47 protein-coding genes, 1 tRNA gene and 1 pseudogene (2 of these 49 cut by a window edge) are annotated in these 57,671 nt (G+C 74.7%); 18 read left to right on the forward strand and 31 right to left on the reverse strand.

The genetic code is table 11. The features are described from left to right. Positions 1-396 carry the 3' portion of a D-aminoacyl-tRNA deacylase gene (gene dtd, locus K8Z61_RS14645; RefSeq protein WP_224130623.1) on the forward strand. 45 nt of this gene lie to the left of the window's left edge, so 396 of the gene's 441 nt are visible here — the last part of the coding sequence; its start codon lies beyond the left edge, outside the window; the stop codon is at positions 394-396. A gap of 2 nt (positions 397-398) precedes the next feature. Here the strand turns inward: dtd and K8Z61_RS14650 are convergent, their stop codons facing one another. The 3 genes from K8Z61_RS14650 to K8Z61_RS14660 form a co-directional block, all read right to left on the reverse strand. After that, positions 399-1,013, reverse strand: a complete 615-nt coding sequence (locus K8Z61_RS14650; RefSeq protein WP_224130624.1) for a hypothetical protein — start codon at positions 1,011-1,013, stop codon at positions 399-401. A 215-nt stretch (positions 1,014-1,228) separates the two neighbouring features. Beyond that, positions 1,229-1,639 (reverse strand): hypothetical protein, encoded by a 411-nt coding sequence (locus K8Z61_RS14655; protein WP_224130625.1) that lies wholly within the window; start codon positions 1,637-1,639, stop codon positions 1,229-1,231. A 348-nt stretch (positions 1,640-1,987) separates the two neighbouring features. Further along, positions 1,988-2,293, reverse strand: a complete 306-nt coding sequence (locus K8Z61_RS14660; protein ID WP_224130626.1) for an outer membrane protein assembly factor BamE — start codon at positions 2,291-2,293, stop codon at positions 1,988-1,990. Between the two features lie 167 nt (positions 2,294-2,460). Here K8Z61_RS14660 and K8Z61_RS14665 point away from each other — a divergent pair, with 167 nt between their 5' ends. The 4 genes from K8Z61_RS14665 (at position 2,461) to K8Z61_RS14680 (ending at position 10,068) form a co-directional block, all read left to right on the forward strand. After that, entirely contained in the window at positions 2,461-3,684 is a 1,224-nt protein-coding gene (locus K8Z61_RS14665; protein WP_224130627.1) for an MFS transporter, read from the forward strand. A 71-nt stretch (positions 3,685-3,755) separates the two neighbouring features. Next, the gene (locus K8Z61_RS14670; RefSeq protein WP_224130628.1) at positions 3,756-4,610 is read left to right on the forward strand and encodes an NAD-dependent epimerase/dehydratase family protein; all 855 of its coding nucleotides are present in this window, start codon (positions 3,756-3,758) and stop codon (positions 4,608-4,610) included. Between the two features lie 216 nt (positions 4,611-4,826). Continuing rightward, positions 4,827-7,997 carry a (Fe-S)-binding protein gene (locus K8Z61_RS14675; protein WP_224130629.1) on the forward strand — a complete coding sequence of 1,057 codons (3,171 nt, stop codon included), beginning with the start codon at positions 4,827-4,829 and terminating at the stop codon, positions 7,995-7,997. Between the two features lie 136 nt (positions 7,998-8,133). Next, positions 8,134-10,068 (forward strand): CocE/NonD family hydrolase, encoded by a 1,935-nt coding sequence (locus tag K8Z61_RS14680; RefSeq protein WP_224130630.1) that lies wholly within the window; start codon positions 8,134-8,136, stop codon positions 10,066-10,068. A 72-nt stretch (positions 10,069-10,140) separates the two neighbouring features. Here the strand turns inward: K8Z61_RS14680 and K8Z61_RS14685 are convergent, their stop codons facing one another. The 5 genes from K8Z61_RS14685 to dcd all read right to left on the reverse strand — a co-directional run bounded on the left by K8Z61_RS14685 (position 10,141) and on the right by dcd (position 14,894). Next, positions 10,141-10,893: an aquaporin gene (locus K8Z61_RS14685; RefSeq protein WP_224130631.1), complete on the reverse strand. Its 753-nt coding sequence runs from the start codon at positions 10,891-10,893 to the stop codon at positions 10,141-10,143. Positions 10,894-11,099: 206 nt separating this feature from the next. Beyond that, positions 11,100-11,354, reverse strand: a complete 255-nt coding sequence (locus tag K8Z61_RS14690; RefSeq protein WP_224130632.1) for a hypothetical protein — start codon at positions 11,352-11,354, stop codon at positions 11,100-11,102. Between the two features lie 31 nt (positions 11,355-11,385). Then, positions 11,386-13,128, reverse strand: coding sequence for a sodium:solute symporter family protein (locus K8Z61_RS14695; RefSeq protein WP_224130633.1), 1,743 nt, complete (start codon positions 13,126-13,128; stop codon positions 11,386-11,388). A gap of 103 nt (positions 13,129-13,231) precedes the next feature. After that, positions 13,232-14,245 carry a siderophore-interacting protein gene (locus K8Z61_RS14700; RefSeq protein WP_224130634.1) on the reverse strand — a complete coding sequence of 338 codons (1,014 nt, stop codon included), beginning with the start codon at positions 14,243-14,245 and terminating at the stop codon, positions 13,232-13,234. Positions 14,246-14,318: 73 nt separating this feature from the next. Next, the gene (gene dcd, locus K8Z61_RS14705; RefSeq protein ID WP_224130635.1) at positions 14,319-14,894 is read right to left on the reverse strand and encodes a dCTP deaminase; all 576 of its coding nucleotides are present in this window, start codon (positions 14,892-14,894) and stop codon (positions 14,319-14,321) included. Positions 14,895-14,964: 70 nt separating this feature from the next. Between dcd and K8Z61_RS14710 the strand changes: the two genes are divergently transcribed. Beyond that, a complete protein-coding gene (locus tag K8Z61_RS14710; protein WP_224130636.1) occupies positions 14,965-15,744 on the forward strand; it encodes an SGNH/GDSL hydrolase family protein in 780 nt (259 codons plus the stop codon). A gap of 325 nt (positions 15,745-16,069) precedes the next feature. Continuing rightward, positions 16,070-16,145 (forward strand) — tRNA-Gly (locus K8Z61_RS14715). 31 nt (positions 16,146-16,176) lie between these two features. On the opposite strand, the gene K8Z61_RS14720 is transcribed toward K8Z61_RS14715, so the two are convergent. Then, positions 16,177-16,788: a hypothetical protein gene (locus tag K8Z61_RS14720; protein ID WP_224130637.1), complete on the reverse strand. Its 612-nt coding sequence runs from the start codon at positions 16,786-16,788 to the stop codon at positions 16,177-16,179. A gap of 314 nt (positions 16,789-17,102) precedes the next feature. Here K8Z61_RS14720 and K8Z61_RS14725 point away from each other — a divergent pair, with 314 nt between their 5' ends. Genes K8Z61_RS14725 through K8Z61_RS14735 form a run of 3 tightly spaced genes read left to right on the forward strand, consistent with a single transcriptional unit; the run spans position 17,103 to position 19,475 of the window. After that, a complete protein-coding gene (locus tag K8Z61_RS14725; protein ID WP_224130638.1) occupies positions 17,103-17,753 on the forward strand; it encodes a hypothetical protein in 651 nt (216 codons plus the stop codon). Positions 17,754-17,807: 54 nt separating this feature from the next. Continuing rightward, entirely contained in the window at positions 17,808-18,440 is a 633-nt protein-coding gene (locus tag K8Z61_RS14730) for a DUF2461 domain-containing protein (RefSeq protein WP_224130639.1), read from the forward strand. Positions 18,441-18,464: 24 nt separating this feature from the next. After that, complete coding sequence (locus K8Z61_RS14735) at positions 18,465-19,475, forward strand: LLM class flavin-dependent oxidoreductase (RefSeq protein ID WP_224130640.1); 1,011 nt, start codon at positions 18,465-18,467, stop codon at positions 19,473-19,475. Here K8Z61_RS14735 and K8Z61_RS14740 read toward each other — a convergent pair whose 3' ends face one another. From K8Z61_RS14740 to K8Z61_RS14750, 3 genes are read right to left on the reverse strand one after another with little or no spacing between them, the layout of a single operon-like run. Further along, positions 19,476-19,967 (reverse strand): FBP domain-containing protein, encoded by a 492-nt coding sequence (locus tag K8Z61_RS14740; RefSeq protein ID WP_224130641.1) that lies wholly within the window; start codon positions 19,965-19,967, stop codon positions 19,476-19,478. 60 nt (positions 19,968-20,027) lie between these two features. Beyond that, positions 20,028-20,525: a nuclear transport factor 2 family protein gene (locus K8Z61_RS14745; protein ID WP_224130642.1), complete on the reverse strand. Its 498-nt coding sequence runs from the start codon at positions 20,523-20,525 to the stop codon at positions 20,028-20,030. 42 nt (positions 20,526-20,567) lie between these two features. Continuing rightward, positions 20,568-21,026, reverse strand: coding sequence for an Rrf2 family transcriptional regulator (locus tag K8Z61_RS14750; RefSeq protein ID WP_224130643.1), 459 nt, complete (start codon positions 21,024-21,026; stop codon positions 20,568-20,570). 324 nt (positions 21,027-21,350) lie between these two features. On the opposite strand from K8Z61_RS14750, the gene K8Z61_RS14755 reads away from it, so the two are divergent. Further along, positions 21,351-23,210 carry an acyl-CoA dehydrogenase gene (locus tag K8Z61_RS14755; RefSeq protein ID WP_224130644.1) on the forward strand — a complete coding sequence of 620 codons (1,860 nt, stop codon included), beginning with the start codon at positions 21,351-21,353 and terminating at the stop codon, positions 23,208-23,210. 73 nt (positions 23,211-23,283) lie between these two features. On the opposite strand, the gene K8Z61_RS14760 is transcribed toward K8Z61_RS14755, so the two are convergent. Together K8Z61_RS14760 and K8Z61_RS14765 are read right to left on the reverse strand one after the other, a co-directional pair. Further along, positions 23,284-23,937 (reverse strand): hypothetical protein, encoded by a 654-nt coding sequence (locus K8Z61_RS14760; protein ID WP_224130645.1) that lies wholly within the window; start codon positions 23,935-23,937, stop codon positions 23,284-23,286. Between the two features lie 22 nt (positions 23,938-23,959). Further along, the gene (locus K8Z61_RS14765; RefSeq protein WP_224130646.1) at positions 23,960-24,829 is read right to left on the reverse strand and encodes an alpha/beta fold hydrolase; all 870 of its coding nucleotides are present in this window, start codon (positions 24,827-24,829) and stop codon (positions 23,960-23,962) included. 423 nt (positions 24,830-25,252) lie between these two features. On the opposite strand from K8Z61_RS14765, the gene K8Z61_RS14770 reads away from it, so the two are divergent. Beyond that, positions 25,253-26,560, forward strand: coding sequence for an HNH endonuclease signature motif containing protein (locus K8Z61_RS14770; RefSeq protein WP_224130647.1), 1,308 nt, complete (start codon positions 25,253-25,255; stop codon positions 26,558-26,560). Positions 26,561-26,631: 71 nt separating this feature from the next. On the opposite strand, the gene K8Z61_RS14775 is transcribed toward K8Z61_RS14770, so the two are convergent. From K8Z61_RS14775 to K8Z61_RS14810, 8 genes and pseudogenes are all read right to left on the reverse strand, one after another. Continuing rightward, positions 26,632-27,960, reverse strand: a complete 1,329-nt coding sequence (locus tag K8Z61_RS14775) for a hypothetical protein (RefSeq protein ID WP_224130648.1) — start codon at positions 27,958-27,960, stop codon at positions 26,632-26,634. A 126-nt stretch (positions 27,961-28,086) separates the two neighbouring features. Then, positions 28,087-29,037 carry an ABC transporter substrate-binding protein gene (locus K8Z61_RS14780; protein WP_224130649.1) on the reverse strand — a complete coding sequence of 317 codons (951 nt, stop codon included), beginning with the start codon at positions 29,035-29,037 and terminating at the stop codon, positions 28,087-28,089. Positions 29,038-29,042: 5 nt separating this feature from the next. After that, positions 29,043-29,735, reverse strand: coding sequence for an ABC transporter permease (locus K8Z61_RS14785; protein WP_224130650.1), 693 nt, complete (start codon positions 29,733-29,735; stop codon positions 29,043-29,045). Further along, positions 29,732-30,397 (reverse strand): ABC transporter permease, encoded by a 666-nt coding sequence (locus K8Z61_RS14790; RefSeq protein WP_224130651.1) that lies wholly within the window; start codon positions 30,395-30,397, stop codon positions 29,732-29,734. Before K8Z61_RS14790 ends, K8Z61_RS14785 begins: the two co-directional genes overlap by 4 nt. A gap of 269 nt (positions 30,398-30,666) precedes the next feature. Beyond that, positions 30,667-31,464 (reverse strand): annotated as a pseudogene (locus K8Z61_RS14795) (ABC transporter ATP-binding protein); the annotation flags it as partial. Between the two features lie 94 nt (positions 31,465-31,558). Further along, positions 31,559-32,137, reverse strand: a complete 579-nt coding sequence (locus tag K8Z61_RS14800; RefSeq protein ID WP_224130652.1) for a cysteine dioxygenase family protein — start codon at positions 32,135-32,137, stop codon at positions 31,559-31,561. Continuing rightward, positions 32,134-33,051 carry an amidohydrolase family protein gene (locus K8Z61_RS14805; RefSeq protein ID WP_224130653.1) on the reverse strand — a complete coding sequence of 306 codons (918 nt, stop codon included), beginning with the start codon at positions 33,049-33,051 and terminating at the stop codon, positions 32,134-32,136. The genes K8Z61_RS14800 and K8Z61_RS14805 overlap by 4 nt, the downstream gene beginning before the upstream one ends. 84 nt (positions 33,052-33,135) lie before the next feature. Continuing rightward, complete coding sequence (locus K8Z61_RS14810) at positions 33,136-34,899, reverse strand: NHL domain-containing thioredoxin family protein (RefSeq protein ID WP_224130654.1); 1,764 nt, start codon at positions 34,897-34,899, stop codon at positions 33,136-33,138. A gap of 68 nt (positions 34,900-34,967) precedes the next feature. Here K8Z61_RS14810 and K8Z61_RS14815 point away from each other — a divergent pair, with 68 nt between their 5' ends. The 3 genes from K8Z61_RS14815 to K8Z61_RS14825 are packed head-to-tail and all read left to right on the forward strand — an operon-like array spanning position 34,968 to position 38,456. Continuing rightward, on the forward strand, positions 34,968-36,677 hold the full coding sequence (locus tag K8Z61_RS14815) for a PP2C family protein-serine/threonine phosphatase (protein WP_224130655.1): 1,710 nt from the start codon (positions 34,968-34,970) through the stop codon (positions 36,675-36,677). Positions 36,678-36,687: 10 nt separating this feature from the next. Continuing rightward, positions 36,688-37,524: a maleylpyruvate isomerase family mycothiol-dependent enzyme gene (locus K8Z61_RS14820; protein ID WP_224130656.1), complete on the forward strand. Its 837-nt coding sequence runs from the start codon at positions 36,688-36,690 to the stop codon at positions 37,522-37,524. Continuing rightward, the gene (locus K8Z61_RS14825; RefSeq protein WP_224130657.1) at positions 37,521-38,456 is read left to right on the forward strand and encodes an oxidoreductase; all 936 of its coding nucleotides are present in this window, start codon (positions 37,521-37,523) and stop codon (positions 38,454-38,456) included. The genes K8Z61_RS14820 and K8Z61_RS14825 overlap by 4 nt, the downstream gene beginning before the upstream one ends. Here K8Z61_RS14825 and K8Z61_RS14830 read toward each other — a convergent pair. The 6 genes from K8Z61_RS14830 to K8Z61_RS14855 all read right to left on the reverse strand — a co-directional run bounded on the left by K8Z61_RS14830 (position 38,447) and on the right by K8Z61_RS14855 (position 50,427). Then, a complete protein-coding gene (locus tag K8Z61_RS14830) occupies positions 38,447-40,051 on the reverse strand; it encodes a hypothetical protein (RefSeq protein ID WP_224130658.1) in 1,605 nt (534 codons plus the stop codon). The two genes, K8Z61_RS14825 and K8Z61_RS14830, sit on opposite strands and share 10 nt — an antisense overlap. 215 nt (positions 40,052-40,266) lie before the next feature. Continuing rightward, positions 40,267-41,061 carry a crotonase/enoyl-CoA hydratase family protein gene (locus tag K8Z61_RS14835; protein WP_224130659.1) on the reverse strand — a complete coding sequence of 265 codons (795 nt, stop codon included), beginning with the start codon at positions 41,059-41,061 and terminating at the stop codon, positions 40,267-40,269. A 43-nt stretch (positions 41,062-41,104) separates the two neighbouring features. After that, positions 41,105-42,979, reverse strand: coding sequence for an exodeoxyribonuclease V subunit alpha (gene recD, locus K8Z61_RS14840; RefSeq protein WP_224130660.1), 1,875 nt, complete (start codon positions 42,977-42,979; stop codon positions 41,105-41,107). After that, positions 42,976-46,455 (reverse strand): UvrD-helicase domain-containing protein, encoded by a 3,480-nt coding sequence (locus tag K8Z61_RS14845; protein WP_224130661.1) that lies wholly within the window; start codon positions 46,453-46,455, stop codon positions 42,976-42,978. Before K8Z61_RS14845 ends, recD begins: the two co-directional genes overlap by 4 nt. Continuing rightward, positions 46,452-49,835: an exodeoxyribonuclease V subunit gamma gene (gene recC, locus K8Z61_RS14850; protein ID WP_224130662.1), complete on the reverse strand. Its 3,384-nt coding sequence runs from the start codon at positions 49,833-49,835 to the stop codon at positions 46,452-46,454. Before recC ends, K8Z61_RS14845 begins: the two co-directional genes overlap by 4 nt. Positions 49,836-49,944: 109 nt before the next feature. Continuing rightward, positions 49,945-50,427: a PGPGW domain-containing protein gene (locus K8Z61_RS14855; protein WP_224130663.1), complete on the reverse strand. Its 483-nt coding sequence runs from the start codon at positions 50,425-50,427 to the stop codon at positions 49,945-49,947. Between the two features lie 189 nt (positions 50,428-50,616). Between K8Z61_RS14855 and K8Z61_RS14860 the strand changes: the two genes are divergently transcribed. Beyond that, the gene (locus tag K8Z61_RS14860) at positions 50,617-51,471 is read left to right on the forward strand and encodes a hypothetical protein (protein ID WP_224130664.1); all 855 of its coding nucleotides are present in this window, start codon (positions 50,617-50,619) and stop codon (positions 51,469-51,471) included. Between the two features lie 86 nt (positions 51,472-51,557). On the opposite strand, the gene K8Z61_RS14865 is transcribed toward K8Z61_RS14860, so the two are convergent. After that, positions 51,558-52,559, reverse strand: a complete 1,002-nt coding sequence (locus tag K8Z61_RS14865; protein WP_224130665.1) for a TerC family protein — start codon at positions 52,557-52,559, stop codon at positions 51,558-51,560. Positions 52,560-52,814: 255 nt separating this feature from the next. On the opposite strand from K8Z61_RS14865, the gene ilvA reads away from it, so the two are divergent. Further along, on the forward strand, positions 52,815-54,107 hold the full coding sequence (ilvA, locus tag K8Z61_RS14870; RefSeq protein ID WP_224130666.1) for a threonine ammonia-lyase IlvA: 1,293 nt from the start codon (positions 52,815-52,817) through the stop codon (positions 54,105-54,107). A 9-nt stretch (positions 54,108-54,116) separates the two neighbouring features. On the opposite strand, the gene K8Z61_RS14875 is transcribed toward ilvA, so the two are convergent. Further along, positions 54,117-54,263 (reverse strand): DUF1059 domain-containing protein, encoded by a 147-nt coding sequence (locus tag K8Z61_RS14875; RefSeq protein ID WP_224130667.1) that lies wholly within the window; start codon positions 54,261-54,263, stop codon positions 54,117-54,119. A 198-nt stretch (positions 54,264-54,461) separates the two neighbouring features. Between K8Z61_RS14875 and K8Z61_RS14880 the strand changes: the two genes are divergently transcribed. Continuing rightward, positions 54,462-55,820 (forward strand): hypothetical protein, encoded by a 1,359-nt coding sequence (locus K8Z61_RS14880; protein WP_224130668.1) that lies wholly within the window; start codon positions 54,462-54,464, stop codon positions 55,818-55,820. Between the two features lie 241 nt (positions 55,821-56,061). On the opposite strand, the gene ppsA is transcribed toward K8Z61_RS14880, so the two are convergent. Further along, positions 56,062-57,671, reverse strand: the 3' portion of a protein-coding gene (gene ppsA / locus K8Z61_RS14885) for a phosphoenolpyruvate synthase (protein ID WP_224130669.1). The gene runs 826 nt beyond the window's last position; 1,610 of the gene's 2,436 nt are visible here — the last part of the coding sequence; its start codon lies off the right edge, out of view — the gene reads right to left on this strand; it ends in the stop codon at positions 56,062-56,064.

Consider the following 57,671-nt stretch of genomic DNA (forward strand, 5'->3'; position numbering starts at 1 on the left):
GACGACGTCGTCGTCGGCGCCACCGAGGGCCCCGGCCTGCTCGTCTACCTCGGCATCACCCATGACGACGGTCCGGCCGACGTCGCATGGCTGGCTCGCAAGGTGCGCGACCTGCGCATCCTGCGCGACGAGCGCAGCGTCGCCGAGCTCGACGCGCCCGTGCTGGTGGTCAGCCAGTTCACGCTCTACGGCGACGCCCGCAAGGGGCGTCGGCCCAGCTGGGGAGCCGCCGCGCCGGGGCCGGTGAGCGAGCCGCTCTACGAGGCGTTCTGCGCGGAGCTGCGCGCTCTCGGCACCACCGTCACCACGGGGGTCTTCGGCGCCGACATGGCGGTCGAGTCGGTCAACGACGGACCGATCACCCTGATCCTCGACTCGCCACGACCGGACGCCTGACCTCAGCGCCGGTCGCCGCCCGTGAGGTGCGGCGTTGCGGTGCGCACCTGCAGCACCGTCGGCGGCCCGGCGATCGTGCGCGGCTGGTCGATCGGCACCCAGGCGCCGTTCCCGACCCGGTACCGCCCGACGTAGACCGTGTCGACGCTCAGCCGCACTCCCCGTGCGGCGCGGGCGTAGGTGTGGGTGACGTCGCGGTAGCCGGCCCGAGGGTAGGGGTGCCCAGGACTCGTCGTGGTCTGCGAGGTGCCGTCGCCGTGCTGCCAGACGTAGCGGTCGGGCCGAGCCTCGATCGTCACCTGCTGGCCGAGCAGCGTGACCACCCTCCGCGACGCCCCGGTGTTGGTCGTGCGCAGGATCGTCGGCAGGTTCACCAGCGTCGTGCCGTCAGGCGGCTGGGTGAGGAGCCGCGACGCCGGCCAGGCCAGTCGCTGGAACTCCCGCACGATCCGACCCCGCGTCAGCACGGGCTGCGCCGCCGGGACGGCGTCGTCGGCGAGGCACTGCTCCCCGACCGCCGTCGCGTCCTCGGGGTAGCGCCCGCCGCGCGGGATGGCGAACACCACCGCCCGCAGGGAGCCCGGCGGGGAGATGCACTCCAGCGGCACCGCGCACACGCCGCCCGCCTCCACGCGGCACTGGACGACGACCTTGTAGGTGACGCTCGACGGCCCGCTCGTCGATCGGACTGGACTGTCGGCGCCGTCGGCTGCAGGTGGGAGTTCTGTCTGTCCGTACACGCCACCGAGATCACTACCGATATCAGCGACCGCGGGAGAGGCAAGCAGGAGTACGAGAGCCAGACTGCAACTGGCTAGCCCGATGCACCGGCTCACGGCAGCCGCGTGCGGTAGTTGGTGAACTCGAACATGTTCCACTCACCGTCTTCACGGTCGAGGGTCAGCTTCCGAGTCGTCGGCCCACCCCTCAGCCGACTCTCGGAACTGCCACTGGATTTTCGATAGACGGTCGGCTCGTACGAAAGGTCCGCCAAGAGGACCACGTATCCCTCTTTGCTCGGCAGTCGCTTGAGCCGCTCGATTTCGCCTCGTCCACCCCGCACGTAGCCACCACGTCGATAGAACCCGCGAATAGCGGCAGCAGTGCGCTCGCATGACACGCAGCCACGGCTTACACGAAGAAACGCTTCCGTCCCGCCAGTCACGCCCATCTGGAACTCGAGCGCCAACCACCGCCGGATGAACGCCTCGGCACTCTCCCCCGCCGGCGCCTCGGTGGGCACCGGACTCGCGGAGGCGGCGGAGGTCGTCGCCGGCGCCGACGCAGAGGCGTCAGGCGTCGGAGCGGGCGAACCGGACGCGGAGGGGGCGGCCGAGCCGGTCGGGGGCGAGCCGGGGGGCCCGGCGGCGGGCTCGGCGTCGGCCGAGCATCCGGCGAGCAGCGCGAGGGTCAGCAGGGACGCGGGCAGGGCGAGTGAGGGGCAGCGCACGGGTGGACCTCCCGAGATCGGCGCACGCAGGGTGTGTCGCGACGCTACCGAGCCCAGTGGGGTCAGCGCATCGGTCGCCGCACCGCCTGTGGACGACCGCGCCCGCGGGAGGCCGGTGGGGCGGAGCCGGTCAGGCCCGGATCACCAGGCGGCCTTCTTCAGGTTGAGCCGGCCGTCGCGGAACGTCATCACGGCGCCGCCGAGCCCGCGGCACGCGGAGTAGAAGCGCTCCTCGTAGGTGTGCCCGCCGGTGCGCCGGCTCCAGTCCTGCACGCCGTTGCTGCCGACGACGCGCTGCACCTGGGCCTTGGTCATGCCCCTCTTCACCTTCGCGTACTCGGCGGGCGTGATGCAGCCCTGTCCCGCGGAGGCCGTGCCGGCGGGTCCGAGCACGGCGACGGCCGAGGCCACCGCGATCGTGGCCAGCGTCGTCGAGATCCTGCGCATGCGTCCCCCCATGGTGTGTCCGCCGCAGCCTAGGGATCCGCGGGCGCGCCGGCAGGAGAACGGGCATACCGGTCCAGCCGACCCGGGACGCCGGATGTGCGCCGTTCCACAGGTCGCGGACCGAGATCGAGGGTCGGCCCGGGGCGTCCGGGGCGTGTACTGGCGGGATGGGGACGGGAGGCACCGAGGTCAGAGCGCGCGCGACGCCGCCGGTGGAGGCGTCGGCGGCGCGACGCTGGTCGATCCTCGCCGCCTCGACCCTCGCGCAGGCGGCGGCCGCGATCACGATCCACGGCCCCGCGTTCCTCATCCCCACGCTCCACGACCGCCTCGGTCTGAGCCTCGCGCAGGCCGGCGCGGTGGCCGCAGCCCCGACGGTCGGCGTCATGCTGGCGCTGGTCGCGTGGGGCGCCCTCGCCGACCGCGCCGGCGAGCGGCTCGTGCTGCTCGCCGGCCTCGGCGCCACCGCGGTGGCCGGCGGACTCGCTCTTCTTGCGGCCGACGGCAGCCCGGTGCTCCTCGGGGCGGCCCTGGCGGTCGCGGGCGCGGCGGCCGCGAGCACCTCCTCGGCCAGCGGCCGCGTCGTCGTCGGCTGGTTCCCGCCGCACCGCCGCGGTCTCGCGATGGGCATCCGGCAGATGGCCCAGCCGGTCGGCGTCGGCGTCGCCGCGGTGTCCATCGCCGCCACCGCGCAGGACGCCGGGCTCCGCGCCGCCCTGCTGATCCCCGCCGTCGCCGCCGCGGCCGCCACGGTGCTGGTGGCCGCGACCGTCCTCGATCCGCCGCGCACCCCCGGCGCCCACGCGGAGGGCGTGAACCCCTATCGCGCCGACGGCTTCCTGGCCCGCGTGCACGGCGTCTCGGTGCTGCTCGTCGTGCCTCAGTTCCTGGTCTGGACGTTCGCGCTGGTCTGGCTGGTCCAGGAGCGCGACTGGTCGCCCGGAGCCGCCGGCGCCCTGGTGGGCGCAGCGCAGGTGGCCGGCGCCCTCGGACGCATCGCCGCGGGCCAGCTCAGCGACGTGGTCGCGAGCCGGCTGCGTCCGCTGCGCTGGGTCTCGATCGCGGCCGCGCTGACGATGGCGCTGCTCGGCCTGGCCGCCGGCCTCGACGCCGCTGTCGCGGTGCCGCTCGTGGTGGTCGCGACCGTGGTCACCGTGGCCGACAACGGCCTGGCCTTCACCGCGGTGGCCGAGCGCGCCGGCGCCGGCTGGTCGGGCCGGGCGCTGGGCGTCCAGAACACCGCGCAGTTCCTGGCCGCCTCGTGCGTGCCGCCGCTGGCCGGCCTCGCCGTCGAGGGCGTCGGCTACGCGGCCACCTTCGCCGTGGCCGCCCTGTTCCCACTGGTGGCGGTGCCGCTCGTCCCGGTGCGCGAGGAGCGGACGCTCTCCTGAGCCGCGCGCGGGCCCACCCGGCCGGGTGGCACGACGGGGAAGCCGCCGCCGCCCGCCCCCGTTCCCCTGGCATGAAGATCCTGCTGACTGGAGGCACCGGCCTCATCGGGAACGCCGTCCTGCGCCGCCTGCGCGCCGCCGACCACGAGGTCGTCGCCGTCGTGCGCAGCGCCGACTCCGCCGCACGGGTCGCCGAGGCGGGCGCCACCGCGCTCGAGGGCGATCTCCTCGACACCGCCTGGCTCACCGAGCGGCTGCGCGAGGTCGACGGCGCGATCCACACCGCCGCCGGCGGGGACGCCGGGGACGCCGCCCTCAACGACTCCGTCATCGACGCCGCGCTCACCGCGTTCGCCGGAACCGAGAAGCCGTTCGTCCACACCGGCGGCATCTGGACGCACGGCTCCGGCGAGGCCCTCACCGAGGACTCCCCGCAGAGCCCGCCGACCATCACGTCCTGGCGGCTGGCCGGGGAGCAGCGGGTGCTGGACGCCGACCTGCGCACCAGCGTCGTCCGGCCCGGCATCGTCTACGGCCACGGCGCCGGCATCCCGGTCCTGACCCTCGTGGACGCGCCGCAGGACGACTCGGGTGCCCGCGTCCTGGTCGGGGACGGCTCGCAGCACTGGACCACCGTGCACACCGACGACCTCGCCGACCTCTACCTGCTCGTCCTCGAGCAGGGTCGCGGCGCCTACCTCGGCGCGACGACGGAGAACCCGACGGTCCGCTCCCTCGGCGAGGCCCTGGGCCCCGTCGTCCCCGGCTCCCGCGAGGAGGCGGAGAGCCGCTTCGGCGCCGCCTTCGCCGAGGCCCTGCTGCTCGACCAGCAGGTCGCCGGCAGCCGCGGCTCCGAGCTCGGCTGGACGCCCTCGCGCCCGTCGCTCGGCTCGCTGCTGGCCGACGGCTACCGCGCCGACCTCTGACGGCGCGTCACCGCACGTCCCGACCCCACTCCGGCGGCACCCGCCCGCCGGGGTGGGGAACGGCACATCCGCCTGACCGGCAAGTTACCTGCTAGTAGGATCACCCTCGTCCCGCGGACGGGCCTGCCACCCCCGGCCCCGGATCACTAGGCTCACACCCTGCTCCCCGGCCGTTCGGCCCGGGGAGCCGCCGACCGACGAGGAGCGCACCCCGGCATGCAGATCTTTGCCATCATCGTGTCACTGGCCGTGACCGCCGTCGCGGTGGTGCTGACGACGCAGGCCGTGCGGAAGATGCTCGGCGTCATCCGCATCGGACAGCCCGCGACGAACCGCACCGCCAACCCGGTCGGCCGCAGCGTCACCATGGTCAAGGAGACGTTCCTCCACACCCGCATGTTCCAGTGGCGGTGGGTCGGCGTCATGCACTGGTTCGTCTACCTGGCGTTCCTGATCCTCTCCTCGGCGGTCTTCACCGGCTACTTCCAGCTCTTCGACCCCGAGTTCGCGCTGCCGATCATCGGCCACTGGTTCGTGTTCGAGTGGGTCTGCGAGTTCATCGGCCTGCTCAGCACCATCGGCATCGTCTTCCTGATCGTCTACCGGCAGCTGAACCACCCGCGCTCGCAGGGCCGCCAGAGCCGCTTCTACGGCTCGCGGCAGTGGATGGCCTACTTCGTCGAGGCGATGGCCCTGCTCGAGGGCGCGGCGATCCTGTTCATCCGCGGCGCGGAGTACAACCTCGGCCTGGCCCACGGCGAGCACGCGGAGAAGTACACGCGCTTCCACTTCCCGCTGAGCTCCTACACCGCGCAGATCTTCGGGTACCCCACCGGCGCCGACTCGATCGGCTCGCTGGAGAACCTGATCTTCGCGATCGCGACCTTCAAGATCCTGCTGGCGATGATCTGGCTGATCGTCATCTCCTCGAACCTGACGATGGGCATCGCCTGGCACCGCTTCACCGCGTGGCCGAACATCTGGTTCAAGCGCGAGGCCGACGGCAGCACCGCGCTGGGCGCCGCGAAGCCGCTGACCTCCGGCGGCAAGGCGATCACCCTCGACGACGTCGACGACCTCGACGAGGACTCCAAGCTCGGCGTCGGCGCGATCGAGGACTTCTCGTGGAAGGGCATCCTCGACTTCACCACCTGCACCGAGTGCGGCCGCTGCCAGTCGCAGTGCCCCGCCTGGAACACCGAGAAGCCGCTCTCGCCCAAGCTGCTCGTCATGGGCCTGCGCGAGGCCGCCTACGCCAAGGCGCCCTACCTGCAGACCCCCGAGGACCAGCGCGACGCGCTCCCCGAGGAGCTCCAGCGCGAGGGCGAGCGCCCGCTGGTCGGCGACACCGGTGACAGCTGGTTCTACATGCCCGACGACGCCTCGGCGGTCATCGACTCCGACGTCCTGTGGTCGTGCACCTCGTGCGGCGCCTGCGTGCAGCAGTGCCCCGTCGACATCGAGCACGTCGACCACATCGTCGACATGCGCCGCTACCAGGTGCTCGTCGAGTCGAACTTCCCGGCCGAGCTCAACGGCCTGTTCAAGCGGATGGAGTCGAAGGGCAACCCGTGGGGCATGTCGCCCAACGACCGCCTCGACTGGGCCAAGGACCTGCCCTTCGACGTCAAGGTCGTCGGCGAGGACATCGAGTCCCTCGACGAGGTCGAGTGGCTGTTCTGGGTCGGCTGCGCCGGAGCCTACGAGGACCGTGCGAAGAAGACGACGCGGGCCGTCGCCGAGCTGCTCGACATGGCCGGCGTCACCTTCGGCGTGCTCGGCAACGGCGAGACCTGCACCGGCGACTCCGCCCGCCGCGCCGGCAACGAGTTCCTCTTCCAGGGCCTCGCGCAGCAGAACGTCGAGACGCTGAAGGAGTACAAGGTCAAGAAGGTCGTCTCGACCTGCGCCCACTGCTTCAACACCCTGCGCAACGAGTACAAGGACCTCGGCATCGAGCTCGAGGTCGTGCACCACACGCAGCTGCTCAACCGCCTCGTCCGCGAGGGCAAGTTGACGCCGGTGCAGACCGGCGCGGGCGCCCACAAGCGCTCCATCACCTACCACGACCCCTGCTACGTCGGCCGCCACAACGGCGTCTACACGCCGCCGCGCGAGCTGCTGCAGGTGCTGCCGGGTGCGGAGTTCGTCGAGGTCGAGCGCAGCAAGGAGCGCTCCTTCTGCTGCGGCGCCGGTGGCGCGCGCATGTGGATGGAGGAGAACCTCGGCTCGCGGATCAACATGAACCGCACCGACGAGCTCGTGGAGTCGAACGCCGACCAGATCGCCGTCGGATGCCCCTTCTGCCGCGTCATGATCTCCGACGGCCTGACGATGAAGCAGAGCCGCGGCGAGGCGCGCGAGGAGGTCGAGGTGCTCGACGTCGCGCAGATGCTGCTGGCCTCGGTCAAGGGCGAGCAGGCCACGAAGCTGAAGCCGGGCGAGGGCGCTCCCGTCACCGCCGGCGGCGGCGCGGCCGCGCCGGTCGCGAAGGCGGCCGGCGGCTCCGAGCCCGCCCCCGCGACGGGCGGCGGCACCGCCACCCTGGTCGCCGAGCCGGAGGCGCCGGCCGCACCCGAGACGCCTGCCCCGGCCTCCACCGGCGGCGGCTCGAACGGGTCGGGGGGCTCGTCGCTGTTCGGCGACTCCGGCTCGAATGGCTCGGGCTCGAACGGGTCTGACTCGAACGGCTCGTCGCTGTTCGGCTCGCCCGACGCCCTGCTGGACGAGCCCGCGCCGAAGAAGCCGGCGTCCTCAGGCGGCTCGCTGTTCGACGCCGCTCCCGAGCCCGAGGCGACGACCCCCGAGAAGCCGGCAGGCGGCTCGCTCTTCGACACCCCCGCGCCCGCGGCGGAGAAGAAGGCCGACCTCGGCTCCAGCGGGTCGCTCTTCGACACCCCGGCTGAGGCGAAGGCCCCGGCGGCAGAGCCGGCTCCGAAGGCCGAGGGCCAGCCTGCCGAGGCGCCGGCGAAGCCCGCGGCCGACCTCGGCTCGGGCGGGTCGCTCTTCGACGTCGTCGCCTCGGCCGAGCCTGCCAAGGCCGAGTCGGTGGTCGAGCCTGCCGAGACCCCGGCAGCCGAGGCCGAGCCGGTGGCCGAGACCCCGAAGGCCGAGGCGCCGAAGCCGGCCGTCGACCTCAGCGGCGGCTCGCTGTTCGACATCGCGGCTCCGGCCGTGGTCGAGGCCGCGTCGGTGGTCGAGCCTGTCGAGACCTCGGCGCCCGAGCCCGAGGCTGCGGCCGAGGTCGAGCCGGAGACCGAGCAGGTCGAGACCCCGGCGGCCGAGGCGGAGGAGTCGAAGCCGGCGCCGAAGCCGAGCAGCGGCGAGGCCCACCAGCCGCGCACCGACGTCGACGTCAACAAGGGCGGCTCGCTCTTCGACCTCTGAGCCGATCGCTGCCGCGCAGCACCCCGACGAGGGCCGCCGTCCACCCGGACGGCGGCCCTCGTCGCATGCCGGACGCCTTCCACGGCGTGACCGTCGACACGTAGCCTCGGCAGGTCCGCGCCACCAGGAGGTCCCCATGTCGCGCTCCCGCTCCCCGCGGCCGTCCCTCGCGGGTCTCGCCGTCCTCGCCGCGATCACGGCCGGCCTGGCCGCCACCCCCGCCGCCACCGCGGCACCGGTCGCCGTCGTCGCCAGCACCGCCACCGCGTCCCGCGCGCCCGTCGCGAGCGTCGCGAGCGTCGCGCGCCGGGACGGCTGGACGCCGCGGGCCGAGCAGTACCCGGGCACCGTCACCCGCCGCGACCTCGCGATCCCGATGTCCGACGGGACGATCCTGCGCGGCGACCTCACCCTGCCGGCCGGCGCCGACGGCACCGCGATCCCCAGCCGGGTGCCCGTGGTCGTCACGATCACCGCCTACAACAAGACCGTGCTGGCGTCCTCGCCGCTCGGCGGCGGCGACGGCAGCTACCTGGTCAAGCGGGGCTACGCGCAGCTGACCGTCGACGCGCGCGGCACCGGCAGCAGCGAGGGCTCCTGGGGCGCGTTCAGCGCCCGCGAGAACCGCGACGCCACCGAGATCATGGCGTGGGCGCACCGCCAGCCGTGGAGCGACGGCCGCACGGCGATGACCGGCCCGTCCTACATGGGCATCAGCCAGGTCTTCGCGGCCGCCGGCCGGCCGCCCGGGCTCAAGGCGATCTTCCCGCAGGTGCCGGGCGGCGACGTCTACCGCGACGTCGTGGCCAGCGGCGGGCAGATCGACGCGGCCTTCATCCCGCTCTGGCTCGGCCTGGTCACCGGCGCCGGCATCACGCCGCCGGCTGTCACCGCCACCGACCCCGCGTCCGGGTTCAAGGCCTTCTTCGACCATCTGGTGGGCCTGGCGACGTTCACGGGACCGCTCATCCCGAAGGCGCTCCTCGACGGCGAGCCAGCCTACGACGGCCCGTTCTACGCCGAGCGCAGCCCGCTGAACGTCGTCGACCGGGTGCAGGTGCCGACCTTCCTGGTCAGCGGCGAGTACGACCTCTTCCAGCGCGGCACGCCGCTGCTCTTCGAGCGCCTCCAGCAGCAGGGCGTCCCGGTGAAGATGGTCATCGGGCCGTGGGACCACCTGCAGGGCTCCTCGGGCGCCGGACTCGAGCAGGCCGGCCACGGCAGCCTCCAGGAGCTCCAGCTGCGCTGGTTCGACCACTACGTCAAGGGACTGCCGGACCCCTCCCTGGACGCCGACATCCCGCCGCTCACCTACTACGAGCAGGGCAGCGGCGTCTGGCGCACCGGCCAGCGGTGGGTCGACGGCCGGCAGCGCGCCACCCGGCTGCTGCTCTCCGGCGCCTCCACACCGGTGGTCCGGGCCGGCGGCCTGACGGGCAACGCGGCCTCGGCGCAGCCTGGCGCGTCGGCGTTGCCGCCGGTGCCGCTGGCCGGACTGTGCAGCCGCTCGACGAACCAGTGGACGGCCGGCGTCCCGAACGCCTTCCCGGTGCCGAACCCGTGCCTGACCGACAACCGGCTCAACGACCTGGCCGGCCTGACGTTCGAGACCGCCCCGCTGCGGCGCGGGCTGTCGGTGCAGGGGCCGATCGGGGCCCGGCTCTACGTCTCGAGCACCACCGGCGACGGTCTGCTCTCGGTGGCCGTCGAGGACGTCGCCCCCGACGGCACCGTCTCGCGGCTCACCGGCGGCTGGCAGGTCATCTCCCTGCGCCAGCTCGACCGGGCCCGCTCGCGCTACCTCGACGGCCGGCTGATCCAGCCGTTCCACCCCTTCACCCGGGAGTCGCGCCAGCCGCTCGCCGCAGGGCGGATCGCGCCGGTCGACGTCGAGGTCTTCCCGACCGCGGCGCGCATCGCCCCCGGCCACCGGCTGCGCCTTGCGGTGCAGGCGTTCGACACCCCGCACCTGCTCTCGCCGCTGCCGGGCCTGCTGGGGCAGCTCGGCGTGATCACGGTGCACAGCGGCGGCCGCACGCCGTCCAGCCTGACGCTGCCGACGCTGCGCTGAGCCGCCGCACGGACGGCGACGCGGCCGGCCCCCACGAAGGGGGCCGGCCGCGTGTCTCGAGAGGTGCCGCGCTCAGGCGGTCGCGGTGCGCCAGCTGCGGGCGATCAGGCCCGCCACGGCGCCGCCGAGCAGCGGCGCGAGGACGAACACCCACTGCTCGTGCAGGGACGACGGCACGAACCAGGCCGGCGCGAGCGAGCGCACCGGGTTGAGCGAGGCGTTCGTGACCGGCGCGGCCACCAGGATCAGCGAGGTGAGGGTGAGGCCGATGACGAGCGGGGTCAGCGCCGTCGGGTGGTCGGAGGCGGTGACCAGCGCGATCACGAGCACGAACACGCCGGTGAGCACGGCCTCGGCGAGGAACGCGCTAGTCAGGCTGAAGCCGCCCGGCGACTGCGCGCCGTAGCCGTTCGTCGCGAAGCCCGCGCCCGTGGCGCCGGCCGGTCGACCCGAGGCGATCTCGTAGAGGACGGCCGCGCCGAGGGTGCCGCCCGCGAGCTGGGCGATCAGGTAGGGGACGACCTGGGCGGCGGGCAGGCGTCCGGCGAAGGCCATGCCGACGGTGACGGCCGGGTTGAAGTGGCCGCCGGAGAGGTGGCCGACGGCCGAGCCCATGGCGGTGACGACGAGACCGAAGACGAGGGCGACGCCGACGACGCCGATCGTGTCGCCGGCGAGGACGGCGGCGCCGACGCCGCCGAGGACGAGGACGAACGTGCCGACCGCCTCGGCCCCCCAGGCGCTCAGGTCGAGGCGGTGCTCGGCCGAGGCGTCGTGGCGGGCGGCCGTCGAGGCGGCCGGGTCGGAGATCTGGGTGGTGGCCATGATCAGCTCCTGACGGGTAGGGGGCGGATGCCCGAATCGATCCGCCGCTCCATCACCCATGCTTCCCCGCGTCCGACCCCCAGCCCAGGCCTCGGGGGAGGGTCTGTGATGTGGAACACATCACGCAGCGAAGGCTGCCCTGACCTGCGGAAACGCAGCAAGGGAAGGCTTGCCTGGGGCCTTCGGACGGCCCCGGAGTCCGTGGCTCAGGCGTCGTCGGCGCCGGCGTCGGCCGGCACCTGCACGGGGCGCAGCCGGGCCCAGGCGACGAACGCGACGCCCACCACGAGCAGCACCAGGCCCGCCCAGAGGTTGGCGTTGATGCCGCCGGTCTTCTCCTCCTCGGCGTCGCCGAAGAGGCCCATCAGCGTCAGCAGGACGCCGTACACGCCGAGCAGGCCGCCGATGATGGTGCGGATGTCGAAGAGGCCCGCGGTGCGGGTGCGTCCGGGGGAGGCCATGGCTTCCGCCTTTCGGGAGTCGGGGTGCGGGTCAGAACGCGAAGTTCAGGGCGACGACGACGACCAGCGCGATGCCGGCCAGCGGCATCGTCCGGCGGTACCACGGGTAGCCGGCCTCGGCGGGGTCGACGAGGTCCTCCCGTGCGGTCTCGGAGTAGACGAGGCCGCGCAGCTCCTCGGCCGGCTTGGGCTTGGTCACCAGCGAGACGACGACGCTGAGCACGATGTCGACGACGAAGGCCGCGCCGGCCGCGACGAACGACGCGCCCTGCCCGCTCACCGGGATCAGGCCCGTGCTCAGCGAGCCGAAGGCGTCCTCGCTCAGGAACGCGACCAGCACCGCCGAGAGCGTGCCGGCGCTGAGGCCGACCCAGCCGGCCGTCGCGGTCATCCGCTTCCAGAACATGCCGAGGATGAACGTCGCGAAGAGCGGGGCGTTGAAGAACCCGAAGAGCGTCTGCAGGTAGTTCATGATGTTGCTGAAGTTGGCCGCCAGCGTCGCGGTGAAGATCGCGATGACCGTGGCCGCCACCGTCGCCAGGCGTCCGACCTTGAGGTAGTAGTCGTCGGCGCGGTCCTTGACGACGTACTGCTGCCACAGGTCGTAGCTGAGCACGGTGTTGAAGGCCGAGATGTTCGCCGCCATGCCGGCCATGAACGCCGCCAGCAGACCGGTGATGGCCAGGCCGAGCAGGCCGTTGGGCAGCAGGTCGCGCATCAGGTAGATGAGCGCGTCGTTGTACGTGACGCCGTCGCCGGACGCCCCGCCCGGCACGCTCTGCCCGGCCTTCAGGTCGGCGATCTCGGTGACGTAGACCGCCGCGATCATGCCCGGGAGGATCGTGATGAACGGGACGAGGATCTTCGGGAAGGCGCCGATGATCGGGGTCTTGCGGGCCGAGGAGATCGAGTCGGTCGCCATCGCGCGCTGCACCTCGACGAAGTTCGTCGTCCAGTAGCCGAAGGAGAGCACGAAGCCGAGGCCGAAGACGATGCCGACGACGGAGAGGAAGTCGGAGGAGAAGCCGGTGAGCGCGGTGCCGGGCCAGGAGTTGAGCTGGTCGGCGGCGGGGGCGATCGTGCCCGGGTTCGCGTTCGCGGCGGCCGTGATCTTGTCCTGCAGGCCGTTCCAGCCGCCCACGCGATGCAGGCCGAGCAGCGTCAGCGGCAGCAGGGCGGCGACGATCACGAAGAACTGCAGCACCTCGTTGTAGATCGCCGCCGAGAGCCCGCCGAGGGTGATGTAGGAGAGCACGATGACGGCTGCGACGATGAGCGCGACCCACAGCGGCCAGCCGAGCAGGGCGTGCACGATGCTGCCGAGCAGGTAGAGGTTGACGCCGGCGATCAGCAGCTGGGCGAGCGCGAAGCTGAGCGCGTTGACCAGGTGGGCGCCGGTGCCGAAGCGGCGGCGCATGAACTCGGGCACCGAGCGCACCTTCGAGCCGTAGTAGAACGGCATCATCACCACGCCCAGGAAGAGCATGGCCGGGATCGCGCCGATCCAGAAGTAGTGGACGGCCGGCAGGCCGAACTGGGCGCCGTTGGCCGACATGCCCATGATCTCGACCGCGCCGAGGTTCGCCGAGACGAACGCCAGGCCGGTGACCCAGGCGGGCAGGGAGCGCCCGGAGAGGAAGAAGTCGACCGAGTCGGAGACCTGGCGGCGGGCCACGACGCCGATGCCGAGGACGACCGCGAAGTAGAGCGCGACGATCAGGTAGTCGATCGGCGCGGCGTCGATCAGGGTGGTCGCCAGGGGCGGGGGGACCATGGTGCTCCTTCGGGGTCGGTCCGAGTGCGTCCGGTCCGGGACGACCCCGAGCGGTCGTACGCCAAACCTTCGCGACGCTAGCCGCGCCCGACTGAGGGCAGCCTCACCCGAGGGGGCACGACCGCCCCTGCCGCCAGTAGCCCATGAAGGCGACGTCGCGGCGCGGCATGCCGTGCTCGCGCACCAGGGTGCGACGCAGCCCCGTGACGACGCCCGCCTCGCCCGCGATCCAGGCGTAGCGGTCGACGAGGGCCGGGTGGGTCGGCGTCGCCCCCGCCGCGGGCGCCGCGACGAGCGGCTCGCCGGAGGCGGAGTGGGCGGCGGTCTCCCACAGGTCGGGGTCGATCTCGAGCCCGTCCGTGGTGCGCGGCGCGTCGAGCCCGAGCAGCGCGAGGACGGCGGCCGCGAGCGCCGTGCCCCGCTCGCCGCGCTCGCGGGCCAGCCACACGACCTCGACGCCGTCCGGGGCCGGGGTCAGCGGGGCGAGGGCCTCGACGTCGGCGCGCGTGGGCAGCTCGACGACGGCGTGGCCGCGGGCGTCGGCGGGCAGGTCGCGCAGGATGCCGGCGATCGCCGGCTGCGCGGTCTCGTCGCCGACGAGCAGGACCGGCGCGTCCGGGCCGGGCGGGCGCGGCGGGAGGAACTCGATCCCGCCGAAGGCATGGCCGCGCCGCGGCGCGATCAGGCCGACGCGGTCGCCCGGACGGGCCGCCAGCGCCCAGCGGCAGCCGGGGCCCTGGGGCGTCCCGGGGGCGTCCTCGTGCACCACGACGTCGACGACCAGCCGCCGCACGTCGTCCCGCTCGAGCACGTCGCGCACGGTGTAGGTGCGCATCGCCCCGCGCTCGGCGGCCGGCAGGGCGCGCCAGGCGGCGTGCCAGTCGTCGGGCAGCAGGGCGACCGGCCGCGGCGCGGTGTCGCCGACGGGCAGGACGAGCTTGATCCGCTGGTCGAGCCAGGGCCCGTCGACGCCGAGGCCGTGCGGCCCGTCGAGGTCGGGCCCGACGAGCTCGAGGCGCACGAACGACGGGGCGAGGCGCCGGACGGCGGCGACCTCGACGTCGGCGAGCAGGAGCGGGCGTCCGGCGTCGACGGGGCGGGTGGGGGCGATGGTCACGACGACCTCCTCGATCGAGTGAGGCAAGCCTAACTTAGGCTTACCTCACTCGCGAGGCTGCGTCGGACGGTCGTCAGATCGACGTGCGGTGGAACCGCTGGAAGCTGCGCGACGGCGTCGGACCGCGCTGGCCCTGGTAGCGCGAGCCGTACTTCTCCGAGCCGTACGGGTGCTCGCTCGGCGAGGACAGCCGGAAGAAGCAGAACTGGCCGATCTTCATGCCGGGGTAGAGCTTGATCGGCAGGGTCGCGACATTGGCGAGCTCGAGCGTCACGTGGCCGGAGAAGCCGGGGTCGACGAAGCCGGCCGTCGCGTGGGTGAGCAGGCCCAGGCGGCCCAGCGACGACTTGCCCTCGACGCGCGCGGCGATGTCGTCGGGCAGGGTCACGGTCTCGTAGGTGGAGCCGAGCACGAACTCGCCGGGGTGCAGGATGAACGGCTCGTCGCCCTCGGGCTCGACCTCGCGGGTCAGGTCGGACTGGTCGGCCGCCGGGTCGATCGAGGGGTACTTGTGGTTGTCGAAGACGCGGAAGTAGCGGTCGAGCCGCACGTCGATCGACGAGGGCTGGAGCATCGCGGGGTCCCACGGGTCGAGCCCGATGCGGCCGGCGTCGAGCTCGGCCACGATGTCCCGGTCGGAGAGCAGCACGCGCGCGAGCCTAGTGCGTGACGCATCCCCCCGGTCGTCGACGTCCCGCGGCGGGTGGCAGGCTCGGCCCGTGCCGCAGCCCTTCCGTCGCTACGTCGCCCTCGGCGACTCCTTCACCGAGGGCGTGGGCGACCTCGACCCGACGCGTCCGCACGGCGTGCGCGGCTGGGCCGACCGGGTCGCCGACGTGCTCGCCGCCGCGACGCCGCCCGCCGAGCCGTTCGGCTACGCCAACCTGGCGATCCGCGGGCGCAAGCTCCCCGCCATCCTCGCCGAGCAACTCGACCCCGCCCTCGCGCTCGCGCCGGACCTCGTCACGCTCTACGCCGGCGGCAACGACATCCTCCGGCCGCGGGTCGACGTCGACGCGCTCGCCGCCGCGCTCGAGGACGCCGTCGCCCGGCTGCGCGCCGGCGGCGCCCGCGTGCTCGTGTGGACGCCCGCCGACACCGGCGACTCCGCGATCTACCGCCCCCTGCGCTCCCGCTTCGAGCGCTACGCCGACCTCGTGCGCGCCCTCGCAGCACGGCAGGGAGCGGACGTCGTCGACTTCTGGACGCTGCGCGAGTACCGCGATCCGCGCTACTGGTCGGCCGACCGGCTGCACATGGGCCCGGTCGGGCACCAGCGGATGGCGATCGCGGTGCTCGACGTGCTCGGCGTCGAGCACGACCTCGCCCCGCTCCCGCTGCCGCCGCTCCCCCGCCGCGGCCGGGTCGGCCGCGTGCTCGACGACGCCCGCTGGACCCGCGACGAGCTCGGCCCCTGGGTGACGCGTCGGCTCACCGGACGCTCGTCCGGCGACGGGCTCAGCCCGCGGTACGCGGGGCTGGTCGATCCGCGGGGCTGACAGCGCAGGAATCCCCGGATATCCGGGGATTCCTGCGCTCCGTGACGCCTACGGCACCTCGACGGGCCGAACGACGTGCCGTACGCGTCACGCAAGCCGACCCCAGCCGGACCGGCCCCCAGCCGGGACGGGCATGAGGCTCCGTCGTGCCACGCCGACCGCAACCCCGACCGCGCCCGCTGCGCCGACCCGCGACTGGACGACGTCCGCCTCGGCCATCCTGCACTCCCACCGACCCACGGGCTCGGCTCGCCGCCGCTGTGACACCACCGGCCGTCCGCGCCGGCCCCTGGGGTAACATCCCACCCGCCGGTCAGCCGGCATTGCGGATGTAGCTCAGTTGGTAGAGCGCGACCTTCCCAAGGTCGATGTCGCGAGTTCGAGTCTCGTCATCCGCTCCATCTCCCTCTGGGCGAACGGCCTGCGCAGGGCTCAGGTGATGGTCGTCGAGATGAAGGGGTCGGTCGACGAGCGGGCGTACGACACCGTCACCGCAGGTAGTCCGACGTCCTGCCCCGCCACCGCACGATACGGCGTGATGACGACCTGAAGCGGGACGGCTGCATCAGATCTGAAGCAGGCGAACTTGAGGCTGGCCGCGGTGATCCCCGACGACGAGGTCCGCACGAACACGAACGAGTCGTGCTGCCCAGCGGGAGAGAAAGCAGTCGCCCACTCGGCGTAGTCCGAGGGGCCGGTCCACGAGGTGCCGCCCGGCCGAACCGCCCCTGAGTACGTCTCCCCCGTCACGAGATAGGGGCCTGGTGTGGCCGGGCGGACCAGGGCCTCGACCTTTGAGAGGCCGGGGGGACTGGCGGAGATCGTCACCTCGAAGAAGACGATCAGGGACGCCGCACTCGGCCCGCTCGTGCCGAGAGAGCCCGTGCCGTAGCCGTCCGGGTTGGACGTGACCACGACGGTCGGCGCAGCCGACTCTGCGAAGGCCGGCGCGGCCGAGATGACCGTGATCGCGGGGGCCGCCCAGGCTGCGGACCGCAGCACGGCACGTCGCGACGAAGTGGGCGGAGTCGCGGGACGGGACATGCCAGCCTGCTTTCGCTCGGAGACGTCTGCACACTAGCGATCAGGGACGTCCGCTGCGACCGCCTCTGCATCGATGCTGCGACCCGCGGAACCAGCGTGACGTCGGTCATTCGCCCCCACCTCCGGGGGAGGCTCCGAATCCGGCCCGACGCGGCGTCGCACGTACCGTCGACGACGCCCGCCAGCAACCCCCGGCGGGCGCCGGACGCGGCCTCCCTGTCGCGTCCCCCGGGGTGGCCGCCGCCTCCGATCGGGGCGGGGCCACCTCGGCGCATCTCAAGACTCCTTCAAGGGGTCGTCGCCAGGATGGCGCCATGATCGCGCTCCCCCGTCGCCTCTCCCGCAGCCAGTCCCGCAGCCAGTCCCGCAGCCAGTCCCTCGCCGCCCTCGCCGCCCTCGCCGCCCTCGTGACCGCGACGGTGCTCGGCGCCGGCCTCCCCACGACTCCCGCGGACGCCGCGGGCGGCCTCTCCGTCAGCGACCCGAAGGGCGACGCCATGGCGAGCAGCCGCACGCCCAAGGCGTCCGAGCGGCAGAGCGCCGACATCCTCTCCTCCAGCGCGGTGCGGTCGGGCTCGAAGGTCGTGCTGAAGGTGCGCACCGTGAGGCCGATCCGGGACGTCCGGCTCACCGACGCCAGGGACAGCGCCGGCGTGGTCTTCGAGCTGTGCGGCGCGAAGGCGGACGGCTGCGGTGGCACCTACGTCACGTGGACGTCGAGCAACCGGGGGCGGACGACGACGGTCGAGGTCGACCAGACCGACCGTCCGTCCGCGCCGAAGTGCCGCGGCATGAAGGCGTCCGCGACCACCAGCACCCTCAGCGTCACCGTGCCGGCGTCGTGCCTGGCGACCACGCGCGGCATCACGCTGCAGACCTCCGTCGCGATCCGCACCGGCGGCGGCCTGCCGAAGGGCCGCCTCTACGTCGACCAGACGAAGGAGAGCCGCGCGGGCTCGCTCTGACCCGGGGACCGTCCGCCCGAGGACGACCTCGCTCGCCCGCCTAGGCTGGAGCGCGTGACGTTCGAAGGCTTCCCCGTGGCGGCGCTCGACTTCTACGACGACCTCGAGGTCGACAACACCAAGTCGTTCTGGGAGGCCCACAAGCACGTCTACGCCGAGAGCGTGAAGGCGCCGTTCGAGGCCCTCGCCGCCGCGCTCGAGCCCGAGTTCGGCCGGATGAAGGTGTTCCGGCCCTACCGCGACGTCCGGTTCAGCAAGGACAAGACGCCCTACAAGACCCACCAGGGCGGCTTCGTCGGCGTCGCGCCCTCGACCGGCTGGTACGTGCAGCTGGCGCCCCAGGGCCTGATGACCGGCGGCGGGTTCTACGAGGCGTCCGGCCCGCGGCTCGCGCACTTCCGCGAGGCCGTCGACCACGACACGTACGGCTCGGAGCTCGAGGCGATCCTCGAGGGGCTCGTCGGCCTCGGCCTGGAGGTCGGCGGCGACCGGCTCAAGACGACCCCGCGCGGCTACGACGCCGACCACCCCCGCATCGAGCTGCTGCGCCACCGCTCGCTCACGGTCCGCCACCACCACGGCTTCGGCCCCGCCATCCACACCCCTGACGCGCTGGAGCTGATCCGCGACGACTGGCGCGCCCTGCGGCCGCTCGTCGAGTGGGCCCAGCGCCACGTCCAGGACTGAGCCCCCGCCAACGAAGGCACCACGATGCGACCCCTGCGCCGGCTCGGCTTCCTCACCATCGGCCTCTTCGACCCCGCCGATCCCGGCCCCGGCCACGCATCGGTGCTGGAGATCGTCGAGCTCGGCGAGCGGCTCGGCTTCGACAGCGCCTGGCTGCGCAGCCGCCACCTTCAGGCCGGCATCTCCTCGCCGCTCGCGGTCATCGCCGCCGCGTCCCAGCGCACCTCGCGCATCCACCTGGGCACGGCGGTGATGCCCCTGGGCCTGGAGAACCCGTTCCGTCTCGCGGAGGACCTCGCCACCGTCGACCTGCTGGCCGGCGGACGCCTCGAGCCCGGCTTCAGCACCGGCACGCCGCTGCACTTCGAGCACCTCCGGGAGGCGCTCTACCCCGGCACCCACGAGCTGGAGGACCTCGGCCCGGGTCGCCTCGAGCGCCTGCTGAGCGCGTTGCGCGGCGAGCCGGTCACCGACTTCGAGGGGACGGTGGGCATCGAGCAGTACCTGCGCTCGGCGCAGCCGCACGTGCCGGGCCTCGCGGCGCGGGTGTGGCAGGGCGTCGGCAGCGTCGCCTCGGCCGAGACGGCCGGCAGACTGGGCCTCAACCTGCTGACCAGCAGCGTGGTGCGGGCCGAGGACGACGTCGTCGACCTGGACGCGATCCAGCGCCGGCACATCGACGCGTTCCGCGCCCAGCACCCCGACGGCGAGGCGGCGCGGGCGTCTCTCGGCCCGGTGGTCATCCCGACCGACTCCGCCACGCCCGACCAGGTCGCCCGGTACGCCGCCTACGTCGAGAGCCGCGCGGGACGGGTCGGGGTGCCGCAGGGGCCCGGACGCCTGCTCTTCGCCCCCGACCTGCTCGGCACGTCCGAGCAGCTGGCCGAGCGGCTGTCCGCGCTAGCGGCCTTCCAGGCCGTCGACGAGCTGGTCGTCGCGCTGCCCTTCACCCTCGAGCACGCCGACTACGTGCAGATCCTCACCGACCTCGCCGAGCGGCTCGGCCCCCTGCTCGGGTGGACGCCGGCCGGCTGATCAGGCGGCGAGCACGCGTCCGACGAAGGCCTCGACGTTGGCCTCGAGGCGGGCGATGCGGTCCTCCAGCGGAAGCGTCTCGTGCATGCCGACCGAGCCGGTCGAGAGCCGCCCGCGCAGGTAGAGCGAGCACTGCAGGTCGTCGCACACGTAGGTGCCGACCGAGTCGCCGCGCTGCCCCGCCTTGCCGGCCCGGGGCGCGACCAGCAGCGAGACGCCGCCGGTGCGCGCGGTGAGGCACAGGCTGCACATGCTGCGCCGGCCGACGCCGGCCGTCCGGTCGGAGGCGCGCAGCACCAGGCCCTGCGCGACGCCGTCGCGTCGCACGACGAGGTAGCCCCGCGCCGGCGACTGCGGGTCGCGCCACCCGAGGTAGTCGAGATCGGCCCACGGGACGGCGCCGAGGTCGCGCGGCACGGGCAGTCGCCGGGCCTCGCCCTTGCTGCAGTTGACGAAGCTGGCCCGGATCTCCGGCTCGGTGAGGGCGTCCATGCCCCGACCGTAGGCAGGGAACGGCGCCGGACGCGACCGGGTTTCCGGACGGGTGGGCCGTCAGCCGGCGGCGGTGAAGCTGGCCATCGTCCGCTCGGGCTCCCAGAAGGCGCGCATGGAGGCGACGCGGCCCTCGTCGTCGACGACGTAGACCATCACCAGCTCGGTGGTGGTGTGCGAGCCGTCGGCGAACCCGGTGCGGATGCGTCCGACGTTCGCGCAGGTGTTGCTGCCGGGGTTGGCGAACGAGGCGTCGATCTCGAACCGGAAGGTCGCGATCGGAGCGATCGCCTGCGACCAGAAGGCCCGGATGCCGTCATGCCCGTGGTGCCCGCGGCCCTCGGGGTCGAACATCGACGGCCCCACGGGGTCCTCCAGCACCGCGTCGGGGGCGTAGACCGTCAGCCAGGTGGCCAGGTCGCCGCGTGCGACGGCGGAGTAGGAGCGCATCGACGCCACGCGGGCGGGGTGGTCGTCGACGGGCGCGTGCCAGTGGACGGCGTCGGACGTCAGCGCCGGGTGGACGGTGCGCGGCGGCGAGGAGGGCTGCGAGGACATGGCGGGATGCTAGGCCCGACGCCGCCCGGATTGGAACAGGTTCTAGTGAGGTTGCCAGGCGTCCTCGCGCGCGGTGCGCGCCGTGACGACCTCGGGCAGCTCGCCGTCGGCCAGCTGCTGGATGCTCACCTGCTCGAAGACGTCGCGCAGCGCGTCGCGCGCGGCGATCCAGACGTGCTGGAGCACGTCGGCGGAGTCGTTGTAGGTGACCGCCTCGGGTCGCAGGCCGTAGACGGAGACCAGCGGGCCGTCGACGGCCCGGATGATGTCGGCCACCGAGATCGCGCTGGCCTCGCGCGCCAGGCGCCAGCCGCCGGACTGCCCGCGCTGCGACATGACGACGCCCGCCCGGCGCAGGTCGGCGAGGATCGCCTGGAGGAAGCCGTGCGGGATCTCCTGGAGCCGGCCGAGCTCCTCGGCGCTCACCGGCTTGTGGTCGTTGCGGGCCGCCATCTCGATCAGCGCACGCAGTGCGTAGTCGGACTTGGCGGAGACGCGCATGGGACCAGTGTGTCAGACGACTCGATCGAGTCGGTCCACCTAGACGGGTTCGGACGTCCGCCCGCGCGCCGCGAGTCGCCGAGGCTCCTCCGATCGGCCACGTGACCCACGCCACGCACGTCGGGCGAGGCCCACCCCTGGGCGCCTTGCGCCGCCCCAGAGGCGCGCCTACCATCATGTTACCGGCCAGTAGGCCGGGCTTCGCTGTCACCGAGGACCTCGGGAGCGGTCGTCGACCGCGACGCCTCGCGAGCGACGCCCCGCCGCGCGGCCGCCCACGCTGAGTGCAGCGATCCGGAAACCCTGAGAACGAGAAGGTGGGCCGTGAGCCACTACAAGTCCAACCTGCGCGACATCGAGTTCAACCTCTTCGAGGTGCTCGGACGCGACGAGATCCTCGGCACCGGCCCGTTCGGCGAGGTCGACGGCGACACCGCCCGCGAGGTCCTGGCCGAGGTCGACCGCATGGCCCGCGAGGAGCTCGCCGACTCCTTCGTCGACTCCGACCGCAACCCGCCGGTCTTCGACGCCAGCACCAACACCGCCCCGGTCACCGAGTCGTTCAAGCGCTCCTACGAGGCCTGGATGGCCTCGGAGTTCTGGCGCCTGCAGATCCCGGAGAGCATCGGCGGCCAGGCGGCCCCCTCGACCCTCAACTGGGCGATCGGCGAGCTCGTGCTGGGCTCCAACGCCCCCATCTGGATGTACGCCGCCGGCCCGTCCTTCGCGGGCGTCGTCGACCGCAACGGCACCGACCGCGACAAGCGCATCGCCCAGATCATGGTCGAGCGTCAGTGGGGCGCCACGATGGTGCTCACCGAGCCCGACGCGGGCTCCGACGTGGGCGCCGGCCGCACCAAGGCCTACCCGCAGGAGGACGGCTCCTGGCACATCGAGGGCGTGAAGCGCTTCATCACCTCGGCCGAGTCCGACCTGCAGGAGAACATCATGCACCTCGTCCTCGCGCGCCCCGTGGGCGTGGAGGGCGTCGGCGGCCCGGGCACCAAGGGCCTCTCGCTGTTCCTCGTCCCGAAGATCCACTTCGACCACGAGACCGGCGAGCTCACCGGCGAGCGCAACGGCGTCTACGTCACCAACGTCGAGCACAAGATGGGCCTGAAGGTCTCCAACACCTGCGAGGTCACCTTCGGCGACCCGTCCGTCGGCGGCGGCGAGCCCGCCAAGGGCTGGCTGCTCGGCGAGGTGCACAACGGCATCGCGCAGATGTTCCAGGTCATCGAGAACGCCCGCATGATGGTCGGCACCAAGGCCATCGCGACGCTCTCCACCGGCTACCTCAACGCGCTCGACTTCGCGAAGTCGCGCGTCCAGGGCGCCGACCTCACCCAGTCCGGCGACAAGACCGCGCCGCGCGTCACGATCACCCACCACCCGGACGTCCGCCGCTCGCTGATGGTGCAGAAGTCGTTCGCCGAGGCCATGCGCGCGCTCGTGCTCTACACCGCCACCTGGCAGGACCAGGTGATGATCGCGAACCACGAGGGCACCGAGGACAAGCTGGCCGAGGCGGTCAACGACCTGCTCCTGCCGATCGTCAAGGGCTACGGCTCCGAGCGCTCGTGGGTGCTGCTGGGCACCGAGTCGCTGCAGACCTACGGCGGCTCGGGCTTCCTCCAGGAGTACCCGATCGAGCAGTACGTCCGCGACGCCAAGATCGACACCCTCTACGAGGGCACCACCGCGATCCAGGGCCAGGACTTCTTCTTCCGCAAGATCGTCAAGGACCAGGGCAAGGCGCTGGGCCACCTGGCGGGCGAGATCCAGAAGTTCATCGACTCCGAGGCCGGCAACGGTCGCCTGAAGGTCGAGCGCGAGCTGCTCGCCAAGGCCCTCGAGGACGCGCAGGCGATGGTCGGCCACATGATCAACGACCTGATGTCCGCGCAGGACGAGATCAAGAACATCTACAAGGTCGGCCTCAACACCACCCGCCTGCTGATGGCGCTCGGCGACGTCATCTGCGGCTGGCTGCTGCTGCGCCAGGCCGAGGTCGCCCTGCAGAAGCTGGGCGGCGACCCGGGCAAGGACCGCGCCTTCTACGAGGGCAAGGTCGCCGCGGCGCAGTTCTTCGCGCAGTACAACCTGCCGAAGATCACCTCCGAGCTGGCCATCGCCCAGGGCATCGGCCTGGACCTGATGGACCTCGACGAGGCCGCGTTCTGATCCGCCTCTGACGCATCGCCCGACGGCGCCGGCTCCCCTCGCGGGGTTCGGCGCCGTCGTGCGTTCCGGGGCGTCACGTCTCGGGAAGGACGGGGCGACGCAGCGGCGCGGCGCAGTCGAGGAACGACCAGGGCAGGCACGGCAGCCGGATCTCGGCCAGCGGCCGGATCGTGGCCACCACCACCCAGGCGGGGCTGCCCGTCAGGGACGACGGGCGACGGCCGGCCAGCAGCACGGCCGCGGCGTCCGGATCGGGCACGGTGATCGAGCCGGGGCAGAGGGTGCCGCCGGCCTCCAGGACGTCGGCGGCGCCCGCGAGAGCCGGGGTGCCCGCCAGCGGCACCACTCGGCAGCCGAGCGGATCGGCGCTCGGCCACGCGTCGGCCGGGATGCGAGGGACCGCGAACAGCGCGAGTCGACGCACCTGGCAGCCCTGAACGCCGTCATGCCGGCCGTACGCGCCGTCGACGGCGTCGAGCCGGCAGACGAGGTCCTCGAAGACCCATCGCGGACGGCCCCAGCGACGCTCGGCCGCGGCCTCCGGCCCGGGTGCGTCGGAGGCGACCGCGAGACGCGCCGCGGGCACGGCGGCGGCGACCTGCCGTCGGACGTCCGCGGCGACGGACTCCCGCGCGTGCGCACGCTGGGCCAGCGCCACCACCGGCGTCAGGGCCACGAGGGCGGCGAGCACGACCAGGGCGATGCCGAGGGCTCGGAGGATCCGCACGGGGGGATCCTGCCCCGGTGGGTCAGCCTCGCACCAACGCGCGGACGTGACCCGCGACCTCGACGGGCGCCTCCGTGGCCGTCCAGTGGCCGACGTCGTCGAGCAGGTGGAGCGTGGCCTGCGGGAGCCGCTCGGCGAAGGCGCGCGCCGACGCCGGCAGGCAGTAGGGGTCGCGGGCCCCGAACACGACGCGCGCCGGGACGTCCATCGCACGCAGGCCCCGACGCGCGGCCCGGAGACCGCCGGTGCTCCGCGGGTAGGCCGCCCAGACGCCGGCGGCCGCCCACCGGGCGTCCGCCCGCTCGTAGGGGGCGCGGAGGGCGGCGAGCGTCGCTGCGTCGAGCGGACGACCGGCGGCCCGCTGGACGGTCGACTCGAAGCGTGACGCGCTGCCGAGGATCGTGGCGACCGTCCGTCGTCCGACCACCGGGATCGCGGCGAGCACGGCCGGCAGCGGCGGCTTGAAGTGCTCGACGAAGAGGGTCGTGTTGAGCACCGTCAGGGACGCGAGCCGCTCGGCATGCGCCTGCGCCCAGATGAGGCCGATCGGCCCGCCGATGTCGTGGACGACCAGGTGCACCTGCGCCTCGACGCCGAGGTGCACGTCGACGGCGTCGCCGAGCCACCCCGCGAGGCTCGGGAGGCTGAGGTCGAGGTCACGCGGCTTGTCGGACGCGCCGAAGCCCGGCAGGTCGAGCACCACGACCCGCGCCTCTCCCTCGAGCTCAGCCATGAGGTCCTGCCAGACCGCCGAGCTCTCGGGGATGCCGTGCACGCCGAGCACGATCGGCAGGTCGGTGCGCTCGGGGGCGGAGTCGCGGACGGCGAGCGTGCGCTCGCGGACCCGGATCCGCTGCAGGGGGAACCGGTCGGAGGGGGAGGACGTGGCCACGGGGGCAGTCTGGCGAGACTGGGGCGATCACGGCCGCGGGTCCGAGGGGCGGTCGATCCGTGGTGATCGAGCGGGGACCGGTGGTCGAGCGATCGCCGGTGGTCGAGCTTGTCGAGACCCCAGCGCCGTCGGTGGTCGAGCGGGGACCGGTGGTCGAGCTTGTCGAGACCCCCGCACCCAAATGCTGACGGCGACGGACGGGTGGCGGACCAGCCGCGGTCGGCTCCCCGTTCGTCGGTGGTCGCCGTAGCGGTCATGGCACTCGGTGGTCGCTCGCCGACTCGGTACAGCGGGTGTTCCCCGTTCGCCGCTGCCGGCCTCGTCGTTGCCTCTCTCAGTTGTCTTTGGCTGAGGTTCTCAAAACCTTGCCTGATCTGGGGATATCCACTTACCTTCGAACGCGTGTTCGCATAGAATCAGGCCATGCCCTCTCGGACCCCTCGGCTGCTGCGCGACAGCGATGCCCTGCGCGCGGCCATGGCTGCGCGGGCTGCCGCTGAGCAGTCCGAGCGGGACGTGTTCATCGCTGCCGCGGATTGGGCGATCGCGCATGTCGCGGGGGCCGGTGACGTGGCCGGGTACGTGATCGACACCGGGATGATGCTGCCCCTGGCCGGGCCTGGGGCGCCGGAAGTGCAGGAGCATGCGGTCACCGAGTTCATCACCGCGCTCGGGATGACGCAGCAGGCCGGCTCGTTCTACGTCGGTCACGCGCTGGAGGCGTGCGTGCGGCTCCCGCGCGTGTGGTCGCGGCTGCTGCGCGGCGAGCTGGCGGTGTGGCAGGTCCGCCGGATCGCCGAGGACACCATCCCGCTGTCGGCCGAGGCCGCCGCTCTGGTGGACGCACGGATCGCCGCCTATGCCCACCAGGTGTCGCGGACCCAGATCTCGAACATCTGCCGGGTCGCGCAGGAGCACACCGACCCCGGGGAGGCGATCCTGCGGAAGGCTCGGGAGGCGGAGCACCGTCGGTTCGACGTGTGGCTAGGTCAGACCGGCTTCGACGGCACCGTCGACGTCTCCGCGATCCTCGACCAACCGGACGCCGCCGACCTCGAACGCGCGATCGCAGCCCTCGCCGAGCAGCTGAAGAAGGCCGGCTCGGAGGAGACGCTGAACGTCCGGCGGGCGAAGGCCGCCGAGATGCTCGCCCGCGGCGAGCAGGCGCTTCCGCTCGAGGTCAGCGAGAGCAGCGCCGGCGCGCCGGCTCCCTCCCGGTCGCGGCATCTCACGCTGTACGTCCACCTGTCCGTCGACGCCGTCACCGGAGCCCTCGGCGACGTCGCCCGTAGCGAGGCGTCCCGGTCACCACTCGCCATCGACGTGATCAAGGCCTGGTGCCAGACCGCCGGCACCACCGTGACCGTCCGCCCGATCCTCGACCTCGCAAGCGAGCGCTACAGCGACGCCTACGAGGTCCCGGACCTGATCCGCGAGCAGATCATCCTGCGCGACCACACCTGCGTGTTCCCGTACTGCCGCCGACCCGCCAGATCCTGCGACGCCGACCACATCGACCCCTACGAGACCGGCGGACCGACAGCGTCATCCAACCTCGCGCCGCTCTGCAGGAAGCACCACCGCCACAAGACCCACGACGGCTGGCGCTATCAGCCCGCCGGACCCGACCAACCCGGCGTCTACCTCTGGCGGTCACCGAACGGCGTCAGATTCCGACGCGACCGCCACGGCACCACCCTCCTCGACCCACCCGGGCCCGACGGCAGCTGAGCCCCACCTCCACTGCACCACCCCGCAGCCCGACACCACCCCGGTGATCGGGCCATGGGCGCGGCGTGGGATCAGCGGCAGGGCAGGGCGCGGTTCGCGGCGTCGACGGAGGCGTAGTAGCGCGACGTCGGGAGGTAGCGGCCCATGCCCGCCCTCTCGGCGCCGGGTCGGACCCGCTGGATCGCCTGACGGAACCCCGGGTCGGGGAGCATGTTGCGGATGAGCAGGGCGGCCTGGGGGGTCGGGCCGAGCGGGATCCAGGCGACCCCGCAGCGGTTCGTCGCGCGGGCGGGACGGTCCGCCGCGGTCGAGACGACGATCGTGTACCGGCGTCGGGCGTCGACCGGCACCTGGTCGTCGGTCAGGCAGCCGTAGTACGCGGTCAGCGCGTTGTTGGTGCAGATCGACCAGTAGCGCAGCTGGCCGGTGCCCATGCGCCGCTGGCCGTCGATCGTCCGGGGCACCGTCGGGAGCGTGCCCCGCAGCACGAGGACCGGCCCGTGGTCGCCGGAGACCAGCGAGTAGACGTACTTGTTGTCGACGTTCTCGCCGAACCCGCCGGACGGGAACCGCTCCTCGGCCTGGCCGCGCAGCGGGCCGTTGAGGGCGTCGAGCGCCTCGTTCTCGGTCAGCTGGTCGGCCAGGGTGGTCTGCAGGTTCACGTACTTGTGCCAGCGGGGCCGGGCGGGGGCGCTGATGCTCGGCAGTCCGAGCACGGCCGAGAGGGCGGCCGGGGCGCCGGCGTTCGCGATCGTCGGCGTGAGGCCGAGATCGGGCAGCGAGGTGTCGGGGCACGAGGGGTACGCGACGAGCGGCGTGCCGTCGGCGGCGAAGGTGGCGACGGCGGGGAGCCCGGCGTCGCCGGTGCGGCTGCGACCGCGGTCGGGCTGGTAGATGCGCAGTGCGACGGAGGCCAGGACGGAGCGCTTCGAGCCGTCGACGTTCGCGGTGTAGAGCGTGTTGGCCGGCACGGCGCGGGCCGGACGCTGGCCGTTGACCACCCGCACCGTGTACGCGCGCTGCGCGACGTCGCGCCGGGCGCCGGCGACGAAGGGGTTGGCGGAGCCGCGGGCGGGACGGATCTGCGCGTCGTGGATCGCGTCGATCGCCTGCGTCTGCGGGGTGTAGGTGTTGAACGACAGGTACCGCGCGTGCGGGAACGTGCCGTCGAGCGTCGCGTAGCCCCCGGGCGGCAGCGGGATCGAGGCGACCCAGTAGCGGGCCGCCTGGTCGGGGAACAGGGCGTTGACCTGGTCGCCCGCGATCTGGAGCGTCCAGGCGCAGGAGCGCTGCTCCGCCGCGGCCGCGGGCGCGGGGGCCGCTCCGGGCAGGACGAGGGCCGCGAGCGCGGCGACGACGAGGGTCAGGACGGCGCCGAGGACGGCGGAGATGCGACGCATGGGACTGCTTTCCGGGGAGGGTGGGCGCAGGGCCCGGACGCGACCGTCCGGGCCCTGCGGGTGGTGCGGGGATCTCGACAGGCTCGATCACCGCCGACAGGCTCGATCACCGAGCCTGCGGGCGGATCAGCCGAGGCCGTTCTCGGACAGGAAGTCCTTGGCGACGGTCTTGGGGTCCTGCTTGTCGGTGACGATCTTGGCCATGAGCGCGGTGAGCTTCTCGGTGGTGAGCGCCGTCGACACCGCGTTCAACGCCTCGGTGACCTGCGGGGTCACGGCGTCCTTCTTGATCAGCGGGACGATGTTCTGCGCGGAGAAGAGGTTCTTCGGATCGGTGAGGCTGACCCAGCCCTCCGTGGCGATCGTGGGGTCGGTGGAGAAGACGTTGGCGACGTCGACGTCGCCCTTCTTGAGCGCCGAGATCACCAGCGGGCCGCCGGCGTCGAGCGGCTTGAACGACTTGAACGTCAGGCCGTACTCGCTCTTCAGGCCGACGAGGCCCTGCTGACGCTCGCGGAACTCCGGCGGGCCGCCGAGGGTCAACTGGCCGGCGACCGGGGCGAGGTCCTCGATCGAGCTGAGGCTGTACTTCTTCGCGGTGTCGGCGGTGACCGTCAGGGTGTCCTTGTCCTCGGCCGCGGCCTGGGTCAGGGTCTGCGCGCCGTCGGGGAGCACCTTCTGGAGGGCGTCGTAGACCTGCTCCGGCGAGGTGGCGTCCTTCGGCGGGCCGGCCTTGCCCGAGAGGTAGGCGAGCAGGGCGCCGCTGTACTCGGGGAGCAGGTCGATGTCGCCGTCCTCGAACGCCTTGAGGTAGATCTCGCGCGAGCCGATGTTCGGCTTCGTCTCCACCTTGACGCCCTTGGCCTCGAGCGCGCCGGCGTAGATGTTCATGAGGAGCTCGTTCTCGGGGAAGTTCGCCGAGCCGATGGTGATCGAGCCGGCGTCGTTGCTCCCGGAGGAGAACGGGCTGTCGGAGCCGGAGTCGGAGCCGCCGCAGGCGGTGAGCGCCAGGGCTCCGGCGAGGGTCGCGCCGAGCAGGGCGCGACGCACGAGGCGGGGGCGGGGGGTTCGGGACACGGGGGTCACCTCTCGGGTTGGGGCAGGGCGGTGCGCCGGCGCGAGCCGGCACGGGGGCGGACGCCTGGGGAGACGACCACGCGTTGGAGGAGCGCGAGCAGGGCGTCGACGACGACGGCCAGCACGGCGAGGACGACGGCGCCGGCGACGATGCGCGGGTAGTCGCGCACCGCCAGCCCGTCGAAGAGGTAGCGGCCCAGGCCGTCCTGGGCCACGTAGGCGGCGATGGTGGCGGTCGAGATCACCTGCAGGGTGGCCGAGCGGACGCCGCCGAGGATCACCGGCAGCGCGAGCGGCACCTCGACGCCGAGCGCGATCTGCGGCTCGCGCAGCCCGACCCCGCGGGCGGCGTCGACGACCCCGCGATCGACGCTGCTGACGCCGGCGTAGGTGGCGGTGAGCAGGGGCGGGATCGCCAGCACGACGAGCGCGCCGATGACCGGCTTCAGGCCCACGCCGGTGACGGCCAGGATGAGCATCAGGACGCCGAGCGTCGGCAGCGCGCGACCGGCGTTGCCGAGGTTGATCGCCAGCCCGGCGCCGCGTCCGGTGTGGCCGATGAGCACCCCGAGCGGCAGGGCGATGACCATCGCGATCAGCAGCGCGAGACCGGTGTAGCGCAGGTGCTCGAGGATCTGGTGCGGGAAGCCGTCGGGCCCCGACCAGTGGGCCGCGTCGAGCAGGTAGTCGAGGCTCATCGGGCGGCCACCCGGGCCCAGGGGGTGACGAACCGCTGGGCGATCACGACCAGCGCGTCGAGCACCAGCGCGATCGCCACCGACAGCACGAGGCCGATGAGGATCGGCGGCATGTAGAAGCCGAGCTGGAAGCCGCGGGTGAACAGCTGCCCGAGCCCCCCGATGCCGACCAGGGCCGCGATGCTCACCATGGAGACGTTCGAGACGACCGCGACCCGCAGGCCGGCCAGCACGACCGGCAGCGACAGCGGGAGATCGACGGCGAACCAGCGACGCAGCGGCCGGTAGCCCATCGCCGTGGCCGCCTGGACGACCGAGGCGTCGATCGCCGCCAGCCCGTCGGCCGTGCTGCGCACGAGCAGCGCCAGGCTGTAGACGGTGAGGGCGACCAGCACGTTGAACGGGTCGAGGATCGAGGTGCCGAGCAGGCCGGGCAGCAGGAGCAGCAGCGCCAGGGACGGGATGGTGTAGACGACGCTGGTCAGCGTCAGCAGCGGATGCCGCACCCAGCCGTAGGACACGACCGCCCAGCCCAGCGGCAGCGAGAGCACGAACGCGACGACGACCGGCACGAGGGCCAGGTAGAGGTGCTGGAGCACGGCCGACCGGACGTCCTCGCCGTTGACCGACAGGTAGTCGAGCACCTGGTGCCAGAGGGTCATCCGGCGCTCCCGCCGACGGCGCCGACCGCGAGCCGGCTGCGCTGCCGCTGCCGGACGACGTCGGCGACCGTCGTCTGGCGCACCAGGCCGACGGCGCGGCCCGCGGCGTCGACCCGGATCGCCGCACCGGCGGGCGAGAGCAGGGCGAGGTCGGCGACGACCCGCAAGGAGTCGTCCGCGGTGTGGGTGCCCTCGGTGGGCAGCAGGCGTCCGTCGGGATCGCGCCAGCCGGTGGGTCGGCCGTCGTCGAGCACGAGCGCGAGGCCCTCGACCACCGTGCCCTCGGCGGTCACCGGCTCGACCGGGAGGTCGGCGGCGGTGGCGAACGACAGTCCGCGGTAGCCGCGGTCGCGGCCGACGAACCCCGCCACGAACGCGTCGGCCGGGGAGGCGAGCAGCTCCTCCGGGGGCGCGAACTGGGCGAGGCGTCCGCCCTCGGCGAAGACCGCCACGTGGTCGCCGAGGACGATCGCCTCGTCGATGTCGTGGGTGACCAGCACGATCGTCTTGCCGAGCTCGCCCTGCAGACGCAGCAGCTCGGCCTGCAGGTCGTGCCGGACGACGGGGTCGACGGCCGAGAACGGCTCGTCCATCAGCAGCACCGGCGGGTCGGCGGCCAGCGCCCGGGCGACGCCGACGCGCTGCTGCTGGCCCCCGGAGAGCTGCGCGGGGTAGCGGTCGCCCATCGCCGCGGTGAGCCCGACGCGCTCGAGCAGCTCGTACGCGCGGGTGCGCGCCTCCTTGCGCGGCGTGCCCGAGAGCACCGGGACCGTGGCGACGTTGTCGACGACGGTGCGGTGAGGGAAGAGCCCCGCGTGCTGGATGACGTAGCCGATGCGCCGCCGCAGCCGGGCCGGCCGCTCGCTGGCGACGTCGACGTCGTCGATGAGCACCCGGCCCGACGTGGGGTCGATCATCCGGTTGATCATCCGCAGGGACGTCGTCTTGCCGCAGCCCGAGGGACCGACGAAGACCGTGATCGCCCCGCTCGGGACGGTGAGGTCGAGCGCGTCGACGGCGACCGTCCCGTCGGGGTACTGCTTGGTGGTCGACTCGAACCGGATCACCATGGCTGCTCCTCACGCCGGCGGGCGCGGCGCCCGGGGTCCGGGCCATCCAAGCAGGTCGCGCGCACGGGCGTCCGGATCGCGGACGCGGCCCTCACCCCTCGGGGTCGTCCAGCGGCCGCAGCTCGTCGGCGTAGGACACCGCGTGCCGGCGCATCGTGCCCGAGGCGCTGATCGAGTACTGGCCCATGCGCCACAGCGGCGGGCTGTAGGCGTGGATCGAGACCGAGCCGTCGATCGCCCCGGCCATTCGGTGGATGTGCTCGGGCCCGAAGGACAGCGTCGCGCCCTCCTCGAACCGGTCGGTCTCCGCCTCGCCGCCCAGCCGCGGCCGGTGCTCGAGCACGGCTCCGCGGGTGACCGCGACCGCGCCCGAGGAGGAGTCGTGGTCGTGCCAGCCGGTGTCGTCGTCGGTGTTCCAGCACAGCAGCCACACGTCGACGTCGGCGTCGCGGTGCAGCGAGACGTAGTAGCGCCCGCCCTCCGGGGCGTCGTGCCGCACCAGGTGCGCCCACGCCTCCGGCGTCGCGGCGAGCTCGGCGACCCACGCCTCGAGCTCGGCGGGGGTCATCGTGCGTCCGGGCAGCGGCGGCAGGTGCTCGGGGCCGGAGGAGGCACAGCGCGCGCCGTCCTGGGGTGCGATGTCGACGTGACGGTCGAGCTGGATGGTCATCGTGTGCCTCCTTCGAGCAGTCGGGCGGGATTGGACACGAACAGGGAGCCGGCGAACGCGGCCCCGAGCCCGGGATCGGTGGGCTCGGCGTACGGCCGGTCGGAGCCGTGGACAAGCGGGTCGACCCCGACGACGCGGACGACGGCGTCGATCGCGCGGGGGCCGAAGGAGGACGTCTCGTAGAAGACGCCGGGGTCGATGGCGCCGAGGCGGCCGCCGCGCTGGGCGAGCCGCTCGTGCAGCAGCGGCGCCAGGCCCGCCAGCGCGACGAAGGCGATCCGCAGGTCCGGCAGCAGTGCGCGTCCGCCGACGTGCCAGGCGAACCACGCCGCCTGCAGCTGCGCGACGTAGTCGGTGACCGCGGGCCACCACGACGGCAGGGCGGCCGCGTGCGGGATGGGCGCCGCCGGGCCGGGGTGGACCAGCACGGGGCGGCCGGCCCGCTCGGCGACGGCCAGCAGCGGGGCCAGCGCCTCGAGCGCCTGCGGGGTGGCGAGCGCGGTGGCCGGCACCTGCAGGCCGACGACGCCCGGCCGCGCGAGATCGGCGCGCAGGCTCTCGGGGTCGGGCTCGACCAGACCGGCCGCTGCCCAGAGCCCGGTGCCCTCGGGCAGGGCGGCGGCGCCGGCGTGCCAGGCGTCGAGGACGCGCCGGGCCTCGTCCGGACGGCGGCTCTCGAGCCCGAGCGGGCTGGAGAGCGAGTAGAGGGTCAGGGCGATGCCGTCGGCAACGTCCTGCGCGCGGCGGGCGGCGAGATCCTGCGCGGCGAGGTCGAGCTCGAAGGGCGGCTCGCCGTCGAGGTGGAGGGTCGTGCCGGCGGATCCGCGCAGGAGTCCCAGGGACGCGAGGGCGTCACGCAGCTCGGGCGACCACCAGTGTTGGTGTAAGTCGATCGAGTTGGTCGGAAATGGCACTCGGGAACGGTAGGCGACGCACCGCCCGGCGGGCAAACGGCGTCCGGCAGGCGGGATCGGCCGGGTCGGCCGGGTCGGCCGGGATCACTCGGCGGCGCCGCCGAGCGGAAGCGTGAGCGCGGCGGGGGCGCCGTCGACGATCCGCACGGGGATGCCCCAGTCCTGCTGGTGCATGCGGCACGCCGCGCCCTCGGCCTGCTCGGGAGGCAGGTCGTCGCAGGTGGCGGCCCGGGCGGCGACGTGCAGCACGCCCTCGCCGACCGTGGGGTCGAGCCGCAGCGTCCGGACGAGGTCGGTGCCGCGACCGTCGCCCGCGCGGATCAGCGCCGGGGGCGTGGCCTCGACGACCAGCTGGCTGGCCGGACCGAACCGGTCGTCGACCTTCTGGCCGGGCGGCGGGGCGAAGGCCACCACCAGGTCGAGGTCGGCCGCCACCTCGGTGACGGGACGCTGGGTCGAGTGCGCGAAGCCGTCGACCTGCGCGACCGCGCCGAGCGGCACCCGCTCGAGCCGGTGGGCGGCCGACTCGACGACCACGAGCACGCCGGCGTCGTCGGGGTCGACGAACGCCGCGCTCGGCTCGGCGAGGTCGACGGCCAGGGTGGAGACGGCGTCCGTGGCGGGGTCGTAGCGGCGCACCGCGCCGTTGTAGGTGTCGCACACGGCCACCGAGCCGTCCGGCAGCACGGTGACGCCCAGCGGGTGCTGGAGCAGGGCCTCGGACGCGGGGCCGTCGCGCAGGCCGAAGTCGAAGAGACCGGTGCCGACCAGGGTGCGCACCGCCTCGGCCCCCGGCTCGCCCTCGATCACCCGCAGCGCGGAGGTCTCGGAGTCGGCGATCCAGAGGCGCTCGCCGTCCGGCGCCAGGCGGGAGGTCTGGGCGAACCACGCCTCGCTCAGCGGACCGTCGAGCAGCCCCTCGTTCGCGGTGCCCGCCGCCACCGCGACCTCGCCGGTGCGCGGATCGAGGGTCCAGAGCTGGTGGATGCCGGCCATCGCGATCCAGAGGCGGTCGCGCCACCAGGCGACGTCCCACGGCGAGGAGAGCCGCGCCGTGCCGTCGCCGGCCATCCACTGGGTGCCGTCGCCGGCGAGCACGCGGGCGGCGCCGGTGGCGGTCTCGACGCCCCACACCCGGTGCCCGACGGTGTCGGCGACGACGGCGTCGTAGCCGACCTCGCGGGCCACCTCGTCCGGCAGCACGCAGACGCCGTTGGGCTCGCGGAAGCCGCCGATCCGACGCTCCACGGCACCGGCCGCGTCGAGCACGACCACCTCGTCGTGGCCCGCGTCGGCGACCAAAGTGCCGCCGCCCGGCAGCGGCACCGCGGACGCCGGGAAGCGCAGGTCGGTGGGCTCGACGACCGGCGCGACGTAGGGCGAGTCGCCCGGCTGGAGCGTGCCGCGCTCGCGGTGCACCGGCACGAGCTCCTCGAGCAGCGCCTCGATCGCGTGGGCGTGCCCCTCCCCCGCGTACTGCGCGACGACGTAGCCCTCGGGGTCGACCAGCACCAGCGTCGGCCAGGCCCGCGCGGTGTAAGCCTGCCAGGTGACCAGCTCGGGGTCGTCGAGCACGGGGTGGTGCACGCCGTAGCGCTCGACGGCGGCGGCCAGCGCGACCGGGTCGGCCTCGTGCACGAACTTCGGCGAGTGGACGCCGACGACCAGCAGCTCGCCGGCCATCCGCTGCTCGAGCGGACGCAGCTCGTCGAGCACGTGGAGGCAGTTGACGCAGCAGAACGTCCAGAAGTCGAGGAGCACGAACCGGCCGCGCAGCTCGCGCAGCGTGACGGGGCCGTCGGTGTTCAGCCAGCCGCGACCGACCAGCTCGGGGGCACGTACGCGCATGCGGCCATCCTGCGTCATCGACCCGGTTTCGGCCGCGGCAGGCCCCGGCGGTCGTCTACCCTGACCGCGTGCGGACGCGAGGCTCGGGCGAGCACCGCGACGTCGACGTGGAGGCCCAGGTGCGGGCCCGCTACGTGCGCCTGGCCCGGCGCCTGCTGCGCTGTGCGGCCGCCGCGGTGGTGCTCCCCGACGACGCCGACGCCGCGCCGCTGCTGGCCGCCGTCGAGACCGGTCCGGTGCGGCTGGACGACGTCGCCGGCGCGAGCCCGACGCTCCTGCGCGCGGTCGGTCAGGCCGCCGCGACCGCGGCGCGCGGCGGACGCCCGGCGCCGGTGCGGGCCGTGATCGCGGTGCCGGTGGGCCGGTCCGGGACGCCGCGCGGCGTGCTGCTGGCGCTGGAGCCCGAGCCGCGGGCCTGGGGCGACGTCGCGGTGGCCATGCTGGCCGACCTCGCCGCCGGCTGCGCCGGCGAGCTCGCGGCGGCGCGTCCGACCGGCGCGGCCGGGCGACCCTCGGCCAGCCTCGCGGAGCTCGACGACCTCACCCGCAACGCCCGCGCGCTCCTGGGTCTCAGCGAGGGCCTCGCGGGCGCCCAGGGCGTCGACGACGTCGCGCACGTGGCCGAGATGATCGGCCTGATCCAGTTCGGCTGCGGTCACGTCTCGCTCTGGCTGCGCGACGGCGAGGAGCTCGAGCAGGTGCGCCCGCGCGGCCCCCGCGCGCCGGCACCGGCCCGACTGCCGCTGAGCGACGACCACCCCCTCGGCGAGACGACGCTGCTCGGCCAGCCGCGGGTGGCCGCCCGCCGCGGCGACCTCGAGGCGCGCTACGGCCGCAGCGACGACCTGCGGGTCGGGCCGGGGCGCGGCGCCCGGCTGTTCCTGCCCGTCGTCCAGGGCGACGCCGTGGCCGGCGCGCTGCTGCTCGCGTGGGACCAGCCCCGCGACCTCGCCGACGCCGAGCGTCCGGTCTACGACGCGCTGGCCTCCTACGTCGGGCAGGCGGTGCAGCGGCTGCAGCTGGTCGAGGAGCGACGAGCCGCCCTGCTGACCCTGCAGGAGTCGCTGCTGCCGCGCATCCCGGTGCTCCCCGGGCTCGCCGTCTGCGCCCGCTACCGGCCGTCGGCCGCACTCGACCACGTCGGCGGCGACTGGTACGACGCCGTCCCCCTGGGCGGCGGACGGGCGCTCGCGGTCGTCGGGGACGTCGTCGGGCACGACCTGCGCGCCGCCTCGACGATGGGCCAGCTGCGCACGGTGCTGCGCACCCTCGCCTGGGACCGCGACGCGGAGCCGGCCGCCGTCCTCGCGCGCCTCGACGAGGCGATGGTCGCGCTCGACGTGCCGGGGCTGGCCACCCTCGTGCTGGCGCGCCTCGAGGTCTCCGCAAACGGGACGACCGCCGTCACCTGGAGCAGCGCGGGCCATCCGCCGCCGCTCGTGCTGGCCGCCGACGGCGGGGCGCGCGTGCTGGAGGCGGCGCCGGAGCTGATGGTGGGCGTCGAGTGCGGCAGCGAGCGGCACGACCACGACGTCGTCCTGGCCCCCGGCGACACGCTGCTGCTCTACACCGACGGGCTGGTGGAGCGCTCCGGCGAGCACCTCGACCGCGGGCTCGAGCGGCTGCGCGCCAGCCTGTCGACCCGGGCCGCGCTGACCGACGACCTCGACGTCCTCGTCGACGCCGTGCTCGACGACCTGCTCGGCGCGCGACCGTGCGACGACGTCGCGCTGCTCGCCGTGCGGGTGCCCCGGACCGAGGTCGCGCCCGCGCCCTAGGGTGGCGGGCATGAGCGATGAGCAACTGCTCGCCGCCCACGTCGAGACGTGGTGGCGCAGCGTGGCCGACCTGCTCGAGGTGCTCGACGGCCTCGCGCCGCACGAGTGGGACCTGCCCACCGACCTGCCGGGGTGGGACGTGCGGGCGGTCGCCGCGCACACCGCGCACCTGGAGTCCGTGCTCGCCACCGGCGTCGAGGAGCAGGCCGACATCGGCGAGGCCCCGCACGCCACCGGCCTGCTCGGGCAGTACACCGAGATCGGCGTCGTCAACCGCCGGGCCACCCCGCCTGCGGAGATCGTCGAGGAGATCCGCCGTGTCACCGCGCAGCGGCACGCCGACCTGGGCGCCGCGATGCCGACGGACGCCTCGGCGCGGCCCGAGCGCGTCTTCGGCGGCGTGCCGTGGGACTGGGGCACGCTGCTGCGCAACCGTCCCTTCGACGTGTGGATGCACGAGCAGGACGTCCGGCGCGCCGTCGGACGGCCGGGCGGCCTCGACTCGCCGGGCGCCCGGCACGCGGTGACGATGCTCGCCGGCAGCCTGGGCTACGTGCTCGGCAAGCGCGCCGGCGCCCCGGCCGGCACGACCCTCGTGCTCGAGGTCGTCGGCCCGCAGGACGAGGAGCCCGCGGTCGACGTCTTCGCCGTCGGCATCGACGAGTCCGGCCGCGGACGCCCGCTCGCCGAGCCGCCCGCCGAGCCGACCGTCCGGCTGCGCACCGACCGCGCGACCTTCGTCGCCCTGGCCGGCGGTCGGCTCGGCGCCGCCGACGCGGACGTGACGGTGGAGGGCGACGCCGCGCTGGGGGCGCGCGTCCTGGCGAGCCTGGCGACCACGCCGTGAGCGCCGCGACCCCGGCCTGGAGCCTGGCCGACATCCCCGACCTGACCGGCCGCACCGTCGTGGTCACCGGCCCGAGCGCGGGCGGCCTCGGCTGGTACACCGCGCTCGAGCTGGCGCGGCGCGGGGCCCGCGTCGTGCTGGCCGGACGCACGCCCGCGCGGCTGGCCGAGGCCGCCGCCGGCCTGCGCGCCGAGCTCGGCGCGCCGGACCTCGTCGAGCTGGTCGTCGACCTCTCGTCCCTGACGTCGGTGCGCGAGGGGGCCGCCCGGGCCGCCGACCTCGGGCCGATCGACGTGCTGGTCAACAACGCCGGCGTCATGGGCACGCCCTACGGCCGCACGGCCGACGGGCTCGAGCAGCAGATGGCCACCAACCACTTCGGGCCGTTCCTGCTCACCGGGCTGCTGTGGCCGCAGCTGGTCGACGGCGGCGGACGCGTGGTGAACCTCGCGTCGAACATGCACCGGGTCGCTCGGCGCGCGCCGCTCGACGACCCCCGCCGCCAGGAGCGGCGGTACGCGCGCTGGTCGGTCTACGGGGAGACCAAGCTGGCCAACCTGCTCTTCGCCTACGAGCTCGACCGCCGGGCCCGGGCAGCCGGCGCGCCGGTGCTCGCCCTCGCCACGCACCCCGGCTTCGCCGGCACGCACCTGGCCGCCAACGGGCAGTACGGACGCGCGCGCGGCGGCGTCGCGTCGATCCTGGACGCCGGCATCCGCGCGATCTCGCAGAGCGCGGCGGCGGGTGCCTGGCCCACGCTCATGGCGGCCACGGCCGACCTGCCCGGCGCCACCTACTGCGGGCCGGCCGGCCTCGGCGAGATGTCCGGACCGGCCACGATCGTCACCTCGAGCCGGCTCAGCCACGACCCGTCCGCGCAGCGTCGGCTCTGGGAGATCAGCGAGGACGTCACCGGCGTCCGCTATCCCTGAGGGACGTCGGCCCGCAGGTCGCGGAGCGTGACCAGCCCACCGCGGACGCCGAGCACGAGGCCCCGACCGGCGCGCAGCAGCGGCCCGGTCGGCCGGGCCGCCTCCCCGAGGCCGACCCGGACGCGCACCGTGCGCGTGCCGGTGCGCAGGTCGAGCAGGCTCACGCCCCAGGCCTGCGCGCCCCACGCGCTGCGGCGGGCGTCGACGACGTAGGCCAGGCCGACCGCCGGCGCGACGACCGGCGCGATCGGCGCCGCGGGCAGGACGGTGCTCCAGGTCTGGGCACAGCGCAGCCGTCCGGCCGCCTCGGGGTCGGGCCCGACGTCGATCCGCGCCACCCCGCCGCGGGGGGCGCGGCCCAGCAGGGTCGACGCGGTCGACCAGCGGCGCGCGTCGACGGCGATCGCCGCGGGGCCGGCCGCGCCGGTGGGGTCGAGCGGCACGAGGCCCAGCCCGGGGGCGGCCGGATCGCCGTCGGCGTCGAAGAGCTCGAGCCGGCACCGCTCGACGCCGGTGCGGCGGTCGAGCACGACGACGCCCGGCCGCTGCGAGGCGGCGTCGAGGACCGCCAGCAGACCGGGACCGCCGGGCGTCGCCGGTGGGAGGCCGACCGGCCGCGCCCCCGGACCGCGGACGTCGTCGCGCCGCCAGGCGACGCGCAGCCGCGGACCGGGCGCCACCCCGAGGGCGACGACGCCGTCGGCCGTCGCCAGCTCGACCCGGTCGGGGCTGCGCGGATCGGGTGCGGCGAACCCCTGCGGCACCGACGCCCGCAGCCGCAGGGTGGCGACGGGGTCGCCGGGGCCGTCGAGGAGGCCCACGACGCCGGCCGCGGAGGCGAACCAGGTGCGTCCGCGCGGGTCGAGGACGACGTCGCGCACGCAGTCGTCGGGGTCGAGCAGGTCCGCCAGATCGCTGCCGCCCTCGTCGGCGAGCGGATCGGTACGGACGATCCGCACGCTGCGGCCCACCCCGACCGCGAGCCGGCCGTCGGGACGTACCGCTGCGGCGCCCGCGCAGTCGCCGCCGGACGCCGCGGGTCGCAGCGTGGTGGCGGCGGTCGGCGATGCGGCGTCGTCGAGCGACTCCAGGCGGGGGGCGTCGGCGCCGGCGCCGCAGAGCGCCAGGGCGCGGGCGGCCGGGTCCGCCCCGTGGACGGCGAGGGGAGCGCAGCCGGGCTGCCACCGCGACCGGACGACCGGGCTGTCGCCGATCGGCGCGGACCCGGGAGCGGCCGGGACGCCCCGGAGCGGCCCCGGCTCCAGCGGACGGCCCTCGTACGCCGGGGTCACCCAGCGTCCCGTCCCCGGCGGGAGCGGCAGCGCGACGCCGAGGGTCGGCGCGAGCGCGTAGCCGAGCACCGGCAGACCGGGCAGCACGAGGAGCGCCAGGAGCAGCGCGAGCGGACGGCGGCCGCCAGGGCCGCGGCGACGGCGACGTCGACGACGCGCCGCGAGCGTGCCGGCGACGACCACCAGCGCGACGAGCGGGCCCCCGAGCCAGAGCAGCAGCGCGAGCCCGGCGAGGCCGGGCAGTTCGCGACGCAGGGCCTGCCGGATCGCCGGCAGCAGCGATCCGCGCCATCCGCGCGCCACGGCTGCGCGGAGCCGATCGCGGCGGGACGGCGGAGGCGGCGCCAGCCGCGCGACGGCCTGACGCGCGGGCGTCCTGGCGGCCGTCTTCCTCGCCGGCGCCTTCGCGGCACCCTTCTTCGCCGCCGCCTTCTTCGCTGGCGCCCTCGTGGCCGGCGCCTTCCGGGCCGCTGCCTTCCTCGCGGGTGGCTTCGGACGGCCCTCGCCGCTGCGCCCGGTCAGCGGCGTCGCGGTCCGAACTGGGGCGCGACCTTGGCGAAGGCGGCCTCGCGGGCCACGGCCGTGTTGCGCGTGGCCAGGAGGATCGCCTGCTCGATCCGCTCGCGGGCGAAGGTGCGGCGCGAGCCGGCGAACCAGGTGGCGTCGAAGATCCGCTTCGCCGCGGCCAGCTGGTCGGGCGAGCGCTGGGCGAGCTCGCGGGCCAGGCGCTCGGCGGCGACGACGGGGTCGGCGTCGAGCTCGGTGACCAGACCGAGCTCGGCGGCCTCCTTGCCCGAGAGGCTGCGGCCGGTCATCGTCAGCCGCTTGGCGACGTCGATGCCGACGACCTCCGAGAGCGTCCGGACCCCGGTCATGTCGGGGATGATGCCCCACTTCGCCTCGAGCACCGACCAGGTCGAGTCGGGGCTCGCGATCCGGAAGTCCGCGGCCAGAGCCAGCTGCACGCCGCCGCCGAGGCAGTGGCCGTGCACGGCGGCGATGACCGGCACCGGTAGGCGCCGCCAGGCCCAGCAGGCCTCCTGGAAGGTGTTGGTGCCGCGCCACGGCCGCGGCACGAACGCCGTGACCACGCGGGCCGGCTGCTTCATGACGTGGGCGAAGTCGAGGCCGGCGCAGAAGGCGTCGCCCTCGCCGGAGAGGACGACGGCGCGCAGCGTCCGGTCGCGGCGCAGCGCGCGGGCGGTGCGCACGAGGTCGTCGAGCACGTCGAGGGTCAGGGCGTTGAGCTTGGCCGGACGGTCGAGCCGCACGTGGGCGATGCCGTCACGGATCGTGCAGGTCACGTGGGTCACCGTCCCAGTATCGGCCCTCCCGCCGCTCGGGAGCGGCACCGGCTCAGGTGCCGAACCGGCGCGCGAGCCCGGACGCCCGCTGGGCGCGTCGCTCCAGCGCGGCGCGCACCGAGGCGGGATCGCCGACGATCGTGACGCGGCGGCGCGCCCGGGTGACGGCCGTGTAGAGCAGCTCGCGGGTGAGCAGCGGGGAGTCCGGGGGCGGCAGCAGCACCGTGACGGCGTCGGCCTGACTGCCCTGGCTCTTGTGCACGGTCATCGCGTGCATGGTGTCGACCTCGCCGAGCCGGCCGGTGGCCAGCCGCAGCGGATCGGGCTGCTCGGGCGAGCCGAGCACGGCGAGCGACCGGTCGCCGTCGCGCACGACGACGCCGGTGTCGCCGTTGAACAGCCCCAGCCCGTAGTCGTTGGCCGTGACCAGCAGCGGACGCCCGGGGTACCAGGCCGCGCCGCCGGCCCGCCCGACACCGCGACCGAGGTGCTCGGCCAGCCAGCGCTCGACCTGCAGGTTCCAGTGCGTGACGCCGTACGGGCCGTCGCGGTGCGCGCAGAGCAGACGGTGGCGCTCGAGGATCGCGAGCGCCGCGTCGGCGTCGCCGCGCTCCGCCGCCTCGACGAGCGCGCTCGCGTGGTCCACCAGCGCGGCGCGCAGCCGGGCCCGGTGGGCCGGGTCGTCGGGATCGAGCAGGACGAGCCGCTCCCACGCCGGATCGCCCGGATCGCCCGGGTCCTCGGACCCGCCGCTGGCGAGCAGGGCGAGCGCGGTGTCGGCGTCGCCCGTGCGGAGGGCCTCGGCGAGCCGGCCGATGGTCGGGCCGTAGCGGTGGCCGCGGCGCAGCGCCGTGACCGAGCCCGGCACCCGCTGCTCCAGTCCGACGACGACGTCGGCGAGCACGGCGCCGGCCTCGACCGAGGCCAGCTGGTCGGGGTCGCCGACGAGCACCAGCCGCGCGTCCGGCCGGACGGCCTCGACCAGCCGGGCCATCATCGTGAGCGAGACCATGGAGGTCTCGTCGACCACGACGACGTCGTGCGGCAGCCGGTTGGCGCGGTGGTGGCGGAAGCGGGTGCGCGACTCGGGCCGCCAGCCGAGCAGCCGGTGGAGCGTCGCGGCCTGGAGGCCGGCGAGCCTGGCCCGGTCGTCGTCGTCGAAGCCGGCGCCGCGCTGGGCGGCCACCACGGACTCCTGCAGGCGGGCCGCGGCCTTGCCGGTCGGGGCGGTCAGCGCGATGCGGAGCGCACGGCCCTCCCGGGCGGCCTGGGCGCCGAGCAGCGCGAGCAGGCCGGCGACCGCGGTGGTCTTGCCGGTGCCGGGCCCGCCGGTGAGCACGCTCGTCCACGAGCCGGCCGCCCGGAGCGCGGCCGCGCGCTGCTCCTCGAATCCGGCGGGGAACAGCCGCTCGGCGTGCGCCTGCAGCGCCACCGCGTCGACCTCCGGCGAGGCGGCGGCCCGGGCCAGCAGGTCGTCGCGGACCTGACCCTCCTCACGCCAGTACCGATCGAGGTAGAGGAGGTCGTGCTCGAGCCGCACCACGCCGGCCTCGGCCAGCGGGCTGGCGGCCACCTCGGCCAGCCAGGCGGCGGCGTCCGGCCACGGCGGCAGCTCCGCCCCACCGGAGACGGCGTCGCTCGCCGCGGGCTCGGCGTCCTCCGTCGCGAGCCCGGCGAGGTCGACGCACACCGAGCCGTGGCGGACCGCGCGCACGGCCAGCGCGACCGCCAGCGCCACCCGGGCGCCGGGATCGTCGGCTCCGTCCGGGTCGAGGCCGGTGAGGACGCACGCCCGCCGGGCGACGTGGACGTCGGCGCTGGTGAGCACCCCGGCGAGGTTGAACCGGGCGAGCAGCGACGTCGACGGCGGACCGGCGAGCGCGAGCCGCGGGTCGTGGGCGTCGCGCGCCTCGAAGCGCTCGATCACGGCGTCCCCTCCTCGAGCAGGTCGGAGAGCGCCACGATCAGGGCAGCCGGCGGCCGCCACGAGAAGACGCCCGGCGGATGGTCGCCGACCAGCGGGACGTCGGCGCCCGCCATGCCGCGCAGGTAGAGGTAGGCGACGCCGCCGAGGTGCGCCTCGGGTCGGTAGCCGGGCTGGCGCCAGCGCAGGTAGCGGTGGACGACGACGGCGTACAGGAGCGCCTGCAGCGGGTAGTGGGAGTGCAGCATCGCCTCGGCGAGCGCGTCGGGGCCGTAGTGCGCGAGGCTCGGCTCGGTCTCGGGCGGGGTCAGGCGGTTGGTCTTGTAGTCGACCACGACGTAGCGGTGGCCGTGCGTGGCGTCGGGCACGCGGAGCACGACGTCGATCGATCCCGAGAGGTAGCCGCGCAGGGGCTGCTCGCCCAGCGGCGGCGTCTCCAGCCGCTCGGCGTACGGCCGCAGGGGGTCGTCGGCGGGCAGGTGGGCGCGCAGCACCGGCGCGAGGTCGCGCAGCCGGATCTCCGGCCGTCGGCGCGCCGGACGATCGCCCCCGGCGAGCGGGATCTCGAAGTCGAGCTCGCGCAGCCGGTCGGAGAGCGGCACGTCGGCCAGCGTCAGGCCGGGCACGAGCGGGCCGAGCGGCGTGCGATGCACCGCCTCGAGACCGAGCGCCAGCGCCTCGGCGTCGACCTCCACCGGCCACCAGCGCGCCTGGTCGAGGACCTGCCGACGCAGCTCGGCGACGAGGTCGCCGTCGGTCTCGGGCGCGGCGGGGTCGGCGTGCTCGAGCACCGCGTGCACCAGCGACCCGAACGCGGCTCCCGCCGGCGCCGCGGCGAGGGGCACCGGGTGCGCGTCGGCGCCCGCTCCGTCGGCGGCGGTCGGCCCGTCCTGCGCCGCCGCACCCGGCTCCGCGGTCTGCGCCTCGGCGGCCTGCGCCTCCGCGGTCGGCGTCTCCTCGTCGTCCCGCAGGGTGACGTCGGGCTCGGACGCCGCGGCGGGCGCGCCGCCCGTCTGCTCCTCGACCCGGATGAGCGCCGAGTACGACGTGCGGGTCCAGGTCGCGTCGACCTCGCGGGCGAGACGCCGCGCGGTGAGCGGCTCCGCGCGGCCTGTCGCGCCCGTCGTGGCGAGCGACCCGAGGGACCCGGACTCAGCCGGTGCGGTGGGAGCCTCGACGACCTCCGCGCTCAGCGCGCCGAGCCGCTCGAGCTGGGCGAGCACGTCGGCGGCATGGTCGTCGGCGCGCACCGGGACCTTCTCGGGCACTGCGGCGACGCCGGGTCGGCGTCCCATCATCAGGCGGTGCAGCGGCGCGATGCCGGTGTTGGTGGTCGGCGCCCACCACACGACCAGCTGGGACTGGGCCCGGGTGAGCGCGACGTAGAGGGTGCGGAGGTCCTCCGCGGCCTCCTCCGCCAGGTGGAGCGCCTCGTGCTCGGACCAGCCGGGTCCGGCCCCACGCACGTCGAGGGTGCGGCGGTCGGAGGCGTGGAAGCGAGCGACGTCGACCGGGTGCCGGTACAGCTGGTGGGCGAAGGGCAGGTGCACGACGGGGTACTCGAGGCCCTTGCTGGCGTGCACGGTGACGATCTGGACGGCCGCCGCGTCGGAGTCGAGCCGCCGGGGCCGGTCGGTGCCCTCGAGCCGCAGCCGCTCGTCGCGCAGCCACTGCAGCAGCCCGGGCAGCCCGAGGCGCTCGCGCACGGCGACGTCGTGGAGCAGCTGGCCGAGGTGCCGCAGATCGGTGAGCAGCCGCTCGCCGCCGGGTCGCGTCAGCAGGGCGGCGGTGAGCCCCGCGGCCTCGAGGGCCTCGACGAGGGCCGCCACCCCGCGCCAGCGCAGCACTTCGGCCCAGCCGCGGAGGCGGTCGCCGACCTCGTCGACCAGCGAGCCGCCCCCGGGCGCGCGGTCGAGCGCGACCTCCGCGGGCGGGTGTCGCAGGAAGGGGCCCAGCGCGGCCGCGCGCACCCGCGCGAGCCGATGGGGCTGCTCCAGGGCCTGCAGGAGGGTCCACCAGGCGTCCGCGGACTCCGTGGCGAGCAGGTGGCCGCCGCCCGCGACCACCGCCGGCACCCCGCGCTCCTGGAGCGCCGCCTGGACGAGCAGCCCGTGCGAGCGGACGTGGACGATGACCGCGACGTCGCCTGCGGCCAGCGGCCGTCCATCCCAGGTGGCGCCGGAGCCGAGCAGCCGGACGATGTCGTCGGCGCAGTCGGCGGCGACGACCTCGCGGGCCGCGCCCGCGAGCACGAGACCGCCCTTCGACATCGGCCGACCGGCCCGCGGCAGCCGGCGCAGCCGCAGCGGCGCGGCGACGGGCGCGCCCGCGAGCCGGGAGCCGCGATGGTGCGGCGCCACGGGATGCACGACGATGCGCTCGTCGCCCAGCGCGGCCCCGTCGAGCAGCACGCCGAGGGCGCGGGCGAGCGGCTCGTCGGCGCGGTAGCCGGTGGCGAGGGTGGACCGGACGTCGGCGGTCGCGGCGGCGCGCAGGTACGCGTGCACGTCACCGCCACGGAAGCCGTAGATGGCCTGCTTGGGGTCGCCGATCAGCACGACGGTCGCGTGACCGACGAACGCGCGCTCGAGGACGTCCCACTGGGTGGGGTCGGTGTCCTGGAACTCGTCGACCAGCACGACCCGCCACCGCTCGCGCAGCCGGGCGCGGGCGTCGGCGTGGGGGTCCTCCAGCGCCTGGGCCACCCGGGCGAGGAGGTCGTCGTAGGCGAGCAGCCCCTGACGTCGCTTGCGTCGCTCGACCTCGGCCCGCACCTCCTGCGCGAAGGCGACCCGCACGGCGCCCGGCGCGACCGCGTCGTCCTGCTCGGCGGCACCCGCCGCGGCGAGGTCGGCCAGGCCGTCGCGGACGACCGCCCGCGCGAGCCGGCGCGCCGCGCCGAGGTCGAAGGGCGGCGGCTCGGGCCGGGAGCCGAAGAAGCGGAGGTAGACGTCGTCGACCACCTCGAGCACGAGGTCGTCGAGGGTGTCGACCAGGGTGGCGTCGGGCTCGGTGTCGCCGGCGACGCCGAGCGAGCGGAGCACGAGCTGGCAGAACTGGTGGGTGGTCGCGATCGTGGCGGCGTCGAAGCCGGCCAGCGCGGCCCGCAGCCGATCGAGCCGGGCGACCCGCTCGGCGCGGTCGGCGTCGAGCAGCCAGGCCTCGACGACGTCCAGCGAGCCGGGCGGCGCGACCGCCTGCTCGTCGGGGTCGTCGAGGGCGTCGAGGGCGTCGGCGAGCAGCCGCTCGGAGGCCACCAGTCGCCCGCGCACCCGGGCCCGCAGCTCCTGGCTGGCGGCCCGGCCGAAGGTGACGACGAGCAGCTGGTCGACCTCGACCTCGCCGCAGGCCAGGTAGCGGGTGACGAGCCCGGCGATCGTGTAGGTCTTGCCGGTGCCGGCACTGGCCTCGAGCAGGGTCGTGCGACCGGGCTCGGGCAGCGGACCCCCGAGGTCGAAGACCGACGGCTCCACGCTCACCACCGGCCCTGCTCGGCGTCGAGGAGGGGCGTCCAGAGCCGGTGGGCGAGCGCGCCGAAGCGGGTGCGCTCGTCGTCGACCTCCTCGCCCGGACGCGGCGGCTCCAGCCCGGGCAGGACGCCGTCGGGCCACAGGCGCCGCCACGCGGCCTGGGACCGCTCGCCGGGGAAGCGGCCGTCGTCCCAGCTCCACTGGCGCGCCCGGTCGAGGGCCTCGCCGGCGGCCACGCGCGTGCGCCGCCGGGTGACGTAGTCGAAGGAGGTCTTCAGCGGCAGCGGCAGGGGCTCCGCCAGCCCGGCGTCGCGCAGCGCGACCAGCGCGCGGAGGTGGCCGAGGGCGGTGTGGTCGACCGGACCGAGCAGCGAGCGGCCGACGGGGTCGGGGCTGCGACCGTTCTGGTGCCGGCCGAGGGTGTGGGCGGTCCAGACGTGGTCGTCGTGCCCCGCGGTGAGCGCCAGCAGCCGGATCCACGAGCGCAGGCGGTCCTTGGCGCCGAGTCGCGAGTAGGAGACGGCCACGAGCCGGTCGCCGAAGACCTCCGGCACCGTGCCCCGCAGGCGCCGCCCCTCGCCGAGGTCGAGGTCGACGTCGACCGCGGAGCCCGGGCGGGTGCGCAGCTCGCGCGCGGCCTCGGCGATCGGCCCGGCCTCGCGGACGATCGTCTGGAGCCGGCGCCAGCCGAGCTGGCGCGGCGGCAGCACGCCGCGTCGCCACTCCTGCTCGCGCACCTGCGCGACGGGTACCCCGGCCAGGAGGTCGTGCAGCACCCGGTCGCCGACCGACCAGGCGGCGAGGGCGTCGATCTCGACCGGCAGGGCGTCGTCGAGCGGCGGGTCGTCGTCGTCGAGCCCGACCTGGAGCCGCTGACGCAGCAGCCCGGCCGCCGGATCGGCCCAGAAGCGCAGGAGGTCGTCGAGGGCGACGTCCGCCCGGGGCGCCGGCGGGAGGGGGTCGCGCAGCGCGGGCACGGCGACGCGGGGCTCGCGCGCGGCGCGGGCGCCGGCCAGCGCCGCGACGTCGAAGGAGAAGGCCTCGGAGCCCTGGAGCGCGCCGGCCACGTGGTTGCGCGGGTCGAAGGCCTGGAGCGGGTGGCGGACGGTGACGGCCGCGGAGACCGAGCGGCCGCGCTCCCCCGGGCTGGCCGTGCGGTCGAGCGCGTCGAGGAGCTCGCCCAGCGGCACCGCGGGCGGCCGGGGCTGGCCGGAGACCTCGTCGGCGCCGGTGAAGGCCACCACCAGCGTCTCGCCCGCGGCGAGGACGGCGTCGAGCAGGAGCTGGCGGTCCTCGCTGCGCGGATCGCGCTCGCCGGTGAGCGGCTCGCGGGCGAGCACGTCGTCGCCGTCGGGGATGCCGACGCGCGGGAACGCGCCGTCGTCGAGGCCGAGCAGGCACACCACCCGATGCGGCACCGAGCGCATCGGCACCATGGTGCAGACGGTGAGCGTGCCGGTGCGGAAGCTGGCGCGGGTGGGCCGGGCGCCGAGCCGGTCGGCGAGCAGCGCGCGCACGTCGCTGAGCCGCAGCGCGACGTCGAGCCGCCCGGCCGCGCCCTCGCGCACGCGGGCCAGCTCGCGCTGCAGCTGGCCCTGCTGCCAGGCGTCGTCGCGGGTGGTGGTGGCCAGGGACGCGACGGATTCCTCGAGCGCCGTCAGCCAGTCGGCCAGCGGCTGCGGGCCCGCCAGGCGCGCGAGCGCCGCGCGCAGCCGCGCGAGCAGCTCGGCCAGGCGGCCCGCGAGCTCGATCTGCCCGGACCCGACGTCGTCGAGCGGCAGGACCTTGTCGAGCCAGAGCCCGGAGTCGTCGGAGAGCGCGACGCCGGTGAGCAGCCGGTCGAGGCCGAGCTCCCACGTGTTGGCGACGACGTCGCCGAGACCCACCTCGGCCCGCTGCGCGACGTCGAGCCCCCACCGCACCCCGGCCACCCGCACCCACTCGACGAGCTGGTGCAGGTCGTCGTCGGAGAGCCCGAACCGCTCGCGCACCGGCTCGAGCGCGGCGAGGTCGAGCACCGCGGAGGCCGTGACGCGGCCGTCGGCGAGGGCCAGCAGGCCCGCGACGACGTCGAGCAGCGGGTTGGTGGCCGTGAGGGCGCGGTCGGCCAGCCGCACCCGCAGCCGGTGGCCGGGGTGGGCGGCGTCGCCCTGCCCGAGGAGGCCGAGGTCGGCCAGGCCGAACGAGGCCGCGACCAGCGGGGCGTACGCCTCGACGTCGGGGCACATGACGAGCACGTCGCGCGGCTCGAGCGTGGGGTCGTCGGCGAGCAGGCCGAGCAGCACCTCGCGCAGCACCTCGACCTGGCGGGCCGGGCCGTGGCAGGCGTGCACCTGCACCGAGCGGTCGTCGGGACGCAGGACGCGCTCCGCGCGGAGCGCGGGCGGAGCGGGCTCGTCGGCCTCGAGGTCGGCCTGCAGCCAGCCGAGCAGCGTGCCGGGCCGAGGTGGCGTCGGGTCCGCGGCGACGGGCTCGTCGAGCAGGCCGTCGGCGACGGCGAGGGTGCGCTGGAGCTCGCGGACGTCACGGCCGAGCGTGGCCAGGAGCGGGTGCCGCACCAGCCGGTGCGACCCCTCGCCGCGGCGTCGCACCGGCCCCTCGGCGACGTGCGGCGCGAGCCGGCGCCACAGCGCCGGGGACGGGTGCGGGAGCCACAGGTGCACCGCGCGGTGCGCCCCGAGCGCGGCGAGCAGCTCGACGTCGGTGCGGCTGAGCCGGGTGTGGCCGAAGAGCGAGAGCCGGGAGGGCAGCGTGACGCCGGCGGTGCCGGCGCGCAGGGCGGCGACCGCCGCGTGCCGCTCGTGCAGCGGCGGGGCGTCGACCCGGCTCAGCACGGCGCGCCACAGCGGCGGCTGCCAGGCGAGGTCGTCGGGCAGGTCGTCGGGATCGTCGGGCTGCCCCGCGAGGACGGCTCCGCTCCACCGGGCGAGCAGGTCGGGACGCTGCGCGGCGTACGCGGCCAGGAGCCGGGCCAGGCGCTGCGCGAGCGCCACGCGGCGTCCCGACCGCAGCTCGGCGTCCTCGCCGGTCCGCCCCGCGCCGAGATGACGCGCCAGCGGCGCCGCCCACGTCTCGCCCAGCGAGGCGTCCAGCGCCTCGAGGACGGCCCAGGTGAGCCGCTCGGGCGCGAACGGGTCGCGCTCGCGGGTGCCGGTGATCTCGGCGAACAGCGACCACGGGGCGCGCAGGTCGATGCCGGCGCACACGCCGTCGCCCGCCCGCGCGCCGAGCCGGTGCGAGAGCCGCTGGCTGAGCCAGCGCTCGACCCCCGCCGCCGGCACCACCACCAGCTCGCGGGCGAACGGGTCGTCCAGCGGCTGCGCCAGCAGCTCGCCGAGGGCGTCGGCGAGCTGGTCGGTGCGGGTGGCGCGATGGAGGTGCAGCGGCACGCGGGCTACTCAAGCAGAGCGCGCCGACAGCCCGCCCGCGAGACCCGTCCGTCATCCCCAGGTCCGCGGCGGACCCGGCGCCGGCACGCCGCGATCGGCGCGATCGGGGTCAGCCGGCGCGGTACGCCTCGTCGGCCCGCGCGGTCTCCCGGGCGAGCTCGGCCACCGCCTCGGGACGCCCGTGGAAGCGCCGGTAGCTGTAGACGATCAGCCCGAGCGCGATCAGCGCCGAGGCGATCTGCGTGGTGCCGGTGGCCACGCCCCCCGGCAGCCACCACCGCTCGTGCACCGGCCACCACGACGGGACGTCGGGCTGGCTGATCCACAGCACGCCGGCCGGGATCAGCGCCAGGGCGAACACGGTGGAGGCGACGATGCGCGGCCACGTCTCGACGCTCTCGGCGGCGCCCTTGAGCGCGCGGTACTTGACGGGGTCGAGGCGCCGCTCGGCCCACTCGTACTGCTGGGAGAGCACTGCGAGCGCCGCGAAGATCATCAGCAGGCCCGGGCCGGGGAGCACCAGGGCCGCGACGCCGGCCACGAGCAGGCCCCAGCCGACGATCTCGAGGGCGACGCGACGCGCGGCGTTCATGGCCCGAGGATACCGGGGCGGACCAGCCCCGCCGAGGCCCCTCATCGGCCGTCCCGGGGACGACCTGAGGCCTGGTCCAGACGCCTCCGGCGACCTCGTCGCAACCCGTCCGCGGGCGCCGTCGGCGGCCCTAGCCTCGCCCGAGGACTGCCGTGGGCGGAGGGGCTCGCGGCCCGAGGAGGGAGACCCATGAAGCGTTCGCTCACGCGCGCCTTCGCCACGCTGTGCGTCACCGTCGGAGTGACGGTCGCCGGTGGTGGCCTGGCCGCGACCCAGGCGCAGGCGGCCCACGCCGTCGCGCCCCACACCACCGTCGTCGCGCCCCGGGTGACCGTGGCCGCGTCCGACTGCAGCGCCGAGAAGTCGGCCGACGCCAAGGCGGCCAAGGCCCGCAAGGCGGCCTGGACGAAGGTCAAGCGCGACCGCGCGGCGGTCAAGAAGGCGCAGCGGTCCTACGACCGGGCCCAGACGACGAAGGGCAAGGCCAAGGCCAAGAAGCGGGTCACGGCCGCGAAGAAGCAGCTGAAGCGCGACCAGAGGGCCCACCAGAAGGCCGTCGCCCGCAACAAGGCCACGCAGCGGAAGCTGAAGGAGTGCCAGCAGGGGCCGGCCAACCCGCTCCAGGCGTCCTGCGACGCCGGCCTGCCGCAGCAGGTCTGCGACGCCTACGGCACCCTGCCGTCGTTCCAGGCGCCGCAGCCTGGCACCAGCCCGATCCAGACGCTGTGCACCATCGGGCTGCCGCAGGCGATCTGCGACGCCGCGGCCGCGCTGCCGAACCCGGCGGACGGCGTCAGCGCCCTCCAGCCGCTGTGCGACGCGGGCCTGCCGCAGGCGATCTGCGACCTCGCCTCCGGCAAGACCCCGAGCGCGCCGAGCCTGCCGGGCGTCCCCGGCATCTCGGGCCTGCCCGTGCCGTCCATCCCGGGCTTCCCGGCGTTCCCGGGTCTGCCGGCGCTGCCGGGCATCGACGGCGCGCCCGTCGTGGGCGACGTGCTGAGCGCCCTGTGCAGCCTCGTCCAGCTGCCGATCTGCCCGAACTGACGGGCTGACGGGCTGACGGGCTGACGCACCCCGGACGCGCGACGCCCCCGACCCGTGCGGGTCGGGGGCGTCGTCGTCCAGCGGGGTCAGCCGACCGGCTGGTGCTCCCGCTCCTCGGCCCGGCGCGAGGCGATGAGGCTGGTGGTGGTCGTGACGAGCAGGACGCCCACGATCACGCCGAGGGAGGCGAGCGTCGGGATCTCCGGGACGCTGCTCCACACCTTGTGGGCCCAGTGCAGCACCAGCTTGACGCCGATGAACCCGAGGATCGCGGCGAGGCCGTACGACAGGTGCACGAGCTTCGCCAGGGCGCCCTCGAGCACGAAGTACAGGGCGCGCAGGCCGAGCAGGGCGAAGGCGTTGGTGGCGAAGACCAGGTAGGGGTCGCCGGTGATGCCGTAGACGGCCGGCACCGAGTCGATCGCGAAGACCAGGTCGGTGGCGAAGACCGCGATCACCACGAGCGCCAGCGGCGTGAGCGCCCGCCGCGCGCGACCGTCTCCCCCGTCAGCCGTGACGCGGGTGAGCATCTTCGGGCCCTCGTAGTCGTCGGTGACCGGCATCAGGCGACGGGTGAGCCGGACGATGCGCATGTCGTCGACGTGCACCTCGTGCTCGTCGCCGCGGATCGCGTCGCGCAGCAGCTTCAGGCCGGTGACGAGCAGCACCAGGCCGAAGACGAGGAAGACCCAGTCGAACCGGTCCAGGGCCGCCGCGCCCAGGGCGATGAAGATGCCGCGCAGGATCAGCGCGCCGACGATGCCGTAGAGCAGGACGCGCTGCTGCAGCGCCGCCGGCACGGCGAAGGCCGCGAGCAGCAGCATGAAGACGAAGAGGTTGTCGACGCTGAGCGTCTTCTCCACCAGGTAGCCGGTGTAGTACTCGACGCCGCGCTCGCTGCCGTGCTGGCTCCAGACGTAGCCGCCGAACGCGAGCGGGAGCGCGATGTAGAAGGCCGACCAGCCGAGCGCCTCGCGCATCGAGACCTCGTGCGGCTTGCGGGTGGCGATGAAGTCGACGACGAGAAGCGCGACGACGGCGCCGATCGTGACCGCCCACAGGGTGGGGGTGCCGATGGAGTCGAGCATGGGGGTCCTCTCGAGCGGGTCACGGCGCGCGGGCACCGTGACGAACTCGAGGTCTCTCCCACCCGGCCGCCGGACTCCGGCGATCGGGCACCCGTCCGGGACGCCGATGGCGACGTCGTACTGACCGGAGCGGGTCGAGGTGGGGATACTCCCCTCGCAGTCCGAATCTTAGGCGACCCTTCCCGCCCGACGCCACTCGTGATCCGCGCTCACCCCTGCAGTGGGCCGCGGCGTCCGGCCGGGGAGACTGGACCCGTGACCGCCCGCCCCCTGCCGCCTCCCGGACCCGACGACGTCCGGGCGGCTGCGGCCGTGCTGCGCGACGTCGTGGAGCCGACGCCGCTGCAGCGCAGCGAGCGGCTCTCCCGGCTGCTGGGGCTGGAGGTGCACCTCAAGCGCGAGGACCTCCAGGCCGTGCGCAGCTACAAGATCCGCGGCGCGTACACGCTGATCGCCGGGCTGGACGCCGCGCAGCGGGCGGCCGGGGTCACCTGCGCGAGCGCCGGCAACCACGCGCAGGGCGTCGCCCTGGCCTGCGCCCGCGCCGGCGTGCGCGCCCGGGTGCACCTGCCGCGCACGACCCCGCGGCAGAAGCGGGAGCGGGTCGCCGCGCTCGGCGGCGGCTGGGTCGAGGTCGTCGTCGGCGGCGACACCTACGACGAGGCGGCCCGGGCCAGCCGCGCCTTCGCCGAGGCCACCGGCGCCACCGAGGTGCCGGCCTTCGACGACCCGCGCACGATCGCCGGCCAGGGCACCGTCACCGCCGAGGTGCTGGCCCAGCTGCCGAGCCCGCCGGACGCGCTCGTGCTGCCGGTGGGCGGCGGCGGGCTGATCGCCGGCGCCCTGGCGCTGCTCGGGAGAACCGGGAGCGCGGGGAGTGCCAGCGGCGTGCGGGTGATCGGCGCCGAGCCGGCCGGGGCGGCGAGCATGGCCGCCGCGATCGCGGCGGGCGGGCCGGTCGACCTGCCCACCCTCGACGGCTTCGTCGACGGCGCGGCCGTGCGGCGCGCCGGCCGGCACACGCACGCGCTCGTCGACGCGCACCGGCCGCCGCTGCTGGCGGTGCCCGAGGGCCTGGTCTGCGTCGAGATGCTCGACCTCTACCAGTCCGACGGCATCATCGCCGAGCCCGCCGGGGCGCTGGCCACCGCGGCGCTGCGGATGCCCGGGGCGCTGGAGGCGCTCGGCCTCGCGTCCGGCGCGACGGTGGTGGCGGTGCTCTCGGGCGGCAACAACGACGTGAGCCGCTACGCCGAGGTGGTCGAGCGCGCGCTGGTGCACGAGGGGCTCAAGCACTACTTCCTGGTGGAGTTCCCGCAGGAGCCGGGCGCACTGCGCCGCTTCCTCGACGAGGTGCTCGGGCCCGACGACGACATCACGCTCTTCGAGTACGTCAAGCGCAGCAACCGGGAGACCGGGCCGGCGCTGGTCGGCGTCGAGCTGGCCGACGCCGCGGACCTCGACGGGCTGCTGGCGCGGATGGCCGACTCGCCGCTGCGGGTCGAGCCGGTGCCCCCGGAGTCGCCGCTGTTCCGCTTCGTGCAGTAGCGGACGGCCTCAGGTGGCCAGGAGCAGGATCAGCTCGCGGTCGTAGGAGCGTCCCGGGTGCTCGGCGGCCAGGTGCTCCTGGGCGCGGGCCACGAGGTCGTCCTCGTCCTCGCCGACCAGGCGGACGCCGCAGGGGCAGGCGAGGCGGGTGCGCACGCGCGAAGGATCCGTCATGGGGACGCGTCGCGCAAGGGGTGCCGCGGACGGTCTGGACCATCGCGTGGTCGACCGGCGAGATGCCGCAGGTCGTCGCAAATCCGGCCGATCAGTCGGTGGACGGCCCCCGCCGCCGGGTCGCCGCGCCATGCCGGCCGACGACCGTCACCAGCCCCCCGACCCGCACAGGAGTTGACCGTGCTCCCAACCACCGCCCCCCGCTCCCGCCGTCTGCCCCGCCTGCTCGGCGGCCTCACCGTCCTGGCCGTGACCGCCGGTGGTCTCGCGTTCGGCACCCCCGCCGCCGAGGCCGCCCCGGCCCGTCACACGCTCGCCGCCCACGCCGTGGCCGGTCACTCCGCGCACCGCGTCGCCGCCGACGCCTCCTGCCGCAAGGCCACCGTGACCGTCGGCAAGGCGCGGGCCACGGTCAAGCGCACCCCGGGCCGCTCGGCCCGCGCGGTCAAGGCCCGCGGCGCGCTGGCGAAGGCGCTGGTGGCCCAGGGCACGATCTGCCTGCGCACCGTCTCGGCGAAGGACCTCGCGACCATGCTGCCGCCGGACGTCGCCGCCCAGGTGACCGATCTGATCGCGGAGCTGAAGGACCGGCTCTCCACCGTCACCGAGTCGATCCCCGGCTCGAACGCCGCCCAGCTCGACAAGATCATCAGCCGCCTCGACGCGCTCGACGCCGACGGGGTCGTGGCGTTCCTCGCCGACCTGGCCGACCAGCTCGACGCCGCCGGCGACGACCCGACCGCGGTGGCCACCGTCCTGCAGACCGTCTTCGACGGCATGGGCGACAACCCGGGCGGCGACCCGGGCGACGAGGCCAGCGACGGCTCGGACGACTCCACCGACCCCGGCGACGACGTGAGCGACGACGGCTCGGACGACGCCTCCGACGACGGCACCGACGACTCCACCGACCCGGGCGACGTCGGCATCGGCGACGGCACCGACCTGTCCAACAGCACCGAGCTCGACTCCCTGGCCACCCTGCTGCAGCAGCTGACCGACTACCTCACCACCACCGACCTCACCGACGCGTGGACCCAGGTGCGCGACGAGGTGAAGGGCCTGCTCGGCCTGCTCAAGGACACGACGAAGCAGTTCGTCGAGGCCAACCCCGACCTGCAGACCCTCGTCGACCTCTTCGACCAGGTCGGCTTCGACGACCTCGCCGACGACAGCGACCTGCCCACCCTCGCCGACGGCTTCGCGGCGATCCTCGGCGGCCTCTTCGACCACGTCGGCCGCGACGACGACGCGATCGAGCACGGCATCCGTGGCCTCATGGGCGACCCGGGCGGCGCGCTGCTGACCGGCCTGTTCGGCAACCCGTCCGACCCGACCGCCGGCACCGGCTTCGTCACCGGCAACGGCAACCCGCTCTCGGACTTCCTCGACGGCCTCTTCGGCTCCGCCGGCGGGTTCGCGGACCTGTTCGGCGGCTTCCTCGGCGACCTGTTCGACGGCCTCGGCGACGGGGTCTCCGGCGGCTTCTCCGGCGGTGCCAGCGGCATCGGCGGCCTGATCGGCGGCCACCGGGGCTGAGCCCCGGGGTCGACCCGCAGACCGAACGGCCCGCCCGGGCGCGCAGGACCGGGCGGGCCGTTCGACGTCGTGGGGGGCCGCCGCGCAGGTTTCCCCGGATATCCGGGGAAACCGGACGTTGTCAGGGGAAGTTTCCCCCGACAACGTCCAGCTTTCCCTGACAACCTCGGCGGCAGGACGCCGTCGAGCGCGGTCCGCCGTCGGCGCCCGGGGACGCAGCGACCGGACCGGCAGAGCGACGTCAGCCGGCCGACTGCCCCGCGAGCCGCAGCCAGGTGGAGACCACGGTGTCGGGGTTGAGCGACATCGACTCGATGCCCTGCTCCAGCAGCCACTCCGCGAGGTCGGGGTGGTCGGACGGGCCCTGGCCGCAGATGCCGACGTACTTGCCCTGCTTGCGGCAGGCGGCGATGGCCAGCTCGAGCATGTGCTTGACGGCGGGGTCGCGCTCGTCGAAGCCGGCGGCGACGAGGCCGGAGTCGCGGTCGAGGCCGAGCGTCAGCTGGGTCATGTCGTTGGAGCCGATCGAGAAGCCGTCGAAGTGCTCGAGGAACCGCTCGGCGATCACCGCGTTCGAGGGCAGCTCGCACATCATCACGACCTGCAGGTCGTTCTCGCCGCGGCGCAGGCCGTGCTCGCCGAGCAGCCGGACGACGCCCTCGGCCTCCGCCAGGGTGCGCACGAACGGGATCATGATCTTGACGTTCGTCAGGCCCATCTCGTCGCGGACGTACCGCAGCGCCTCGCACTCCATCGCGAAGCACTCGGCGAAGTCGGCCGAGAGGTACCGGGAGGCGCCCCGGTAGCCGATCATCGGGTTCTCCTCGTGCGGCTCGTAGGCCGGGCCGCCGACGAGGTTGGCGTACTCGTTGGACTTGAAGTCGCTCATCCGCACGATCACCGGCTCGGGCGCGAAGGCCGCGGCGATCGTCGCGACGCCCTCGGCGACCCGCTGGACGAAGAACTCGCGCGGGCCGGGGTAGGCGGCGATCGTCTCCTCGATCTCGGCGCGCAGCCCGGGCTCGAGGGAGGCGGGGTCGGCGGCGAGGTCGAGCAGCGCCTTGGGGTGGATGCCGATCTGCCGGTTGATGATGAACTCCAGCCGGGCCAGGCCCACACCGGCGTGCGGCAGGCGCGAGAAGGCGAAGGCCTGCTCGGGGGTGCCGACGTTCATCATGATCTTCACCGGCACGTCGGGCATGGAGTCGAGCTCGGTGCGCTCGACGTCGAAGGCCAGGACGCCCTCGTAGACCAGGCCGGTGTCGCCCTCGGCGCACGAGACGGTGACCTCGCGGCCGTCGGCGAGGTCGGACGTCGCGGAGCCGGTGCCGACGACGGCCGGGATGCCGAGCTCGCGCGCGATGATCGCGGCGTGGCAGGTGCGTCCGCCGCGGTTCGTGACGATGGCCGACGCGCGCTTCATGATCGGCTCCCAGTCGGGGTCGGTCATGTCGGCGACGAGCACCTCGCCGGGCACGAACGTGTGCATGTCCTCGATCGAGGTGAGCACGCGCACGGCGCCGGCGCCGATCTTCTGGCCGATCGCGCGGCCCTCCACCAGCACGGACGCCGAGGCGGAGGCCGCCGTGTCCATGCGGTAGCGCTCGAGGGCGCCGGAGCGCCGCGACTGCACCGTCTCCGGGCGGGCCTGCAGGATGTAGAGCCGTCCGTCGAGGCCGTCGCGGCCCCACTCGATGTCCATCGGGCGGCCGTAGTGCTGCTCGATGACCAGCGCGTGCCGCGCGAGCTCGGTGACCTCGTCGTCGGTGAGGCTGAGCAGGCGGCTCTCGGCGGCGTCGACCGGCACGAACTCGGTGGTGCGGCCCACCGTGGCGTCCTGGGTGTAGACCA

It is taken from the genome of Nocardioides sp. TRM66260-LWL (assembly GCF_020075545.1).
Lineage (GTDB): Bacteria > Actinomycetota > Actinomycetes > Propionibacteriales > Nocardioidaceae > Nocardioides.

Excerpts from the sequence above, each read along its gene's own strand:
- K8Z61_RS14660 (WP_224130626.1), bottom strand. The coding sequence starts at position 2,293 with ATGCGCAGGATCTCGACGACGCTGGCCACGATCGCGGTGGCCTCGGCC.
- K8Z61_RS14665 (WP_224130627.1), top strand. The coding sequence starts at position 2,461 with ATGGGGACGGGAGGCACCGAGGTCAGAGCGCGCGCGACGCCGCCGGTG.
- K8Z61_RS14670 (WP_224130628.1), top strand. The coding sequence starts at position 3,756 with ATGAAGATCCTGCTGACTGGAGGCACCGGCCTCATCGGGAACGCCGTC.
- K8Z61_RS14675 (WP_224130629.1), top strand. The coding sequence starts at position 4,827 with ATGCAGATCTTTGCCATCATCGTGTCACTGGCCGTGACCGCCGTCGCG.
- K8Z61_RS14680 (WP_224130630.1), top strand. The coding sequence starts at position 8,134 with ATGTCGCGCTCCCGCTCCCCGCGGCCGTCCCTCGCGGGTCTCGCCGTC.
- K8Z61_RS14685 (WP_224130631.1), bottom strand. The coding sequence starts at position 10,893 with ATGGCCACCACCCAGATCTCCGACCCGGCCGCCTCGACGGCCGCCCGC.
- K8Z61_RS14690 (WP_224130632.1), bottom strand. The coding sequence starts at position 11,354 with ATGGCCTCCCCCGGACGCACCCGCACCGCGGGCCTCTTCGACATCCGC.
- K8Z61_RS14695 (WP_224130633.1), bottom strand. The coding sequence starts at position 13,128 with ATGGTCCCCCCGCCCCTGGCGACCACCCTGATCGACGCCGCGCCGATC.
- K8Z61_RS14720 (WP_224130637.1), bottom strand. The coding sequence starts at position 16,788 with ATGTCCCGTCCCGCGACTCCGCCCACTTCGTCGCGACGTGCCGTGCTG.
- K8Z61_RS14725 (WP_224130638.1), top strand. The coding sequence starts at position 17,103 with ATGATCGCGCTCCCCCGTCGCCTCTCCCGCAGCCAGTCCCGCAGCCAG.
- K8Z61_RS14735 (WP_224130640.1), top strand. The coding sequence starts at position 18,465 with ATGCGACCCCTGCGCCGGCTCGGCTTCCTCACCATCGGCCTCTTCGAC.
- K8Z61_RS14740 (WP_224130641.1), bottom strand. The coding sequence starts at position 19,967 with ATGGACGCCCTCACCGAGCCGGAGATCCGGGCCAGCTTCGTCAACTGC.
- K8Z61_RS14745 (WP_224130642.1), bottom strand. The coding sequence starts at position 20,525 with ATGTCCTCGCAGCCCTCCTCGCCGCCGCGCACCGTCCACCCGGCGCTG.
- K8Z61_RS14750 (WP_224130643.1), bottom strand. The coding sequence starts at position 21,026 with ATGCGCGTCTCCGCCAAGTCCGACTACGCACTGCGTGCGCTGATCGAG.
- K8Z61_RS14770 (WP_224130647.1), top strand. The coding sequence starts at position 25,253 with ATGCCCTCTCGGACCCCTCGGCTGCTGCGCGACAGCGATGCCCTGCGC.
- K8Z61_RS14775 (WP_224130648.1), bottom strand. The coding sequence starts at position 27,960 with ATGCGTCGCATCTCCGCCGTCCTCGGCGCCGTCCTGACCCTCGTCGTC.
- K8Z61_RS14785 (WP_224130650.1), bottom strand. The coding sequence starts at position 29,735 with ATGAGCCTCGACTACCTGCTCGACGCGGCCCACTGGTCGGGGCCCGAC.
- K8Z61_RS14790 (WP_224130651.1), bottom strand. The coding sequence starts at position 30,397 with ATGACCCTCTGGCACCAGGTGCTCGACTACCTGTCGGTCAACGGCGAG.
- K8Z61_RS14800 (WP_224130652.1), bottom strand. The coding sequence starts at position 32,137 with ATGACCATCCAGCTCGACCGTCACGTCGACATCGCACCCCAGGACGGC.
- K8Z61_RS14810 (WP_224130654.1), bottom strand. The coding sequence starts at position 34,899 with ATGCGCGTACGTGCCCCCGAGCTGGTCGGTCGCGGCTGGCTGAACACC.
- K8Z61_RS14820 (WP_224130656.1), top strand. The coding sequence starts at position 36,688 with ATGAGCGATGAGCAACTGCTCGCCGCCCACGTCGAGACGTGGTGGCGC.
- K8Z61_RS14855 (WP_224130663.1), bottom strand. The coding sequence starts at position 50,427 with ATGAACGCCGCGCGTCGCGTCGCCCTCGAGATCGTCGGCTGGGGCCTG.
- K8Z61_RS14860 (WP_224130664.1), top strand. The coding sequence starts at position 50,617 with ATGAAGCGTTCGCTCACGCGCGCCTTCGCCACGCTGTGCGTCACCGTC.
- K8Z61_RS14865 (WP_224130665.1), bottom strand. The coding sequence starts at position 52,559 with ATGCTCGACTCCATCGGCACCCCCACCCTGTGGGCGGTCACGATCGGC.